Here is a 56,965-nt window from a genome sequence, read left to right on the forward strand (position 1 = left end):
GTGTTTCGGTGGTTATAGCAAGAGGGAAACGCCCGGTTACATTCCGAACCCGGAAGCTAAGGCTCTTTGCGCTGATGGTACTGCAGGGGGGACCCTGTGGGAGAGTAAGTCACCGCCGGACTTCTTTACAACACTTTGTGTGTTGCAGGTTTAAGCCCTGGCCTTTCGAGGTCGGGGTTTTTCTTGTTTAACCCGCACCTGTGTGTGGCGGGTGGGGTGTTGCGTGGGTGTGTGTGGTGGGTTGGCGCGGCTGTGCCTTGCCCAGAGAGCGTGTGTGTGGGGTGTGTGTGGTGTGTATTGTGGTCTTGCCTGGAGGGTGAGGCTTTTACTGTTTAACCGGGCTCACACGTCCAACCCAGAACGCGCTGCCGGTCCCGTGGCGGTGAGTCACCGGTTCCCGCGGACGAGTGCATGCCCCTGCTACAGCGTCTGGGATACCGCGCGCAGAAGCGCGCCTGGACGCCCGCTCATAAGGACGTGTGGGCGAGACACAGATATGCCCACGGTGGGGAACCAATCGGGCCCGGAGAGCGATGCTCTCCGGGCCCGACTGGTTTAACCGTGTATTGGTTACTGCGCTAGCGTAAGCGCAGCCCGGCCTATTCTCGCGGCCACCGCAGCGAGCGCGGGAAGAACAGGGCGCGCAGGCGCGCAGACAGCGGGACGGACGCCCGAAGCTCGCGCACGATGTGTTCGGCGTCACGCCACGAGTGCTGCGTGCCACCCGAGGAAGCGGCATCCGCGGGGGTGGCCGTGTCGCGGCCCCGTTCGGAAGAGATATCGCCCGTTCCGGGGCGTGCATAGCTTTCGGCCTCGACGGCGGCTGCGAGGGCGTCGAGCTGGCCGGCGGCCTGGCCGGAGATACCCGTCAGGTGGGCCGCTATGGCTCGTGGAGAGGCACCAGGCCCTGCCGGTACCCCCAGGTCCACCGCGGTTGCGAGAACCTCCGCCCAGGCCGCTCCCGCGTTCCTCCCGGTGCGGGCCCCTCTTCGTCGTCGCTGCGCGCGCTGGAGAGCACGTGCGGCCAACGGAAGAAGGAGCACAAGGATCAGGATCATCACGACGCCGAGCACCGTCCAGAACTCCGCCCGCGGAGACACAACGATACCGCCAGCACTACTCGGGGGAGCACTCGCCGTTGCCGATGCGCTCGGGGTTGCAGACGGGGTTGGGTCGCTGGTGGAGGCCTGCGTCGGAGCCGTCGTCGGGGCAACGGTCGGTGTTGCCGGGTCAGTCGGGGAGGTTGTGGACACCTCTCGGAAGGCGCTCGGGGCTCCGCGGCTCGCGGTGGGCTCGAAGGCGGTCCATCCGATGCCCTCGAAATAGAGCTCGGGCCAGGCGTGGAGATCGGTCGAAGCTACCCGGTACACTCGGTCGCCGTCATCGGTCAGGTGATCGATCGTGCCGGGGAGGTAGCCGACGGCAATGCGGGCCGGGATGTACAGCATCCGTGCCATGACCGTCATCGCCGAGGCAAAGTGAACGCAGTAGCCGGTGCGACGATCCAGGAAACTCCCGATGACCTCACCGGCGGTTCCGTTAAAGCCGTTCTGAACCGGGGCCGACTCGGAGTACGTGAACGACGATCGGAAGAAGCGCTCGAGTGCCACCGCGCGGTCATAGTCCGTTTCGGCGTTTGCATCGGCAAGAACCTTGAGCATGACCGTGGTGATGTTGTCGGGGAGATCATCCGGTAGCGAGCGATACCGCGGATCAACATCGGCATCGGCACCCGCGGGGGCGTCGCGCAACTGCTGCGCGGTGGGCTCTACGAGCAGGCTCTGCACGGTGTACCGCTGCGCGCGGGTGGTCGACTGGGCACTGTAGGCGCTGAGTCCGGGCTCCTCCCAGAGCCACTGCCCGTTCAGACCGGACACGGAGGTGGCGGGGTAGGTCAGCGGAAGCCAACTCGTCGAGAGACTCTCCATGCTGAAGGTTGTTGCGTAGGGTGTGACCGCGATGTCTGGGCCCAACCCGGGTGGGGCGGGAAACGAATTGACGGAGTTTCGCGGGTCCGCTCGGAATGCGCGGGGCTGCCACAGCGTGCGGTCCAGGTCATCGATCGTAAAGACGCGCACATAGGGCGGCGAATCCGCCGTGGTGATGTAGTTCATCGCGACCGTGGAAACCCCGCGACGCAGATCCTCACCGAGCGAGATGAGCGGATTGATCCCCGTCTGAAATGGGCCTGCGCGCCCGGCAATGCTCACCGGGTTTGGGGCAATCGCCGCGGTCAGCGGAGGGGTCACCACGAGGGTGAGCGCCACGGTAGCGGCCCCCAGCGGAAGCGCGATGGGCGGGATGCGCCGCGCGCTTGAGCCCTCACGCGGCAGCGGGCGCGTCACCAGCAGGAGCAGAAGCACCGCCACCGCGAGGGCGGCAAAGGTCAGCGGATTGAACCCCACCGGGAGCGCCAGTAGCGGCGCCGCGTAGGTCACGAGCGCGAGGAGTACCGCGAGCATCGGGAGCCCCGCCGCGAGAACGAGCGCAGCCATCACGAGTGCGATGAGCGAGCCCGTGACCACGATGAGAAACAGGAAGTCGGTCTGTGGCTCGAGCGGCGCGCTGCCCGTGGTCATCTGCTGAGACCCGGTCTCGATGAGATCGCCAAACGCGGTGAACGTCAGCGGAGTGGGCACCACACCCAGCAGTGCGGTCCCCGGGGCAAACATAAGAATCAGGGTTGCCCCGGCGAGCAGAATCCCAGCCAGGCCCGAAAGGAGCCCCGAGACGAAGACGGGAAGACGGCGGGTGAGCGCCCGCGTCACAAATATGGCCACGTACAGGACGACCACGCACCCGAGAACACTCAGTATCCAGCGGCTGCCGGTGAAGATACTGGTGAACCCGCCGAGTGATGTGGCAAACAGCGCGAGCGTTGCCGTCCAGCGCAGCGCATCGGATCTGTGCCAGGGGGTGGGCGCGGGTGTACTCATTGGGGAAACTCCAACCCGGGAAAGACGGTGGGGACGCTATCGGGCAGGGGGACAGGCCGACACGTCCAGCCGGCGTTTTCAAGAATGGCGAGAACGTCGGCCGCGGGCTCATCGACGCACAGGGCGGTCGCCGAATCGATCCGGGTGGCCAGCGCGGCGAGCTCGGCTGCGGCGCTCGGTGTGATCGTGCCCAGGACGGCAATGACCGAATCGCGGGATCCCAGCCGGGTGAAGAGCGCGGACAGGGGAGCAGCGCCCGCCTGGGGCTGCACGCGGGCGAGCGCGAGGAGTGCGGGTTCGGTGAGGGCGCGCCCGGCCTCGGTCACGCGGGAGGTGAGCGCGGTACCCGACTCACACAGCACCGGTTGCCATCCGCGCTCTGCGGCATCCAGCACGGCGGTGGCGGCGAGTGACACGGCCCATTCGAAGTGGGGCTCTGCCTGGCCGAGAACCGGTCCCGGCCAGTGCGCGGCTTCGGTGTCCAAAATCACGAACACGGCGGGTGACGGGCTGGCCTCCTCCTGGCGCACCATTAGCTCCCCATGGCGTGCGCTGGCGCGCCAGTTTACCCGGCGGATCGAATCGCCCGGGCGATATGCGCGCGGAATGGGATCCTCCAGCCCCGACTCACCACGGCGGGAGGAACGGCCGGCCTCGCCCTCGAGGCTCTGCCCGGTCACGCCCCCCAGCGGGACGTGTGCGGCCGGACGGGGCAGAACGGTGAGTGAGTCCGCCTCCCCAACGAGGTGGCGCCGACGCACCACGCCGAGTGGGTCCGTGAGCGTAACCTCGAGTGGCCCGAGCGCGTGCACGCCGCGAGCGAGCGCGCGTACCGTTACGCCGCCGTGCAGCTCGCGCCGACCATCGGGGAGCCGAACGATGGTCGCGGGCAGATAGGCGGAGTCCTCAATCGGAGAGACACCCTCTCCGGTCACGTCCTTCCAGGAGCCGGAGGCAACCCGAAGGGCCGCGGGGCCGGTGATGCGTGTACGTATGCGAACGATGTCCTCGAGTGAGACGATGCGCGTGGGGAGGATTCGCTCCACGACGATCGTGCCCAGCGGCCAGGCGGCCACCACGGTGGCGATGATCAGCACGAGGACGAGGAGAACCGCCCCGGCGATGAGCTGCACGGTGCCGAGAGCTATCCCCCCACCGAGCAACACAGCCGCTGTGACCAGAACACCCCAGCCTCGACCGGTCACACCCACGGCGGGACGCCGGGCGAGCGCGCTAACTCGGCCCAGGGCGCGTCGCACGCTATCCGCCCTGCCCCGAGTGCGGAACCGGGGTTTCCCGCAGAATGGAACCGAGAATCTCACCGATGCCCGAACCCGAGTGCACATCGTGGTCGCCCGCGCTGCGTCGTGCGGGGATTACCCGGTGCGCCAGTACGGGAAGGACGAGCTCGGAGATGTCATCCGGCAGCACGAAGTCTCGGCCATCGAGGGCCGCTCGTGCCTTGGCCGCGCGGATCAGCTGCAGCGTTGCTCGGGGGCTCGCGCCCAGGCGCAGGTCGGGATGCGTGCGGGTGGCACCGATCAGCGCCACGGTGTACTGCTCAACCAGGGGTGAGACGTAAACGCGCTGCGCCCAGCGAATCAGCTCGACCAGCTCGGCCCGGGTCACGGCGTGAACCATCCCATCGAGTGGGTTGCCGGTGTCGCGCTGGCGCAGCATCTTGATCTCGGCCTCGGCATCCGGATAGCCCATCGAAATGCGCAGCATAAAGCGGTCTCGCTGGGCCTCGGGGAGCACATAGGTGCCCTCCATATCGAGCGGGTTCTGGGTCGCGATGACGGTGAACGGGTGCGGCAGGGGATGGGTCTCACCATCGCTCGTGACCTGGCGTTCGGCCATGGCCTCGAGCAGGGCCGACTGGGTCTTCGGCGAGGCCCGGTTGATCTCATCGGCGATCAGGATGTGGGCAAACACCGCGCCCGGCTTGAACTCGAACTCGCCGTGGGCGGCGTCGTAAATCGAGACGCCGGTGATATCGGCGGGGAGGAGATCCGGCGTGAACTGGATCCGGCCCACCGTGCAGTCCACGCTCGCAGCCAGGGCGCGAGCCAGGGCGGTCTTTCCCACCCCGGGAACGTCCTCGATGAGGACGTGGCCCTCGGCGAGCAGCGCGATCAGCGCGAGGCGGGCTGCCTCGGGCTTGCCATCGATCACGGTTTCGACGCTGGCGAGGATGCGCTCGGCGACCTCACGGAAACCGCGGGAGTCACGTTCGGTGAGCGCGGGTGCGGGTGCGGGTGCGGCAGACTGTGCGGGCTGAGCGGCGGGCTGCTCGGCGGCGTGCGGAATACTCATGCGGCGATCTCTCGGTTCGGGGTGGCGGAGGCGGAGCGGGCGGCGGAGGCCACGCGGACATCGCGGCGGACGGCGAGGCGGACGAGGAGTCCGATGAGCCCGAGGATGCCGCTCGTGAGGAGGGCGGGGGTGACGACCGACAGCACCTGGTAGTAGGCGATCTGGTTCTGATAGTCGCTCTCCTCGAACGACTGGCTAGAGTACCTCCCGAGGGCCACATCCATCACAAACGTCAGTCCGAGGATTCCGCCACCGAGCAGCGCCACGGTCAGGCACCAGAGCAGGATGATCCACGGGTTCGGACCCGAGCGGGGGGTCGGGGCCACGGGGGCAGCCACGGGCTCGACCCCCCAACTCTGGGGGGAGCTCGCGTGGCCGAGGGGCGGCGGAGGTGGTACCGGCAGCGCCGTACCCGGCACCGAGCCGGTGCCCACAGATAGGGCGGCAGGCACGAGCGGCGGGCCGGCCACCCCGGGGGTGGCACCCTGCGGGCGTGATGCGGACGGGCGGATGCGCTCGCGCACGGGTGCCGCGCTCGGGGCCACCGGATCCGCGGAATCACGCGGTTCGACGGTGCGAGACGGCACCGATGCGGTGGCATCCTGCTGATTCGTGGGCACCGCCGCGGCGGGTGTTCCGGTGAACCCGCGCTGGAATGCGGGGTCGTAACGTCTATCCACCAAGTGGGGTCTCGCTTCCCGCCGCGACTCCGCGACATTGGTTGGGGTTGCCCCGATCCTAGCGAACGCACCCGAACGAAGAAACCGTTTGGGCACCTCCCGCACGCGGGCCGTCACATGCCTCGCGGGTGCAACGCCGCGTAGCGGAGCGGCCCGTGGTGCCGTGCGGCGATAGGATCGTAACGCCTCCCCTGCGTGAACACACAGTGTTTTCGCCCCCAAAATCAAAGGACACCCACCACAGTGACTCAGCGCCCCTGGACTCGACGCGCCCTGACCGCCCTCGCCGGTGCCGGTCTCGTACTCACCCTTGCGGCCTGCGGGGCCCCCGCGGGCGTGGGCGGTGCCGATGCCCCGACCACCGAGTCTGGGCCCACCCTGAAGATCGCCATGATTACCCACTCGGGTGCCGGCGACACCTTCTGGGACATCGTGCGTTCGGGGGCCGAGGCCGCCGCGAAGAAGGATCACGCGGCGCTGCTGTACTCCGCCGACCCCGATGGTGCCCGCCAGGCGCAGCTCGTCGACCAGGCCGTGGATCAGAAGGTCGACGGTATCATCGTGACCCTGGCCAAGCCCGACGCCCTGGCCGCCTCGGTGAAGGCCGCCGTGGCCGCGGGCATCCCGGTGGTCTCCATTAACTCCGGCGAGGACGCCTGGCAGCCGCTCGGCGTGCTCGCCCACTTCGGCCAGAACGAAACCGTGGCCGGCGAAGCAGCCGGTGCCAAGCTCACCGAGCTCGGTGCCAAGAAGATCGTGTGCGTGATCCATGAGCAGGGCAACGTGGGCCACGAGGCTCGCTGCGACGGCATCGCAAAGACCTTCACCGGCAGCATGGAGCGCCTCTACGTCAACGGCGTGGACATGAGTAACGTCGCCTCGACGATCACCTCCAAATTGCAGACAACCCCGGACATCGACTACGTCGTGACCCTCGGTGCCCCGTTCGCGATGACCGCGATCGACGCCATCGCCGATGCCGGCAGCTCGGCAAAGCTCGCCACCTTTGACCTCAACGCCGACGCCGTGGACGCCATGAAGGCGGGCAAGATCCAGTTCATCGTGGATCAGCAGCCCTACCTCCAGGGCTATTCGGCGCTCGACAACCTGTGGCTGTACAAGACCAACGGCAACATGCTGGGTGGCGGCAAGACCGTATACACCGGGCCGCAGATCCTGACCCAGTCAGACGCCGAGAGCATCGCCAAGTTTGCAAAGAACGGTACCCGCTGATTTGAGTACCGCCACCCCCACCGACGAACGGATCCACTCCCGCGGGCTCTTTGAGCGCCTGTTTGTGCGACCCGAGATCGGTGCGCTCGCCGCCGCGGCCGTGCTCTTTGCCGTGTTCGCGTCGGTATCGCCGGTGTTTACCCAGCCGGCATCGCTCGCGACGATTCTCTACGGTGCCTCCACCGTGGGGATCATGGCGGTGGGGGTATCGCTGCTGATGATCGGCGGCGAGGTGGACCTCTCGGCCGGCGTGGCCGTCACCACCAGCGCGCTGACCGCGGCGCTGATCGCCTACTGGTTCGGCGGAAACATCTGGTGGGGCGTGGGCCTGTCCCTGGTGAGCGCGCTCGCCGTGGGGGCGCTCAACGGGTGGCTGCTCACCCGCACCCGGCTCTCGAGCTTTATCGTGACGCTCGCGTCGTTTTTCATGCTGACCGGGTTGAACCTCGGCGTCACACGCATGATTACCGGCGGCGTCGCGACGCCCTCGATCGAACGGGCACCGGGATATGAGCTCGGCCGCGCGATCTTCGCCAGTGACGTGCCCGTATTCGGGGTGAACATCAAGATCACGGTGTTCTACTGGATCGCGCTCGTGATTATCGCGACCTGGATCCTGCGTCGCACCCGCGTAGGTAACTGGATCTTCGCATCCGGCGGTGCCCCGCAGGCCGCGCGGGCGGTGGGTGTGCCCGTGCGCGCCACCAAGATCGGACTGTACATCGGCGTGGGCTTCTGCGCCTGGCTGCTCGCGATGCACCAGCTGTTCGCGTTCAAGACCGTGCAGTCGGGCGAGGGCATCGGCAACGAGTTTCTCTACATCATCGCCGCGGTGGTGGGCGGCTGCCTGATGACCGGCGGCTACGGCTCGGCGATCGGCGCGGCGATCGGCGCGCTCATCTACGGCATGGCGCTCAAGGGCGTCGTCTACGCCGAGTGGAGCCCGGACTGGCTCAAGTTCTTCCTCGGCGCGATGCTGCTCGCCGCGACCGTGTTCAACGTCTATCTGCAGCGCCGCGCGGCGCGGGGGAGGGCCCGATGAGCGCCCCGATTCTGAGCCTCACCGGCGTGGGCAAGACCCACGGCAACGTGATCTCCCTCGCGGGCGTGGACCTCGCGGTGCGCGCGGGAGAGGTAACCTGCGTGCTCGGCGATAACGGCGCCGGGAAGTCGACGCTGATCGGCATCATCTCCGGCAACCACGCGCCGACCTCGGGCGAGCTGGCGATCGACGGCGAAACCGTACGGCTGACCTCTCCCCGGCATGCCCTGGAACGCGGCATCGCGACCGTCTATCAGGACCTCGCGGTGGTGCCGCTCATGCCGATCTGGCGCAACTTCTTCCTCGGCCAGGAGCTCACCCGTGGCCGGGGTCCGCTGCGCCGGCTGGACATCGCCCGCATGCGCGAGATTACCCGGCGTGAGCTCGCCGGAATGGGTATCGATCTGCGCGACGTGGATCAGCCCATCGGGACGCTCTCCGGCGGCGAACGGCAGAGCGTCGCGATCGCCCGAGCGGTGTACTTCGGGGCGCGCATCCTGATGCTGGATGAGCCCACCGCGGCCCTCGGCGTGAAGCAGTCGGCGATCGTGCTGCGCCACATTCGGCGCGCACGCGAGCGCGGCCTCGGCGTGATCTTCATCACCCACAACCCGCGGCACGCGATGCCCGTGGCCGACCGCTTCCTCGTGCTGGGGCGCGGCCGCACCATTGGCAGCTTCCCCCGGGCGGAGGCCTCGATCGAGCGCATCACCGCCCTGATGGCCGGCGGCGATGAGCTGGATGAACTGCTCGAGGAGCTGGACCGAGACTAGCGCCGGGGCGAGCCGGGCCGTGGGGTCGAGCCGGGCCAGTGGTGACCGAGCCGGGGCTAGCGCTGCCGCGTCAGGAACGCCACCGCGGCGTCCTTGAACGCGCGGGCCCCCACGGCGTTGAGGTGACCGCGGCCGGGGATCTCGACGAACTCCGCGCCGGCGTCCGCCGCGAGGGCTCGGCTGCCCGGGGCCACCGCGTCGCGCTCGCCGGTGGCGAGCAGCATCGGCGGTGTGGGGGCGGCACCGAGCGCCGCGTGTTCCCCGCCGCGCACCCCCTCGACCACGGCGATCAGGGCGTCCAGCCGGTTTCCCGGCACGCCCTCGGCCATTCGTACGTAGCCGGCGGTCAGCGGGTCAGCGATCGGGGTGCCGTGGTCGCGATAGGCGTGGGCGGCGGCCGCGTCGAAGGTGTCGAGCGGATCGCCCTCGGGCATCCCGCCGAGCACGAGATCGATCAGGAGTTCCGGGCTTTCGCGGCCGAGCCGCCAGCCCGTGCGGGCACCCATCGAGTATCCGAGATAGTGGGCGCGGGAGACACCGTGGTGGGCGAGGACCGCGCGGGCATCCTCGGCAAAGAGCGCGAGCGAGTAGCGCGCCGGATCGGTCGGGGCGTCGGAGGCGCCGTGCCCACGGAGGTCGAATGCGAGCACGGCGAATCCGGCCCGGGTGAGCTCTCGCGTCCAGCCGCTGAGCTCCCAGTTGAGGAACGCGTGCGAGGCAAAGCCGTGCACGGCGAGCACCGTGGGAGCGGAGGGCTCGCCATAGCGGTAGCTGGCGAGCCGCAGCCCATCCGGGGCGGTGACAAACTCGGTGGGAACGGTCGGTTCGGCGGGGATGATCATACCGTGCCTAGCCCGAGTGCCGCTCGAGGAACTCGTACACCTCGGTATCGTCCACCCCGGGGAACGTGCCGCTCGGCAGCGGCGAGAGGATGTGGGCGTGCAGGCGCGCGCTCGGCCAGGACTTCTCCTGCCAGCGGCTCACCAGCGCCTTGGCCGGGCGGCGGCAGCACGCGGCATCCGGGCAGGTGCTCGTGGCTCGGATCGCGGTTTCGCGCCCGCGGAAGTACTTCGACTGGTTGAATGGCACGCCCACCGAGATCGAGAACTCGCCGGCATCGGTCGAACCGGTCTGGGTGGCGCACCAGAACGTGCCGGCGGGGGTGTCGGTGTACTGGTAGAACTCGGTGGTGCGGTTGTTGCGTTCGAAGGCGGCGCGGGCGGCGAAGTGGCGGCAGACGATCTGCCCCTCCACTGCACCGGTGATGTCCGAGGGCAGCGGGAGGCCGTCGTTTGCAAACACCTTTGCCACCGCACCCTGCTCATCCACCCGGAGGAAGTGCAGCGGCATTTCCAGCTGGGAGGTCATCAGGTTGGTGAGGCGGATCCCGGCGGCCTCGTGGGTCACGCCGAAGGCGTCCCGGAAGTCCTCCACGGCGAGGTTGCGATCCCGCTTCGCCGCCTGAAGGAACGACACCGCCGCGGTCTGCGGCATGAGGCAGGCCGCCGCGAAGTAGTTGATCTCCATCCGCTGTAGCAGGAACTGCGCGTAGCTCGTGGGGCGGGTGTGGCCGAGGAGGCGGTGGGCCATGGCTTGCAGCGCCATCGAGCGCAGGCCGTGGCCACCGGGGATCGAGGCCGGGGGCAGGTAGATGCGGCCGTTTTCGAGGTCGGTGACCGAGCGGGCCGAGTGCGGCAGGTCGTTGACGTAGATGAGCTTGAGGCCCAGCTGCTCGGCCATGATCGACACCGTGCGGTGGGTGATGGCCCCGGTGGTGTGGCCGCTCGCGCGCACGCGCTCCTCCGCGATCTTCTCGATTTCCGGAAGGAAGTTATCCACCCCGCGCATTTTCTCGCGCAGCTCTGTGTTTGCCCGCCGCGCCTCCTCCGGGGTGGCCACCGCCTCGGTCGCGCGGCGCTGCAGCTCGTGGTGCAGCCCCACGATCGAGGCGAGGGCATCATCGCCCATGCCGCGCGTGACACGAATCGGCGGTAGCCCCAGCTCGGTAAAGACGCCGAGCTTCTGCGAGCGTTCGAGCTCGATTTCGAGCGCCGCCCGCGGCGAGGGGGCCTCGGAGGTGAGGAGATCGGCGAGATTGACGTCGAGGGTCGTCGCGATCTGTTGCAGGGCTGAGAGCTTGGGTTCGCGCTTGCCATTCTCGATCAGCGAGAGCTGGCTGCCCGCGAGACCGACGCTCTCGCCGAGCTGGTCGAGGGTGAGCCCGCGTGCGGTGCGGAAGTGACGGATGCGGCGGCCGAGGGTCGCGAGGTCAGCGGAGATACCGGTCATCGTTTTATCATACGGAAACTTTCGAGGTTCTTAACCAGATGTTGCAGGAGATATCTTCTATTTTCGGTCTCAGGATGGGTGTAGCGGCGAAATTTCACGCCGTGGCACACGGACGAAGGGGCCCGAAGATGACGATGCTCGACCAGCGACACGAGGAGAAACTGTCCGCCGCAGCAGGCGTACCGGACGCGCTCGCCGAGTGGGTGGCCGCGATCGCCGCACACACCCGCCCCGACCGCGTGGTCTGGTGGACCGGCACTCCCGCCGAGGTGAGCACCCTCCAGGATGAGCTCGTGGCCGAGGGGAAGCTGATCCGACTGAACCCGGAGCTGCGTCCCGAATCGTTTCTCGCGCGCAGCACCCCGGACGACGTCGCCCGGGTGGAGTCGCGTACGTTCATCTGCAGCGAGAGCCCCGCGGATGCCGGACCGACCAACAACTGGCGTGAACCGGCCGGGATGCGCGCGGAGCTGAGCGCGCGGTTTGCCGGCTGCATGCGCGGACGCACCCTCTACGTGGTGCCGTTCAGCATGGGACCGGTGGGTGGGCCGCTGTCACGGGTGGGGGTGCAGCTGACCGATTCGGGCTACGCGGTGCTGTCCATGGAGATCATGACCCGCACCGGTGCCGCGGTGATCGCCGAGATCGCCGGGGGTGCCGACTGGGTGCGCGCGATTCACTCGGTGGGGGCACCGCTGCTGCCCGGAGACGAGGATGTTGCGTGGCCCTGCAACCCGGATAAGTACATCGTGCAGTTTCCCGAGACCCGCGAGATCTGGTCGTTTGGTTCCGGCTACGGCGGCAATGCGCTGCTCGCGAAGAAGTGCTTTGCGCTGCGGATTGCGAGCGTGCAGGGGCGCGATGAGGGGTGGCTCGCCGAACACATGCTGCTGATGCGGCTGATCTCCCCGGAGGGTCGCGCATTCCACATCGCGGGGGCCTTCCCCTCGGCGTGCGGCAAGACCAATCTCGCGATGCTGCGCCCGGACCTCCCCGGCTGGCGCGTCGAAACCCTCGGCGACGATATCGCCTGGCTGCGGCCGGGGGCCGACGGCCGCCTGTGGGCGATCAACCCCGAGGCCGGGTTCTTCGGGGTGGCCCCGGGCACGAGCGCGAAGACCAACCGGGCCGCGATCGAGATGCTCGCCTCGCACACCATCTTCACCAACGTGGCCCTCACCGCCGAGGGAGACGTGTGGTGGGAGGGGCTGACCGATACCCCGCCCGCGGGGCTGACCGACTGGCGTGGTAACGCCTGGGATGCCGACGCGGGCACACCGGCCGCACACCCCAACGCGCGCTTCACCGTGGCGGCTGAACGCTGCCCTACCGCGGCCGAGGACATCGGCGAGGCGGTGCCGGTGGACGCCATCCTGTTCGGTGGGCGACGCGCGGATACCGTGCCGCTCGTGACGGAGGCGCGCGGCTGGGAACACGGCGTCTACCTCGGGGCCACGATCGCGAGCGAGACCACGGCCGCCGCCGAGGGGGCCACCGGTGTGGTGCGCCGGGATCCCTTCGCGATGCTGCCCTTCTGTGGCTACCACGTGGCCGATCACTGGGCACACTGGCTGAGCATTGGGCGAGGGCTCGACGCCGAACTCGCCCCGCGGATGTACCGGGTGAACTGGTTCCGCCGCGATACCGAGCGCGGTTTCCTCTGGCCCGGATTCACCGAGAACGCCCGGGTGCTCGCCTGGATCGCCGGGCGCATCGCGGGGGAGGCCGAGGCGAATGAGACCGCGATCGGTGCCGTCCCGCTCGCGTCTGATATTGCCGCCGAGGGTGTCTCTGCCGAACGGCTCAGCCAGCTGCTCACGGTTGATCCGGTCGAGTGGCGCTACGAGGTGGAGCGCGAGGCTGAGTTCTTTGGCGGCGTGGGCGGGCGGCTCCCGGTCGAGCTGTCAGCTCAGCTTGCCGAGGCACGCATCAGGATCGCGCGGGCGTTCGGATGATCGTGGTCATCTTGCGGGTGGTAGCCCGCGGGGTACGCCCCCGCGGGTGGGCCGTACCCGGAAGTGGGGCGGCTGGTCGTACCGTGCGTTATGCCATATCGAGCGCTAGGCCGCCAGCGCGTTGTAGCGCAGCCGCGGCGGGGCTGAGACGTGCACGGTGCAGAGCTCGCCGGCCGAGCCCGCATACGGGAACGCGGTGATCAGGCGGAGCCCGTGGGCATCCTCGAGTGCGTAGGCGAGTGCCGCCGGGGTCGCGGATCCTGGCCGGGCACGGTACAGCAGGGTGTGGGCCGCGAGCGTGGGGGTGATCTGTTCGCGCAGACGTAGCAGATCCCCGCGCCGCGGCCCACCGGAAAACAGCGGCAGCAGGATCTCGGTGAGGCGGGCGAGCGGGGTGCTCGCGCCGTCTGCCGGCCGGAAGTGGGTGGGCGGAACGCCGAGGGCGTCGGCGAGCTCGGCGTCGATCCAGCGCTCGCGCTTGGTGCCGTACGGGGTCATTACCGGCGCGTAGAGGTAGCCGTACACGTGGAGGAGGCCCGCGTTTGAGGCGGGGGCGCTGGCGGGCAGGCCCGCACGCAGCGCGAGGGCGTTGAGCACCGGGCTTGCCAGCACGGCCAGGCCCACGTTTTCGTCCACCGCGGTCGAGTGGCCCCAGTGGGCAAAGACGCCCGCATCGCGGTCGCTGTCGAGGGCGTCGGCGAGCCAGGGTTCCATCCGGAAGAGCTCAGCGGCGAGGCTCAGCGGGGTGGACTCGGCGAGGGCGGTGAGGTGCAGCGAGAGATCCTGCAGGTGAGCGTGCAGGGCGGCCGACTCCACGGGGTGGGTGTGCGGGGCCGTCGCGGATGCGGGCGAACCGGATCCGTCGATCGGGGACGGCGCGAGTGCCCAGGTGCGAGACGCCGCGGTGCCGAAGAAGTGCTTCATGAACTCATGCTAGGTGGAGCATGTGGCGTGTCCGCACGCTCACGCCGATCGGCCGTCACACGTTCACGACCCGTTCACCCGCTCGTGGTCATTTCGTCCATATTGACTTCTTAGTCTGGACGCATCGTCCACGAGGAGAACTGTGACCCCCACCCCCACACTGATTTTTGACTTTGACGGCACCGTTGCCCTCGGAGCCGGCCCGGTACGAGCCTACGCGCTCGCCGCGGTTGCCGGTATTCCGGCCGAGCAGCGCACCGACTTTTTGACCCGGGTTCTGGATGAGCACTCCGACGCCGAGGCGCTGGACGGCTACGACCGGGTTGCCCGCGCCGCCCGCCTGCTCGGTGTCACCGAGCAGGAGCTCTCGGCCGCCTACCTGCACTCGCGCAGCGTTCTCGGCGGTGCCGAGGCCCCCATCCTCGCTCCCCGCGGCCTGCGCGAGTTCCTCGAGCAGGCTCGCGCGCACGCCGAGATTGTGCTGGTCACCAACGCTCCCGCCGCGGGTATCGACCGCGTGCTGCGGGTGCTCGGCCTGGCCCCGCTGTTTGACCGTGTGATCACGCAGGCCGGTAAGCCCGCCGGGTTCCCCGCGATCCTCGACGACCTGCGTGCGGCGCCGCTGCCCGAGCGTTTCGCGGCCGACGCCACCCGCGGCCCGGTGCTCTCGATCGGCGACATCTGGGAGAACGACCTCGCCCCGATCCGCGAGCGCGGCCACCACACGGCCCTGGTGGGCACCCGAATTCCCGCCGGTGCCACCCCGGATCTCGCGGCCGAGCGCCTCGAAACGCTGTATCCCGAGCTGCTGGCCTGGGCTCGCGGCCAGGTCGTCCCGGCCCCCTAAACCTCACCCCACTCCGCACCACCCACCCCTCACCACCCCACCTGGAAGGCATAACCATGCTGAAGAAGTCCCTGAGCGCCCTGGCACTGATCGGTGCCGCGGCAATCGTCCTGACCGGTTGTTCGGCCACCGCCGGCACCGGCTCCTCCGCCTCGCCCGAGGCCATCAAAGACCCCACCGAGCTGACCCTCGCCCTGGTGCCCTCGCAGGACCAGTCCGGCCTCGTCGACACCGCGGCCCCGCTAACCGACTTCCTCACCAAGGAGCTCGGCATCACCGTGCACGGCGTTGTGTCGAAGGACTACCAGGCCGCCGTTGAGGCCATGGGCGCCGGCCAGGCACAGATCGGTTTCCTGCCCTCGCTGCAGCTGTGGCAGGCCAGCGACAAGTACGGTGCCCGCACCGTGCTGCAGACCGAGCGCAACGGCAACATCAGCTACCCCGCGCAGTTCATGACCAACAACCCGGACAAGTACTGCGACGACAAGCCCGTTGAGCGCGACGGCAAGCTGTTCTGCAACGGTGCCGACGCACTGAAGGGCCCGGCCGGTCTTGACTCGATCAAGAAGATCAAGGGTGCCAAGGTTTCGGTGCTCGGCCCGGGCTCCCCGGCCGGGTACATCTACCCGATGCTCGCGCTGAAGGAGGCGGGCCTGAACATCGACACCGACATCGACAAGCTCCCCGTCACCGCCAACGACGCCTCCGTGCTCGCCGTCTACAACGGTGACGCCGAGGTGGGCTTCTCGTTCTGGGACGCCCGTGACATCGTGAAGAAGGACACCCCGGACGTCGGCCAGAAGGTTGTGGTCTTCGCCCTGAGCACCGAGATCCCCAACGACGGTGTGACCCTGAGCAAGGACCTCTCGCCGAAGCTGCAGGACAAGATTGCCAAGGCCCTCGAGGACTACTCGAACACCGAGGCCGGTTCGAAGGTGCTGCAGAGCATCTACTCGATCACCAAGCTCGCCCCGGCAGACCCCAAGTCCCTCGATGTTGTGGCCCGCGCCGCAAAGAGCCTCGGACTCCAGTAGTGACCCGGATTTCCCCGGAAACCCCGGCGGGGGCCGCTGCTGCGGCCCCCGCCCCCTGGTCCATCCGGTTGCGCGATGCCACGGTTCGCTACCCCAACGGAGTGGTGGGCCTCAACAAGATTTCCCTCGACATCGAGGCCGGCGAGATGGTCTCCATCGTTGGTCTCTCCGGATCCGGCAAGTCCAGCCTGATCCGCACCATCAACGGCCTGGTGTCGCTCAGCTCGGGCACGCTGGAGGTGGGCGACCACCGCATGGACCTCGCCCGCGGACGCGAACTGCGCCGCCTGCGCGGACAGATCGGCATGATCTTCCAGGGGTTCAACCTCGCCGGACGCACCACGGTGCTCAACAACGTGCTGGTGGGTCGTCTCGCCCACACCTCGGTGGCGCGCACCCTCGTGGGTGCCTACCGGCCGCGCGACCGTCAGTTGGCCTATGAGGCTCTGGATCGCGTGGGTATGCTCGAACGGGTATATCACCGAGCGGCGCATCTCTCCGGTGGCCAGCAGCAGCGCGTGGCCATCGCCCGCGCCCTGGCCCAGGAGCCCGGTATCGTGCTGGCCGATGAGCCCGTCGCGAGCCTCGACCCGCCCACCGCGCACGCGGTGATGGGCGACCTGCGCCGCATCAATCGCGAGCTGGGCATCACCGTGCTGGTCAACCTGCACCTGCTCGACCTTGCCCGGGGATACGGTAACCGCCTGATCGGGCTGCGCGCCGGAGAGATCGTCTATGACGGCCCGGCCGCGAGCGCCACCGATGCCGACTTTGAGCGCATCTATGGCCGTCCGATCGGCGATCAGGACCTCCTGGGTGGCGCAGCGTCCTCTGCATCGACTGCATCGCCCGTCTCGCTCCCCGGGGAGCCGGTGTGAGTGCAGCGGAGTATCCTGGTCTCCCGGCGAAGCCCGGCGGGCGCTGGAAGATCTGGCTCGCCATCGGGATCATCGCGGCCATTACCGCGGTGACCCTGGCGCCGGGTATCGGCGTGGACTTCTCCCTCGATGCGATTCTGCGCAACTGGCGCAACGGCACTGAGAAGATCGGTCAGCTGCTGGTGCCGGACTGGTCGTTCTTCCCGCGGACCATCGCGCCGCTCTGGGAGACCATCCAGATGGCGATCATCGCCTCGGTGATCGGGGCAATCGTGTCGGTGCCGCTCAGCATGTGGGCGGCCCGGCTGACCAACCCCAACCCGGTGACCCGCGGCATCGTGCGCACGCTGCTCAACATCGTGCGCGCCGTGCCGGACCTCCTCTATGCGGCGGTTCTGGTGGCCATGGTCGGGGTGGGTGCCCTGCCGGGTATCATCGCGCTGGTGCTGTTCAACGTGGGCATCGTGGTCAAGCTGGTGTCCGAGGCAATCGAGTCCGGGGATCCGGGCCCGGGGGAGGCCGCGCGTGCGGCCGGTGCCACCCAGACCCAGATCAACCGGGCGGCGCTGCTGCCGGATATCTGGCCGCCGTTCATCAACCAGGCGCTCTACGCGTTTGAGCTCAACGTGCGGGCCTCCACCGTCCTCGGCCTCGTGGGTGCGGGCGGCCTCGGCCTCCTTATCGACGCCGTGCGTACCTTCTATCGTTACGACCAGCTGTCGCTGATCATCCTCGAGATTCTCGTGGTTGTGGTGCTGATCGACTGGGCGAGCGCCGTGATTCGAAAGCGTGTGAAATGACAGCCCTGAACACCGCCCCGCGGACATCCCGGACAGCGCCCGCGCGCCCGGTCACGCCCCCGGCGAAGCCGCGCAACCCCTGGCGGGTGGTGATTACGGTGGCGATCACGGTGGCGGTGATCCTGGTGTTCTGGTCGGTGAAGGTCGACTGGGCACGCACCGTCAACCTGCCCGCAGACATCGCCCGCTATCTGTGGCTGATGTTCTCCAACCCGGCCTGGGATAAGGTTCCCGAGGCGCTGTGGCAGACCTGGCGCAGCGTTGAGATGGCGTGGGTGGGCTGCCTGCTCGGCATCGTGATCTCGTTCCCGCTGAGCTTCCTCGCCGCCCGCGGCATCGGCCCAGCCCCGGTGCGGTTTGTGCTGCGCGGCCTGTTCTCGCTGATCCGCGCCGTGCCCGAGATCGTGATCGCGATCGTGATCCTCTCGGTGACGGGGCTGACCCCGCTGACCGGCGCCCTGGCGCTCGCGGTCAACGGCATCGGCACCCTGGGCAAGTGGGGCTATGAGGCCATCGAGGGTGTGCACCCGGGCCCGATCGAGGCCGTGCATGCCGCCGGCGGAAGTCGCTGGCAGACGGTGCGCTGGGGTATTTGGCCGCAGGCCTCGCCGGAGTTTGTGTCCTTCTGGCTGTACCGGTTTGAGATCAACGTGCGCGCGAGTGCCGTGTTGGGTCTGATCGGTGTGGGCGGAATTGGCGATATGCTCACCTCGTACACCCAGTACCGGGAGTGGCCCACCGTGGGTGCGCTGCTGATCGTGGTCATTATCGTGACCGTTGCCATTGACCTGACCTCCGGCGCGATTCGTCGCCGGATTACCGAGGGGAGCCGGGTCCGTGACCTCGCCTAGCATCGATATTGTGGCCACCGGGGAGACCCTCACGGCGATCCCCACCGCGATGCCCACCGTACGTATCGCCACCGCCCTGCCGGGGATGCAGCGCAGTGAACGCCGGGCCGCCGAGATCATCGCGGCCGACCCGGAGAGCGTCGTGGAACTGACCGCTCAGGAGCTCGCCGACCGCGCCGGTGTGGCCCGCTCGACGGTGGTGCGGATGTGCCAGAGCCTCGGGTATCGCGGCTATCCGCAGCTGCGCGTGGCTCTGGCGGGGGAACTCGCCCTGGCTGGGGAACTCGCCCAGCGCGCGGAGGATGCGGATCCGGGCGCGGGCGCGCTCGGCCGTATTCGTGCGGAGATCGTGGCGCTGGCCCAGGTGCTGCCGCAGATCGCGAGCGTGCTGAGCGAACCCGAAGTGGATTCGGCGGTAGACTCCATCGTCGCGGCCGGCCGCGTGCTCGTGGTGGCGAGCGGCCTGTCTGGCCCGCTGGCGATGGACCTGGCGATGCGTCTGACCGCCGCCGGCCGCCCGGCCGAAACCCTCGCCGATCCGATCGGCCAGCAGATCGCCGCGCGTGGCCTGCGGGCGGAGGATGTCTGCCTGGTGATCTCGGGCAGCGGCGCGAACGAGGCGAGCCTCCGCGCGGCCGCTCAGGCCAATGAGGCGGGTGCGCGGGTGATCGCGGTCACCTCCTTCCGCAACACCCCGCTGACCCGCCTGGCGGCGATCACCCTGCTGCTGGCACCCGCGGCGAGTTTCCGGCAGGAGCTGGAGCACACCTCGAGGGTGCCGCACGTGGTGTTCCTCGAGGCGCTGGTGGAGACCATCGGCACGCGCCTCGGCGTGGCCGGTGAGCGGGCACGTTCGCGCGTGCTCGACGTTCTCGCCGAAAACCTCGGCGATGAGGCGGGCCGCTAGGCTCGCCCACTCACCCCCGGCTCGCATCGGAAACGAGCCGACCGGGTGCTCGATGCCCCGTACCGTCCTCCAGCGGTGCGGGGCGTCGTTCGTTCCCGGACAGCACTGTGCCCCGGCTGGAGGACCCGGCCGGGGCACAGTGCGGGAGCGTTACACCAGGAACTGGTGCTTTGCGAGGTCGCGGTAGAGCGGTACGGAGGCTACCAGTTCGGAGTGGGTGCCGGTGCCCAGCACGGTGCCGTGCTCGAGCACCACGATCTTGTCGCTGTCCACCACGGTGGAGAGGCGGTGGGCGATGATGATGAGGGTGCGGTCCTTGGCCACGGCGTCGAGGGCGACGCGCATCAGCTGCTCGTTCTGGCCGTCGAGCGAGGAGGTGGACTCATCCAGCAGCAGCACCGGGTGGGCGGCGAGCAGCGCGCGGGCAATGGCCAGGCGCTGACGCTCACCACCGGAGAGCATGATGCCGTCCTCGCCCACCGCGGCGTCGAGACCGGCGCTGTTACGCTCCAGGACCTCACCGAGGTTGACGTCGCGCAGCACGCGCTCGCAGTCGGCGTCGGTGGCGTCCGGCGCCCCCAGCAGAAGGTTGTCGCGCAGCGAGCCGGCGAGCACCGGGGCATCCTGCTCGACGTAGCCGATCTGGCCGCGGAGGTCCGCCCGGTCAAGCGCGCGGATGTCGCGGCCGCCGAAGAGGATCGCGCCGTCCTGCGGGTCGTAGAAGCGCTCGACCAGCGCGAGGATCGTCGACTTACCGGCACCCGAGGGGCCGACCAGCGCGGTGCGGGTACCGCGATCGGCGGAGAAGGACACCCCGCGCAGCACCTCGGTACGCTCGCCCGTGGCCACCACGGTGCGGATCTCATCGGCCTCGGCCGGGCCCGCGGTGGCGGGTGCCGTGGCGTAGCCAAACACCACGTCGCGGAACTCGATGGCCGGAGCCTCGGCCGACACCGTACCCGGGTCGGTCAGAGCCGCGGCGATCTCGGCGTCGCGGGCATCCTCGGCCGGCAGATCGATGATCTCCTGAATACGGCCGAGCGCACCGAGCGCCTGGTTGGTTGCGGTGAGCGCGCCAAAGGCCTGCCCCAGCGGCATGATCATCATGAACAGGAACATCACAAACGCGACCAGGCTCGAAATCTCGATCGCACCCGAGGCCACGCGGAAACCGCCGACTCCCAGCACCACCAGGAGCGAAGCCTGCATCGCGATACCGGCCACCGGCACGACGAGCGCGGAGGCCTTGGCCACCCGAATGCCCATCTTCCAGGCGGCGGTGGCGTGCTGCTCCACCCCGGCGATCTCGCGCTCCGTGGCACCCGCGGCCCGGACGGTGCGCACCGAGCTGATGGCCCGCTCAACGGCCGAAGTGAGGTCACCCACGCGGGCCTGCGCGGCGGCGCTGGCCTGACGAATGCGCGCGGACAGCGCGACGACCACGAGCACCGAGACGGCCACCACGAGCACGGTGAGTCCGAGCAGCACCGGGTCAAGAATCAGCATCGCGATGAGCGCACCCACAAACGTGACCGCGCCACCAATGGCCTCGATCAGGCCCTGGGTCAGCACCGCGCGCAGCAGCGTGGTGTCGCTGCCCACACGAGACACCAGGTCGCCCGTGCGGCGGGCATCAAACTCGGAAACCGGCAGGCGCAGCATGCGCGAAATCAGGCGCTTGCGGCTCGACAGCACCACGCCCTCACCGGTGCGCTGCAGCAGGTAGTGCTGGTAGCCCATGAGCAGCGCGGAAATAACCACGAGGGCCACGAGTGCCCACACCAGCGAACCCAGCATCTCGTTCTTCTGCACCCGGCCGATGACCTGACTCACCAGCAGCGGCTGAGCCAGCGAGGCCAGGGCCCCGAGGACCGAGAGTAGGATGATGAACCACAGCATCCGCTTGTGTTCAAACAGGAACGGCAGCAGCTGCCGGAACGAGGCGCGGGGGCCCTCCTGCGGCTTACGCCGGGCAAACGGTGAACGGGACGAGGGCGAAGACATGAGGCCTTTCCTGGCGCCACGCACCCGTGGGGCGCGGCAAATACGGCGGGGGAGCGCACACACGGTGCTTCCCCTAAGGTAGAACACCCGCGGGGCCTGGTCAAACGCGCGGGTAACGCGCGTGACCTGGGATTTTGCCGACCCCGCGTCGATGGGGGACCGACGCGGTGTCGCCAACACGGGCGTGTCCCGCGGACACCGCGGACAACCCGGCACAACGGCGGCGGCCCCGCCTCTCGAACCGGCCGGTGAGGCGCGGAAACGGGAGACGGGGCCGCCGAAGAAAACGACCTAGTTGTCGATGTTGATGTCCTTGGTCTCGCGCGAGAGCAGCAGCGCGATCAGGGTGAGGACACCCATCGCGACCAGGTACATGCCCACCAGGAACGGGCTGCCGTCGCCGGCCTGCCACAGCTGCAGCGCGATCAGCGGGGCCACCGCGGCACCGAGGATCGAGCTCACATTGTAGGAGATAGCCGAACCGGAGTAGCGCACGTTGGTCGGGAACAGCTCGGGCAGCAGCGCGCCCATCGGGCCAAACGTGGCACCCATCAGGGTGAAACCGATGATGAGGAACGCCTGGGTCAGGCCCTTATCCGCACCGAGCATCGGCTCAAACAGGAAGCCGAAACCGATGATCAGGATGGTGATGACGATCAGGGTCTTGCGGCGACCGAAGCGGTCGGCCAGCGGGCCCGAAACCAGGGTGAAGATACCGAAGAACACCACACCGATGATGAGCATCAGCACGAAGTCGACGTAGCCGAAGCCGCCACCCGGGAAGAACGTGCTCGGGTCAAACGGCTTACCCGCGGCCTCGGCGGCCTTCTGCGCGGCCTCAACCGAGGAGGCGCGGGTGCCGAAGGTCAGGGTGAAGTTGGTCATCAGGTAGAACAGCACGTAGGTCGCCAGCATGATGAAGGTACCCAGGATGAGGTTCTTCCAGTGGAAACGGAAGACCTCGGCCAGCGGCGACTTCTTGAGCTTGCCGCTCTCGGCGTTCTTCTGGAAGCTCGTGGACTCCACCAGGCGCAGACGCACCCAGAGGCCCACGATCACCATGACCGCGGAGAACAGGAACGGAATACGCCAGCCCCAGGCGATGAACGCCTCGGACTGCAGTGCCGGGTTGTCGGCGTGCGGGAGCAGCGCGTTGATGATGAGGAACAGGCCGTTGGCGATGATGAAGCCGAGCGGTGCACCCAGCTGCGGGAACGTGCCGTACCAGGCGCGCTTGCCCGCGGGGGCGTTCTCGGTCGCGACCAGCGCGGCACCGGACCACTCACCACCGAGGGCGAAGCCCTGACCCAGGCGCAGGATCAGCAGGAGCAGCGCGGCCCACCAACCGATGGACTCAAACGTCGGCAGCACACCGATCAGGAACGTGGCGATACCCATCGTGAGCAGTGAGGCGACGAGGGTTGCCTTGCGGCCATAGCGGTCACCAAAGTGGCCGAAGACCATCGCGCCGACCGGGCGCGCGACCATCGCCGCACCAAAGGTGGCAAACGAGGCGAGAAGCGAGGTGGTCGGGTTGGCACTGGGGAAGAAGAGCGTCGGGAACACGAGAACCGCCGCGGTGGCGTAGACGTAGAAGTCGTAGAACTCGATCGTGGTGCCGATGAGGCTCGCGGTAATAACGCGCGAGCGCGGGTTGGCCGGGGTTGCGGAGGCCTTCGAATCCCCCGTGGTTGCTGCTGACATGCTGTCGTCCAAAAACGTTGAGTATCAAGAAAGAGGGGCAGTCATCACGGGGGTGGAGTGAACACTGAGCCTGAAAAACGTGGGTTCCGGTTGTGGCGGAGATAGCCAATATACGCCTATTCCGAGGGGAACCCGAAACTCCCTGGCGTGGGGTAAACAATCAGTGTCGGAATGAAAGGACCGGGTTAGGGTGGGGAAATGAGTGAAGAGTCCGCGCCGACCCCCGCCCGTGCAGTTCCCGGAGAGGGGATCCCCGATGGCCGCGGTCGCAGCGGACTGGACCGCGTGGGTCGAGACCTCACCGGTAACCCGGACGTACGCATCCTCGACGTCGAGGTGACCTCCGATGGCTGGCACGTGCTGCGCCGGACCACCCTGGAATACCGGGACCGGCACGGTAACTGGGGTCGACAAACGCGGGAAACCTACGATCGCGGAAACGGTGCCACGATCCTGCTGTACCGCACCGATACTCGCACGGTCTTGCTGACCAGACAGTTTCGCTTTCCCGCCTACGTCAACGGGCACCCCGACGGCGTGTTGATTGAGGCCGCCGCGGGCCTCCTCGACGGAGATGCCCCCGAGGACGCGATCGCCCGGGAGACCCACGAGGAGCTGGGGGTCGCGGTCCGCGCGCCACGCTACCTCTTTGACCTCTACATGAGTCCGGGATCGGTCACCGAGCGCGTGCACTTCTTCGCCGCCGAGTACGCTCCCGAGGATGAAACCGGTGCCGGGGGCGGCGTGGCCGATGAGGGCGAGGAGATCGAGCGAGTGGAGCTGGGATTCGACGACGCCTACGCCGCCATCGCAGACGGCCGAATTCGCGATGGCAAGACCGTGATCCTGCTGCAGTGGGCCGCGCTGAATCTCTTCGGCGCGGCCCACTAGGCGGGAGGCCTCGACTCGGAACCTAGAGCGAGCGCAGCAGCACCGCGGTGTGCAGTGCGGCCTCGGCGGCCTCGCGGCCCTTGTCCTCGCGCGAACCGGGGAGGCCCGCACGATCGATGCCCTGTGCCTCATCGTCCAGGGTGAGGACGCCGAAGCCCACCGGCTTCCCGGTCAGGACGGACACCTGGGTCAGGCCCGAGGTTGCCGCATCCGAGACAAACTCAAAGTGCGGGGTGCCGCCGCGGATGATGACGCCGAGCGCCACCACCGCATCCGCACCGCCCTCGAGCGCCGCGCGTGCGGCCACCGGCAGCTCGAAGCTGCCCGCGACGCGCACGGTCTTGAACGTTGCGCCAGACTCGGTCAGGGCCTTCTCGGCACCGGCGATGAGGCCGTTGCTGATCTCCTCGTGCCAGGATCCGGCGATCACGGTGACGTTGAGGCCGGTGCCGTCAACCTGAAGGGAGGGAATTCCGTTGCTGCTCATAGTGTGTGTTCCGTTCGGTTGGGATTAGTCGGACAGCGGGATGAACGAGCCGGGCTCGCCCTCGAAGCGGTGGCCCATGCGGTCGCGCTTAGTCTGCAGGTAGTTCTCGTTGACCGCGCCAACACCCACCACGAGGGGCAGACGCTCAACCACGCTGATGCCGGCCTCTTCGAGCTGGCGGATCTTCTCCGGGTTGTTGGTCAGCAGGCGTACGGCGCTCACGCCGAGATCCTCGAGGATTGCGCTCGCCGGCAGGTAGCTGCGGGCATCCGCGGGCAGACCGAGGGCGAGGTTGGCGTCGAGGGTGTCATAGCCCTGCTCCTGCAGCGCGTAGGCACGCAGCTTGTTGATCAGGCCGATGCCGCGACCCTCCTGGCCGCGCATGTAGATGACCACGCCATCCTTCTCGGCGATCTCCTTGAGCGCGGCATCCAGCTGCGGGCCACACTCGCACTTGAGCGAGCCCAGTGCCTCACCGGTCAGGCACTCCGAGTGCACGCGCAGAATCGCGGTGTCGGTGAGCTCGCCGTGGATCAGGGCCAGGTGCTCGGCACCGGTCTGGCGATCGCGGTAGGCACGAACCTTGAAGTCACCGTGGGTGGTGGGCAGGTTGGTTTCGATCTCGAAGTGCACGGCCGAGTCGTTTGCCACGGCGGCGAGCTGTTCGGTGGTGCCGGCATCGGCGGCGTTGAGGTACTCGATCAGATCGGCGATGGTGATCACCGGGATGTCGTATTCGACGCCGAGCTCGAGCAGGCCGGGCAGGCGCATCATGTCGCCATCATCGGTCACGACCTCACCGATCACGCCGACCGGCTGCAGACCCGCGAGACGCAGCAGGTCAACGGCTGCCTCGGTGTGACCCGCGCGCTCGCGCACTCCACCGGCCACCGCGCGCAGTGGCACGATGTGTCCCGGGCGGATCAGGTCGGTCGCGACGCTGTTGGGGTTGCCGAGTACGCGCAGGGTGCGGGCGCGGTCGGAGGCGCTGATGCCGGTGGTGACGCCCGAGGCGGCATCCACGGTCACGGTGTAGGCGGTCTTGCGCGGGTCCTGGCTGTTGGCCACCATCGGCGGCAGCTCCAGGCGGTCCGCAATGTCCGCGGGCATCGGGGCGCAGAGGTATCCGCTGGTGTGGCGTACGGCCCACGCCACGGTGTCATGGGTCGCGAGTTCGGCGGCGAAAATCACGTCGCCCTCGTTCTCGCGGCCCTCATCGTCGGCCACGAGGATTGCCTTGCCCGCGCGCAGGGCGGCGAGGGCGGCAGGAATGGTGGAGAGACTCATGATTATCGGCTTTCGTTGGTGGGAGCTGCGGCGGTCACGGCGAGCAGGCGCTCCACGTGACGTGCCAAAATATCGGTTTCAAGATTGACGGTGTCGCCGAGCGTGCGCTCGCCGAGGGTGGTGGCGACGAGGGTTTCGGGGATCAGCGACACCTCGAACCAGGGCGCGGTTTCGGCGGGATCGGAGATCGCGCTCACGGTGAGGGAGACCCCGTCCACGGTGATCGAGCCCTTGTCGGTGACGAGCGAGGCGAGCTCACTCGGCAGCGAGAATCGCAGCACGCGCCAGGCGTCACCCGGGGTGATCGACAGCAGTGCGCCGGTGCCATCCACGTGGCCCTGGACGATGTGGCCGCCGAGGCGGTCGCCCACCTGCGCGGCCCGCTCGAGGTTGACCTTCGTACCCACGGTGGCGCCGTCGAGGGCCGACATGGTGAGGGTCTGCGCCATGACGTCCGCGGTGAAGGATGTCTCGGTCTGCTCGATCACGGTGAGGCAGACGCCGCTGACCGCGATCGAGTCGCCGTGGGCGGCGTCGGAGACCACGAGCGGCCCCTCGACGGTGATGCGCAGGGCGTCGGGGCTGGGTACGAGCGCGGTGATGGTGCCGAGCTCCTCAATGATTCCGGTAAACACTAGTTGGCTCCTGGAGTGGGCTGGGTGGACGGGGTGGGGTCTTGGGGCTGCGGGGGCGCGGGTTCCGCGGTGAGGCGCAGATCCGAACCCAGGTGTCGCACATCGGTGATGCTGAGGCGATGCTGATCGGTGATCGTGCCGACCCCGAGGTCGGTCAGCGCGAGTTTCGGGCCGCCGATCAGGGTGGGGGCGATGTACACGAGGATGCGGTCGGCAAATCCGGCGCGAATGAACGAGCTGGCGAGGCTCGGCCCGCCCTCCACAAACACCGAGCGGATGCCGAGCTTCCACAGTTTTTCGAGATCTGCGGCGAGATCGTCTCCGCTGAGGGTAATGAGTTCGCGCGGGTGTCGGCGCAGGGCAGCATCGGCGGGCACCTCGCGGTGGCCAAAGACCACCGGTACGGGCTGGCTGAGCGGGGCACCGTTTTCCTCGCCGCGGGCGGTGAGGGCCGGGTCATCGGCGAGCACGGTGCCGGTACCGACGGCGATCGCGTCGTGCCGGGAGCGTTCAAGATGAACGTCGGCGCGGGCATCGGGGCCGGTGATCCACTGGCTGGTGCCGTCGGCCGCGGCCGCGCGGCCGTCGAGGCTGGTGGCCCACTTCACTGTGACCGTGGGACGGCCTCGTCGAGCCTCGCGCAGCCAGTCGGCTAGGAGCTCCTCGGCCTCCTCGCGGCGCGGGCCGAGCTGGGCGGGGATCCCCGCATCGATCAGGGTCTGGGCACCGTGGCTCGACACCGCTCCGGGATCGGGCACGGCGAAATACACCTCGGCGACGCCGGCCGCGATGAGCGCCTGCGCGCAGGGACCGGTGCGTCCGGTGTGGTTGCACGGTTCGAGGGTGACCACGGCGGTGGCCCCGCGGGCCTCACCCGGCGCGAGGTGGGAGAGGGCGTCCACCTCGGCGTGGGCGGTGCCGGCACCGCGATGCCATCCCTCGGCGAGGGTGTGGCCGTCGGGGCTGAGGATGACGCAACCAACCCGCGGATTAGGGCCGCCTTCGGGCCCGCGGGTGGCGATGTCCAGGGCACGGGCCATGGCCGCGTCGAGGATGTCTGGGGTGATCATCGGAGTGTGTGCCTTCGGTCGAGCGCACTCCGGGGAGGTCGGGACGCGAGCGTCGCCGAGCCGCGCAAAAGCGACGACGGGTCGTCAAATCTGCGTGTGCTACCTCTCATCCGGACTCGAATCCCGTAGGACCCATAACCGTCGGTGCCGGAATTTCACCGGCTCAACCCCTCCCCTCCGAAGAGAAGAGCGGCTCGCGGACTCTCACCGCCGGTTTGGACTCTCACCAACCCCGGAGCACTTATTTGTTATCTATCGTAGGTCAACCGCACGACCGGGTGGAAGTATTCCGACACGCAGAGACTTTTTTCCGGCGTGCAGCGTGCATCCAGGTTTCGGCTTCCGAACAGAAAAGTGCTCCCCTCGAAGGCGAGGGGAGCACTTTCGGTGTGGCCGGTCGGCTAGGCTTCGAGCGGGCCCTGGTCGACCAGGCGGCGGGCGGTGCCCGCATCCACGATCAGGTCGGTGATGAGTCCCGCGGCAAGTGCACCGCGGAGTGTGCGCAGCTTGCCGGAGCCGGAGACAACACCGACACGGCGAGAGATGCCGCGGAGCACGTCGAGGCTGGGGCCGGAGGACCGGTCATTGAGTGCGATGTTGTCGCTGCTGCCATCTTCGCGGTAGAAAACGGTGGCGATGTCACCGACGACACCGTCCTCACGCATCACGCCGAGGTCCGCATCGTCGATGTAGCCGGCGACGTAGAGGTGGCTGGGCACATCGGAGTAGGTGGAGCCGAGACCGAAGACGGCGATGTCGAGCGCCTTCTGGCGTTCAACCACGCGGCTGACGCTGCGCTCGCGCCACATGGCGGTCTTGGTGTTGGGGTCGTCAAAGACGGCCGGCACGGGGAACTGCTGAATTGCCGCACCGAAGGCCGCACCGAAGCGCTGCAGGATCTCGCTCGCGTAGGCGATACCCGTGGTGCGTGGGTTGGCGGCACCGTTAAGCTGCACGATAAGGGAGTTGTGGGTGGGCTTCGACGAGAGGTTGCGGGATACCGCGCTCATCGTGGAACCCCAGGCCACACCCATCGACATGTTGGAGTCGAAGAAGCCACCGAGGATGCGGGCCGCGTAGAGAGCTACGCGGTCGAGGCGGTCGACGTCGCTGATCTGGTCCGGCACGGAGACGACGTGAGCGACCACACCAAACTGCTGGCGGATGTCATTCTCCAGCTGGCGCGGGGCATCCAGCGGTGAGCGCACCTGGATTTCGACGAGCCCGGTTTCGCGGGCGTGGCCGAGGAGGCGGGACACGCTGGAGCGCGAGGTGTGCAGCTCTGCGGCGATCGCATCCATGGTGAGGTCCTGCAGATAGTAAAGCTGCGCGGCCGTGAGGGCGTCGCGAGTTTTCCCACTGAGGGAGAACGATTCGGGAACCGACATTGGTAAAACTCCTTGCGCCGTGCGGCCGCGTGAGGGGCCGGTCAGGTGGCGGATGTATTGCGGGTGTGATGTGCGGGCCCGCGTGGTGGTGCGGGATCACCGCGGTCACCGTCGCAAGACTTCCCTCCGAGCTTAACCATTTTTTTTGCCCACGTGTGCGCGGCGGTCGGTCTGGGGGTCAAGAATGCATCGCGTCAACACGGTGGGTATGTCGGCGCTGGATGATGTTTTCCGATGAAACCAAGGATATTGCACGTTGGGTGGCGGCGTTGACGCGCAGGCGCGGCCGATGCGGCGCAGGGTCTGAGGGACGCCCGCTCCGGTCCGCTCTGGGAGGTCGAACATACGCGGCGGGCGAGCGTACCGCTTTCTGGGGGCAGAGGGTGCGCGACAACCCCTATCGCGTCCTGGATGCTTGTGTCGGCATATCTTCGTGCTCGCGACGGGGTTTAGTCGCGAAAATCACCGAATTTTGCCCCGTTGTGGCACGAAGGGAGCCCCGCGCCCGATGGGGCAATCGATGCGCAATCGGCAACTATTCCGCGTGATTCCGGGCGTTTACCCGCCGTTCATCAGGATAACGATCGTTGAGAAATTGTGCACCAACATTGGGTGCATGTGTGTTTTTATAACGGTCGAATGGCGGGTGTGGGCACCGATTTTGAGGGGCGGGGGAGTGCTTCCGTGCGGGTGAATGGAAGTCGGTCGGTGTGTGACGTCCCGCGTAACGATGCGGAAAAACCCTTTGCAAAGTGCCAATCGGCTACTAGGTTGTGATCCAAGAACATGTGTTATCGGCTCGCTGCACATTCGTGCATTGGCTTTGCGCCTTTCGTGCAGGTGGGTCACAATCGGAAAGAACCGACGACGGGGTTGCCGCCGCCGGGGGAAATCGAGAGTTTCGAAAAGGGGTAACACCATGCAGGATCAGGTAGGGAACCCGGGCACCGCTCGCGCCACGGTGGATGCTGTCCGCGCTACGCCGCGCGCAGACGTCCTCATCATCGGCGCCGGTATCAACGGGATTGCCACCTTCCGCGACCTCGCTCTCCAGGGTGTCAACGTGACCCTGATCGAGCGAAACGACTTTTGCTCGGGCGCCTCGGCTGCCTCGAGCCACATGATCCACGGTGGCATTCGCTACCTGGAGAATGGCGAGTTCCGACTCGTACAGGAATCCGTTCAGGAGCGTAACTCCCTGATCAAGATCGCCCCCCACTACGTCAAGCCGCTGCCGACCACCGTGCCGATCTTCTCGACCTTCTCGGGTATGGTCTCCGCGCCGATGCGCTTCCTGACCCACAAGCAGGGCAAGCCGAAGGAGCGCGGTGCCGCGCTCATCAAGATGGGGCTCATCATGTATGACTCCTTCTCCCGTGACGGCGGCTCGGTTCCGCGCCACCGCTTCCTGGGGAAGAAGAAGACCCTCGCCGAGCTGCCGCAGCTCAACCCGGGCCTGAAGTACACCGCCACCTACTTTGACGCCTCGATGCACGACCCGGAGCGCCTCGCGCTCGACGTCATGCACGACGGTCTCGCAGCCGGCCCGCACGCTCGCGTCGCCAACTACGTTGAGGCCGTAGGCTCCACCGAGTCCGGTGCGATCACCCTGCGCGACCGCGTCACCGGCGAGGAGTTTGACTTCACCGCCGACGTCGTGGTCAACACCTCCGGCCCCTGGACCGACCTCACCAACGGCGCCTTCGGTACCCCGACCACCTACATGGGCGGAACCAAGGGTTCGCACATCGTGCTGGAAAACGACGAGCTGCTCGCCGCAACCGGTGGCCGCGAGATCTTCTTCGAGCACAACGACGGCCGTATCGTGCTGATCTACCCGCTCAAGGGCAAGGTCATGGTTGGTACCACCGATATCAACGCCGACCCGCGTGAGGCCGCCGTCTGCACCGAGGAGGAGGTGGACTACTTCTTCGACCTGGTGAAGCACGTCTTCCCGAAGATCTCGGTCGACCGCTCGCAGATCATCTACCGCTTCAGCGGCATCCGCCCGCTGCCCGGCCACGGTGACACCCAGCCCGGATTCGTTTCGCGTGACTACCGCATCGTCGAAACCGCGGTCGGCAAGACCCCGCTGCTGAGCCTCGTCGGCGGAAAGTGGACCACCTTCCGCGCCCTCGCCGAGCACCTCGCCGGCGACGTGCTGAAGGTCCTCGGTCGCGAGCGCACCGTGTCGACCGCCGGAATGGCGATCGGCGGCGGTAAGGACTACCCGCGCGATGACGCTGCCCGCGCCCGCTGGGTATCCGCCAACCGCGGCCTGGTTACCGACAAGCGTGCCGACGCACTGCTTGAGCGTTACGGTACCCGTGCCGCCGCCCTCATCGCCCAGCTCCCGGCCGACGAGCACGTGCTCGCCAGCGCCCCGGACTACAGCGTCGAGGAGCTCGCAATCCTGGCCACCGAAGAGCGCGTGGTCACCCTGCTTGATGTTCTCCAGCGCCGCACGAGCCTCGCCTTTACCGGGCGTAGCTCTCACGCGGTTCTCGTCGACGTGGCCGAGGCCATCGCGCCGGCACTGGGCTGGGACACCGAGGCGACCGAGCGTGAAGTCGCTCGGGCCGCAGAATACCTGAGCTGGGCTCACGGCATCACCGATTCCCGCGCAGGCGGAAAGAAGTCGGTGAGCGCCTAGGGCTCGCTCGTTCGGGGCCCGGGCTGCGGCCCGGGCCCCGAACATCACACACCAACGTGGCGACCAGGGGTCGTCATGAAAACAGAAAAGGAAGGTCAACGTGGACGTATCTTTAGGAACGGTCTTTCTCTCCGAAGCTTTCGGTACGGGAATGCTCACCCTGCTTGGTGGGGGTGTAGTTGCAAACGTGTTGCTGGCCAAGTCCAAGGGACTGGGCGGCGGCACCCTGATGATCAACTTCGGTTGGGGCCTCGCGGTCTTCGCCGGTGTGATCGTCGCGTTCAACTCGGGTGCACACCTGAACCCCGCGGTTACCCTGGGTATTCTTACCTCCGGTGCTGACCACTACGCGGCAAACGTGCCGGTGAGTGTCGGAGCGACATTCACCTACTTCGCCGGTCAGTTGATCGGTGCCATCATCGGTTCAATCTTCATGTACCTGGCGTACAAGAAGCACTTCGACGCCACCGAGGACAAGGGCGTAAAGCTCGGCGTCTTCTCGACCGGCCCGGAGATTCGCTCCTACACCTGGAACCTGGTCACCGAGATCATCGCGACCTTCGTGCTGGTCATCGTGATCCTCGGCTTCAACCACCAGGGTGAAACCGGGGGTCTGGCCGCAGTGGGCGCGCTGCCCGTTGCATTCCTGGTTGTGGGTATTGGTGCCTCGCTCGGTGGACCCACCGGTTACGCGATCAACCCCGCACGTGACCTCGGCCCGCGTATCGCGCACGCCATCCTGCCGATCAAGGGCAAGGGTTCCAGCGACTGGGGCTACGCCTGGGTTCCCGTTGTGGGCCCGATCATCGGTGGTGTACTCGCCGGTGTGCTCTCGCCCGTGCTGCTCCCCGTCATCGGAGCCTAGTAACACACTTGGCGCGGGCGGATGCTAAGCAAACGTGCATCCGCCCGTGCCACCCTTATATTTAGTTCCCCTCATAGACACTGCAGTTTCTGAACTTAGGAGTTAAGAACATGGCCGACTACGTCATCGCTATTGATCAGGGCACCACCTCCTCACGTGCGATCGTTTTTGATCACTCCGGGAGCATCGTCTCCACCGGACAGCTCGAGCACGAGCAGATTTTCCCGAAGGCCGGTTGGGTTGAGCACGACCCGAACGAGATTTGGAACAACACCCGCGAGGCCATCGGACAGGCACTGTCCAAGGCCAACCTCACCCGTCACGACATCGCCGCTATCGGTATCACCAACCAGCGCGAGACCGCCGTCATCTGGGACAAGAACACCGGCGAGCCCGTCTACAACGCCATCGTCTGGCAGGACACCCGCACCCAGGATATCGTTGACCGCCTCGCTGCCGACGGCGGCGTAGAGCGCTTCAAGAAGACCGTGGGTCTGCCCCTGGCCACCTACTTCTCCGGCACCAAGATCGTCTGGATCCTGGAAAACGTCGAGGGTGTTCGTGAGCGTGCCGAGGCCGGCGACCTCCTGTTCGGCACCACCGACACCTGGGTTCTGTGGAACCTGACCGGCGGCACCGAGGGCGGCATCCACGTCACCGACGTGACCAACGCCTCGCGTACCCTGTTCCTGAACCTCGAGACCCTCGAGTGGGATGACGAGATTCTCGCCGCGTTCAACGTGCCGAAGTCGCTGCTCCCGACCGTGAAGTCCTCCTCCGAGGTCTACGGCCACGCCGACAGCCACTCGCTGCTGCGCGAGACCCCCATCGCCGGTATCCTGGGCGACCAGCAGGCCGCCACCTTCGGTCAGGCCGCGTTCGACAAGGGTGAGGCCAAGAACACCTACGGCACCGGTAACTTCCTCATCTTCAACACCGGTGAGGACATCATCCACTCGGATAACGGTCTGCTGACCACCATCGGTTACAAGATCGGTGACCAGCCCACCCACTACGCACTCGAGGGCTCGATCGCCGTCACCGGATCGCTGATCCAGTGGCTGCGCGACAACCTGGGCCTGATCTCCTCCGCCGCCGAGGTTGAGGAACTGGCCCGTGGCGTGGAAGACAACGGTGGCGCCTACTTCGTGCCCGCCTTCTCGGGTCTGTTCGCTCCGTACTGGCGCTCGGACGCCCGTGGTGCACTGGTGGGCCTGACCCGCTACGTGAACAAGGGACACATCGCCCGTGCCGCGCTTGAGGCCATCGCCTACCAGACCGCCGAGGTGCTGGACGCCGTGAACGCCGACGCCGGGGTGGACCTCACCGAGCTGCGCGTTGACGGTGGCGCCACCGCCAACGACCTGCTGCTGCAGTTCCAGGCCGACATCCTCGGCGTGCCGGTTGTGCGCCCGGTGGTCGCCGAGACCACCGCACTGGGTGCCGCCTACGCCGCGGGCCTCGCCGTTGGTTTCTGGAAGGACACCGACGACCTCGCCAAGAACTGGCAGGAGGACAAGCGCTGGGAGCCGAGCATGGACAAGGACGAGCGTGACCGCCTGTACCGCAACTGGAAGAAGGCCGTCACCAAGACCTTCGACTGGGTGGATGAGGACGTCAACTAGTCCGTCAGCACTTCATGCCGCCGCCGCCACTCTTCAGTGGCGGCGGCGGTTTTTTACTAGGGTGAGGCTGTTGAGACGTACCGACGGTCGAGGGGGATTTTCATGGGCAACACCATGGTGTCGGGCTGGCATATCTTCATCTTTCTGGGTGTTCTCGCGCTGTTTGCCTCCTGGATCTACGCCATCGTCGTGACCGCGCGGGATTCCCACCTCTCGACTGCCGAACGCGCCATCTGGATTGTGTTGCTCATTGTTTTCCAGGTGTTCGCCCTCGCTGCCTGGACCCTGGATCGCTTCCTGCGTCGCCTTCGCCGAGGTGGCCGGGGCGCGACCGCTACGCCGACCCCGTAACGGTCAGATAGATCAGCGCGATGTTGAGCAGGACGATCGCCGCCACCACGATCGCGGTGATGATGCGCATCGGCGCGCGGTTGACGAACTCGCCCATGAGCGAGCGCTGTGCCGTGAGATACGCGAGTGGAATGAGCGCGAACGGGATGCCCACCGAGAGCAGAACCTGGCTGAGAACCAGCGCGAGGGTGGGATCAAAGCCCACGCCCAGGACGATCAGCGCGGGAATGATGGTGATCACGCGGCGAACGAGCAGCGGGATGCGCACGCGCAGCAGGCCGTCCATGATGGTGGCACCCGCGTAGCAGCCCACCGAGGTGGAGGCGAGCCCGGAGGCGAGGAGCCCGATCGCGAACACCACGCCCACGACCGGGCCGAGTGCCGCGGTGATCGCCGCGTGTGCGCCCTCGATCGTGTCGGTACCCTCGACGCCGGGCAGCGCGGAGGCCGCGAGCAGGAGCATCGCGATGTTCACGCCCCCGGCGAGTACCAGTGCGAGCCCGACGTCCCAGCGGGTGGCGCGCAGCAGGCGGTGGATCCGGCCAGGCTCGGTGGTGACCCCGTGACGATCTCGCGCGAGCGCCGAGTGTACGTAGATCGCGTGCGGCATGACCGTGGCGCCGAGCATGCTCGCGGCGAGCAGCACGGTCTCGGTGCCCTCGAAGCGGGGCACGAGACCGCCGGCGACCCCGCCCCAGTCGAGCGGGGAGAAGAAGAGGCCGCCCACAAAGCCGATGGTGATGATCACGAGCATGCCCACAATCACGAACTCAAACGGGCGCTGCCCGCGGCGCGACTGTACCGCGAGCAGGATCATCGAGACCACCCCGACGATGATGCCGCCGAGCAGCAGGGGAGTACTGAACAGCAGGTTGAGCGCGATCGCGCCGCCGATGACCTCGGCCAAGTCTGTTGCGGCCGCGATGACCTCGGCCTGCACCCAGTACGCCAGCCGCCCGGCGCGCGGCAGGCGCTCGCCCAGGAGCTCGGGAAGGCTCTTGCCGGTCACCAGGCCGAGCTTCGCCGAGAGGTACTGCACCAGCACGGCCATCACGTTGGCGATGACGAGCACCCACACCAGCAGGTATCCGTAGCCGGCACCGGCCGAGAGGTTGGCTGCCACGTTCCCGGGGTCCACATAGGCGATGGCTGCCACGAAGGCCGGGCCCAGCAGGGCAAACAGGCGTCGTTCGGGGGCGCGTACCGGGCGCGTAGGGGCGGGTGCTGCGGAGCTCATGCGCTCACACTAGCACCAAAATTTCGGCGCACCGAAAAATGTCGCAGTGGGGGTGAAGGTGGGAATGAAGGTTGGAACGAAAACGGGCACCCGAGGAAGCTCGGGTGCCCGCTTTATTGGCGATATTGCGCCGCAGGGGATTAGGCGACGACGGTCTCGATCTCGACCTTGATGTTGCCGCGGGTGGCGTTGGAGTACGGGCACACCTGGTGGGCGAGGCTCACGAGACGCTCGGCCTCGGCCAGCTCGATGTCGGCGATCTCGACGTGCAGGGCTGCGGCGAGGCCATAACCGCCCTGGCCGTTGGGGAAGATCGAGATGTCGGCCACGACGGCCGAGTCGGTCAGGGTGATCTTCTCGGCGGCGGCCACGGCCTTGAGTGCAGAGTGGAAGCAGGCCGACCAGCCGGCGGCGAAGAGCTGCTCGGGGTTGGTACCGCCGCCACGGCCGCCCATCTCGGTGGGCACGGCGAGGGTGAGGTCGAGGTTTCCGTCGCTGGAGACGACACGGCCCCCGGCGCGGCCGTCGCCGGTCGAGGTGGCTACGGCGGTGTACAGGGTTTCAGACATAATCGCGGTTCCTTTTGACGGGGATTCTCGGACAATTCCTAGGTAGACGAACTAGTCACTCTACCTATGAGTTCTATACTGGAACACGAAGCGGAAACACGCAAGCCCACATTCACATTCTCGGTTTCAATTCAGGAACCGATCGGCCGAGGAGAGCAGCATGACGGAGACCCAGGTTTCGGATACGACCGACTTCTCTGCGGCACCGGTGCGCGTCGGTGCGCGCGAGCGCATCCTCGATGCCGCGCGTGAGCTGTTTCCCGCACTCGGCTACCGCGCGGTGAGCGCCGACCGCATCATCGCCACGGCCGGCATCACCAAGGTCACCTTCTACCGGCACTTTCCCACCAAGGACGACCTGATCGTCGCCTACCTCGACTCCGAGTCGGCACGCGCCCGGGACTCCGTGGCGCGACTGTTTCTTGCCGCTGAACCGGGGGAGGGGCCGGTGCGTATCCTCACCGCCGAGCAGGCCGAACTGTTCCTGTGTGGTTTCGCCCGGGTCATTGGCATCGAGAGCTGCCGACCGGGTTTCCGCGGCTGCGTGTTCCTCAACGCCGCCGCCGAGTACGCCGAGCCCGAACATCCGATCCGGCGGGCAGTGCTGACCCACCGCGACTGGCTCCTCGGCACGCTCGCCGATGCCGTCAGCGCCCTCGGTATTGCGCCCGCCGAACCGATCGCCCGCCAGCTCTTGATGCTGCGCGACGGTGCCATGTTTGCCGGCTACCTCGACACCCCCGAGGCCATCGAACAGCAGCTGCACACCGCTGGTCGCGCGATACTGCGCGCCGCCGCCTAATCTCCGCCGCCCACACGCAAAACACCCGGACCTTCCAGGCCCGGGTGTTTTGCGTGTGTACCGACGGTTAGCGCGCGCGGCGCAGCAAACCGATGCGGTCGTAGACGGTGTCGAGGGTGGCCTCGGCCACCTCGTTGGCGCGCTGTGCGTTGCGGGCGAGCAGGCGGTCGAGTTCAGCCGGGTCGGCCATGAGCTCATTGGCGTGCTCGCGCACCGGGCCCAGGGTGTCGGCGACGAGCTCGGCGAGGTCCTTCTTGAAGGCACCGTAGCCCTGGCCGTCGTAGGCCGCGGTAATGTCCTCTACCGTGCGACCGGAGAGGCCCGAGAAGATGCTCAGCAGGTTGGAGACGCCGGGCTTGTTTTCGCGATCGAATGCAACGACGCCGTCGGCGTCGGTCACGGCACGCATGATCTTCTTGGCGTTGACCTTCGGGTCATCCAGCACCCAGATGATGCCCGCGGGAGACTCCCCGGACTTCGACATCTTCGAGGTCGGGTTCTGGAGGTCGTAAATGCGCGCCTCGTTCCCGCCGATGCGGGCCTCCGGGATGGTGAAGGTCTCACCAAAACGAGAGTTGAAGCGGTCGGCGAGATCACGCGTCAGCTCGATGTGCTGGCGCTGGTCATCGCCCACCGGTACGACCTCGGTCTGATACAGCAGGATGTCGGCGGCCATCAGGACCGGATAGGCAAACAGGCCCACGCTCGCGGCATCGGTCCCGTAGCGGCTCGACTTATCTTTGAACTGGGTCATTCGCCCGGCCTCGCCGAAACCGGTGATGGTGTTGAGGATCCACGCGAGCTCGGTGTGAGCGGGCACGTGCGACTGCACGTACAGCGTGGACTTATCCGGCGAGATGCCGCCGGCAATGTACTGTGCGGCGGTGCGACGGATCTTCTCACGCAGGGTGCTCGGGTCCTGCGGCACGGTGATCGCGTGCAGGTCGACCACCGAGAAGAAGGCGTCGTGATCCTCCTGCAGACGCTTCCAGGGGGAGAGCGCCCCGAGGTAGTTACCGAGCTGGAGGGAATCGGCCGAGGGCTGCATGCCCGAGTAAAGACGGGGGTTGGTCATGATGAATCCTTAAAAATTGAGCGAAATTAGACCGCGTACGCGTTTTGACTGCGTACTCGTTTAGAGTGCGTAGACGACGGTGACGGGCGCGTGGTCGGACCATCGCTCGTCGTACGCAGCGGCCCGCTCGACCGCATAGGAGGTAACGGTGGCAGCCAGTGCGGGCGTTGCCATGTGGTAGTCGATGCGCCAGCCGGCGTCGTTATCAAAGGCCTGCCCGCGGTACGACCACCAGGTGTAGGGCCCGGGAACCTCGCCGGCGAAGGCGCGGCCGACATCCACCAGGCCGATGCCCGGCCCGGTGACGCCATCAACTCCGGTGATCTCGGTGCCGGCGGCACCGAAGAAGCGGTCGAAGTAGGAGCGCTCCTGAGGCAGGAAGCCTGCGTTCTTCTGGTTGCCCTTCCAGTTCTTGATGTCGAGCTCGCGGTGACCCACATTGAGGTCACCCACCACGACGGCGTGCGAGGTCTGGGCCGAAAGCTCGGCCAGACGCACCAGCATCGCCTCGAGGAAGGCGTACTTCGAGACCTGACGCGGGGTATCAACCTCGCCCGAGTGCACGTAGGTGGACACCACGGTTACCGGGGTGCCGTGCCAGTCGTAATCACCCTCGAGCCAGCGACCGGTGCTGTCGGTCTCCTCGCCGCCGAGACCCGCGCGAGACGCGACCGGGGCGATGCGGCTGAGCAGCGCAACACCCGCGCGACCCTTCGCGGCAGCCTCATCGTGCAGGATGTGCCAGCCCTCGCCCACGAGCTTGTGGACGTCGGCGTCGCCGGCACGAACCTCCTGCAGCGCGACGATATCGGCGCCAGAGCTCTCCAGCCACTCGCCCATACCCTTGCGATAGGCGGCGCGGATGCCGTTGACGTTGACCGAAATAACGCGAATAGGGGTGGCAGACATGCGCTCAGTTTACCGGGTGCCACCGACCATGTGACGCGCGTGGGCACGATTACCCACATCGGATTTCGCGTGAGTGAAGCGGTCGGATGCGATCTATGCAAAACCCGCATCGCACATGATTCGGCTCTGTCCCTCTCAGGACTGCATGCTGCATCACTCAAAACCGGACACTTCATCACTCATTTTGGGCAAGATATCGCACAGCCGATCAGGTCTGCTCTAGCGTCTAGCCCATGCGATATTCACTGTTGAAATCACTCACCGTGTGTGCCACGTCCTGGGCTTTGGTGCTGTCCAGTATGAGCGCTGCGCGTGCGGCTGACGGTGCGGCGGAGGAAGAAGCGTCGAACCTCACTCTCATTGAGAGCGTTACGGGCACGGATGATCTGCTGAACGTCATGCCTGGAGACAATTCCGAGCAGGTCTACTTGCCCGAGGATGGACAAGACCTTGCCTCCGTGTCCGGTGATGATTCGTCCATTTCATTCCGACAGCCTGTAGCTGCGGGCGCTCTAACGCAGGTCAGTGGAGAGGGAACTGCGTCGTACATCAGCGAAGACGCTGAGTACGATGTGCACCTACAGGCGGTGGAGTCTCCTGACCCACGTGTACTGAGCGATGGGCTTCGATCACTAATCGAAATTCAGAGCGCCTCTGCCCCGACGGAATACGCCTACCCCGTGCGTCTTGATGACGGCGCAGTGCTAAGCGTGCAACCGGATGGTTCCGTGCTCGGAACAAAAGATGGGGACATCGTCCTGATCGTCCCTGCTCCCTGGGCCATAGACGAGGCCGGAACCGCTGTGCCCACCTCGTATGAGGTGCGAGGCAGTGATCTCATTCAGCATGTCAATTTCGATTCAACGCATCGGTTCCCGATCATCGCAGACCCCGTATGGTTCGTGCCGCTGATCATCGCGGGCGGTCGAATCATCGGGCAGGTAGCTATCAACGCAGCGACTCGTGCCGCTGCGCAGCGTGCTGCCGCCGCGATAGCTGCGCGCACGATTATCAAGTCGGTGTCGGGAAGGGTCTCCCGAAAGGCTCTCCGCGATTGTGGCCTGGGAGCAGCCGTGACGGGCGGGGCAACCGCGATCGCAACTCACCTGCGGCAACGAGGCGACGGCAGATGGCTAGTGCGTCTGAACGGGTGGCATGGCACGGTTGCGGCAAGCGTTGGCGGCTGCCTTGCGACGAGAATTGGAAAGTAGGGGCAATGACGAGGAAGAGGGTATTTTGGACGGCTTACGCCCTCGCAGCATGCCTGATTTCGCTGAGTCTTCGACTATTGTTCCCGCAGCTTGAACCGGGGTATTTTGCGGGCGGAAGCGTTATTCTTGTCTTGCTGGCACCCGCCGTTGGCCGTCTTTTCAAGATCGCCAATGTGTGGTCCACGGGCGAACATGCCCGCTCCCGGGACGACTGAGCAGGGGTCGTGTGGCACCGTGTAAAAGCTCGCCGGGGGACGGGGTTAGTGCCCGCGCTGCTCGGCGCGGATGTCACGCAGCTCGCGCCGTGCGCGCTCGGCCCGGGCCCGGGCCACGATCTTTGCCGGTCCACGCGCTCGTTTTGCCGCCGCCACCGCATCGTCAAACGCGTTCCAGGCAACCAGCTCGCGCGCCTCGGCGAGCTCCGCGAGGCGCTCCTCCTCGCTCTGTTCAAGCAGCACGACACCCTTGCGTTCGAGGCCCTCGGCGATCCAGGCACCGGCGATCAGGATCACCCGACACACAAAGTTGAACCAGATCAGCAGCGCCACAAACACCGCGAACGTCGCCAGCAGCGGGTTGCGTGAGGCTCCGCCCAGCACCGCACCACCGGCCACGCTCAGCGCCGTGAGCGCGCTCGCGCCAAAGAACGACCCCATAAAGAGGTCGGGGAGGGGAATCGGGATCTTCGCAAGCACGCGATACATCGCCGCGAGCGTGATGAAGTTCAGCAGCAGACCCGCGACCAGACCAACCGCGGAGGCCGAGGCCGTACCCCAGAAGGAGTTTGCGGTGACGCCGATCAGCGAGAGCAGCCAGGACACCGCCTGGGTCGAGACCATGTTGGCCGCCGCCGAGAGTACCAGCAGCACACCGAACGCGAGCGCGAGGCCCAGATCGGTGACCTTCTGCAGCACGAAGTTACCCTTGGTGCGCGGCAGGTGGAAGATCGCACGCACCGCCTGCCGGGTAGACGCGAGCCAGGCGATCGCGGTGAAGAGCAAACCGAAGAGGGCGATCGCACCGGTCAACCCGAACAGGTTCGTGCCGGCGATCGCGAGAATGTCCTTCTGCGCGATGATGCCCTTGGCGGAGTCCGTTCCGATCAGGCCGGGCACGGAGTTGTTGATGATGTGGACCAGGTTGTCGAAGAGCTGCTCGTTCGCGACCAGCCAGATCCCCGCTACCGCAAAGCCCACGTAGAGCCCGGCAAACACCGCGAAGACCGCCTGGAAGCTCATCCCCGAGGAGAGCAGGTTGCCGTCGGCATCGGTGAAGCGCATCACCGAGCGTACAACCCGGGTGCGGGTTACGGTGTCCACGGCCGATCCCGCGCGCTCGAGCGGCTTTTCAAAGCGCTGGACCAGCGCATTGTCGCTATTGCGCACGGACTCGGCGAGGGAATCCTCGGGAGTCCGGGGTGCGGTTTTCGCGCGGGGGGCACGGCGGGGGCGTCGGCTCATGCCCCTACTGTAACCGGGAAACCGGGCCGAAGTGGGCACTCCCGCGCCACCTGGCCTAGGCTGAAACAAAAGCGAGAGCGGAGAAGAGTGCCCGGAGTACGCGTGCAGGGGGTGGGAGTCGGTCGAGGAGTCGTGACCGGACCGGTGCTTCGCATGCCCGAGCCGTTGCCCGAACCCTCCGAACGCCCGCGCAGCAATACCGCCGCCTGGGAGTTCGCGCGTGCCGAGGAAGCCCTCCTCGCCACCGCCGCCGATCTGACCCGGCACGCCGAACACTCCACCGGGGAGGCTCGCGCGGTGCTCGAGGCGCAGGCGCAGATGGCCCAGGATCCCTCTCTCCTCACCGATGTGCGCTCCCGTATTGCCGCCCAGAAAACCGCCGAGCGGGCAATCTTCGAGGCCTTCCACACCTTCCAGCAGATGCTGCTCTCCATGGGCGGCTACATGGCCGAACGCGCGAGCGACCTCGGCGATCTCTCGCAGCGCACCATCGCCCACCTGCGCGGTGTTGCGATGCCCGGGGTGCCCGAATCGGATACCCCCTTCATCCTCGTCGCGCACGACCTTGCCCCCGCCGACACCGTGGGCCTCAACCTTGGCAAGGTCCTCGGCCTGATCACCAGCGGGGGAAGCCCCACCTCGCACACCGCGATTCTCGCGCGGGCGAAGTCCATCGTCGCCGTGGTCGGAGTGGGGAGTCTGGATGCCCTCAGTGATGGCACCGAGGTACTGCTGGACGCCGCCGAGGGCACCGTTACCATCGAGCCCGAGGATTCCGAGATTCAGGCCGCCCGAAGGCGGCTCGGGCGGCGCCGATCCAAGGTTCCGATCGGCCCCGGTACCCTCGCCGATGACACCCCCATCCCGCTGATGGCAAACCTCACCGCCGCCGCCGAGGCCCCGCGTGCCCGCGAGCTCGGGGCCGAGGGGGTGGGTCTCCTGCGTACCGAACTCCTCTTCCTCGATGCCGAAACCGCGCCGAGTATCGCCGAGCAGGTCGAGCACTATCGCGGAATCTTTGAGGAATTTCCGGGTCGCCGCGTCATCGTGCGCACGCTGGATGCCGGTGCCGATAAGCCACTGGCCTTTCTGCCGGCACGAAGTGACGAACCCAATCCCGCACTGGGTGCGCGCGGGCTGCGCGCCTTCCGAGAAGACAATACGATCCTGCGTAACCAGCTGCGTGCCCTCGCAATCGCAGCAGACGCGACCAGCGCCGAGGTGCGGGTGATGGCACCGATGGTGGCCGATGCCGCCGAAACCGCGGGGTTTGTCCTGTTGGCGCGCGAACTCGGGCTGCGCACCGCCGGGGTTATGGCGGAGGTTCCGTCGGCCGCGCTGCTGGCCGCCCAGATCCTCGGCATCGCCGACTTCATCTCGATCGGTACGAACGATCTCACCCAGTACACCCTCGCCGCGGATCGCCAGCTGGGTGCGCTTGCCGATTATCAGGACCCCTGGCACCCCGCCGTGCTGCGCCTCATTCGCATGATCGGCGACGCCGGTGGGCAGTCCGGAAAACCCGTGGGCGTCTGTGGCGAGGCGGCCGCCGATCCGCTTCTCGCGGTGGTTCTCGTCGGGCTCGGCGTGACCTCACTCTCGATGACGCCGGAAGCGCTCGCCGATGTCCGGACCGAGCTGCGGCAGCACACCCTCGAACACGCACGACTACTCGCGACACGGGCACTCGCGGCATCCACCCCGGCCGAGGCAAGACAGGTAATGCTCGACGGTTAGACACCCAGCGGGTACCATCGTGCCTAAGATGAGTAACTTTGATGCACCACCCCCGCCCGAACAGCCGCCCTACTCGCAGCCGCAGTACGCGCAGAGCCCGCAGTACCCGCAGAATGGCCAGTACCCGCCCTCTCAGAATGCACCGGCACCGGTCGCCAAGGGCATCGCGATCACGGCACTGATTATCGGTATCGTGGCGCTGCTGCTGTCCTTCCTCCCCGTGGTTGGGATCATGGTTGGTGCCATCGCGGTGATCGTCGGAATCGTCGCCCTCGTGATGCGTCAGCCCAAGCGTTTCGGCCTGACCGGTCTCATCCTCGGTGCCGTGGCTGTGATCATCAACGTGCTCGTCACCGTTTTATTCTCGCTCTTGGCCGGGTCGTTTGTGAAGGAGTACGACCGTCTCCAGAGCCCGGCAACCGCGCTTCCCGCTCCCGATGCGACCTCCGAGAACGGAACCGAAAACCGGGTCGAGGCCACCGGTGCACCGGTGGCTCTCGGCACCTCGATCGTGGGTACCGACTACACCGTCGTGATCAATTCGTTCACGCCCAACCAAACCGCCGAGGTACTCGCCGCCGACGAGGAGAACTTCGAGCCGGAGGCGGGGAACGCCTACGCCGTCGTGAACTATACGGTCACCTACACCGGAAGTGCCCAGGGCACCCCGCTGCAGGTGGGCGTGCGCTATGTCACCGCCGCCGGCGAGATCCTTGAGATGGAAGATACCTTCGCGATCGCCCCCGAACCGATGCTTCCGCTGATCGACGTGATGGAGCCCGGAGCTTCGGTGAGTGGAAACATTGCACTCGAGATCCCCGCGGCCGCGGATGGCACGCTGCTGGTGAACGCCGGTGGCAACCATGAGGGAAGCCTCGTCGCAATCCGCTAGCGCACGTTGCCAGAACGGCCCCGTCCTTGATGAGGACGGGGCCGTTCTGCGTTTCACGTGTGCCAGCGCGCTTGCGGCCGGCGTAGCGGGCCTCGCGCGAGAAACCGCGACTAGGACGCGGTGATGTTCACCAGCCAGCCGATCCCGAAGGAGTCGACTAGCATGCCGAAGGTGTCACCCCAGGGAGCGGTTTCGAGCGGGGCCTGCACGGTGGCACCGGGCAGCAGTCCCTCCCAGTAGCCGCGCAGCTCATCGGCGTCCGGGCCGGAGAGCGACACCGAGACGTTGTCACCCACGGTGAGCTCCATGTATGCGGGGGTATCGGAGACCATCAGGGTGAGGCCACCCGGGGTCACGATCATGCCGTGCATGATCTTGTCGGCATCCGAGGGGTCAACCGGCATGCCGGCTTCGCCAAAGGTGGTGAGGGTCAGCTCGCCGCCGAAGATGCCGTGGTAAAACTCAAGCGCCGCACGCGCCTGGCCGCGGAAGTTGATGTAGGGGTTCAGGGAGACGGTCATTGTCGGTCCTCTCGGTCAGGAGCGTGCTGCTCACTGATTCGATTATGAACCCGTCTCCTCCGACACGGAAGGGGCAGTATCGGGATTGGTATCCACGATGCGATGGGTCACGAAGTACCCGATGGTTGCGGCCACGATGGCGGCGGCCAGCGGAAGCCAGGACACCGGCAGATCGAGCGCGGGGCTGCCGCCCACCAGCACCAGGGCAAAGCCGAAGAGGTTTTGCGCGATCAGTAGGGCAGCGAGGTCGCCGCGGCGCTGATCGGGGGTGCGGGTTGCGTGGCCGGTGCGGAACGCCCAGATGGTCACGAGCATGATCAGCCCGATCGCGATCGCCACGTACCAGGTGGGCACGCCGCCGGCCGCCGGTGCGTCATTCCCGCCGAACTGGATCGGGACGGGGCCAGGGACACCCGCGCAGACGAGGGCCCAGAACAGGGCGACGGTCAGAATGATGCGGGGCACCAGCTTCTTGCGGTGGGCGCTGGCGGCGGTGGCGGTCATGGTGTCCCTTTCGACGGTCCCAGCCTACAGGGAACGCAGAACGCCCCGATCCGGGTGGATCGGGGCGTGCTGACCTGGGTTACGGTTGCGGCTACGGCTTCCCGCGCATGATCGCCGACTTGACCTCGGCGATGGCCTGGGTGACCTGGATGCCGCGGGGGCAGGCCTCGGAGCAGTTGAAGGTGGTGCGGCAGCGCCACACACCCTCCTTGTCGTTGAGGATGTCGAGGCGTACCTTGGCCTGGTCGTCGCGGGAGTCGAAGATGAAGCGGTGGGCGTTCACGATCGCGGCGGGGCCGAAGTACTGGCCGTCGGTCCAGAACACGGGGCAGGACGAGGTGCACGCGGCGCACAGGATGCACTTGGTGGTGTCGTCGAAGCGGGCACGGTCGGCTACCGACTGCACGCGCTCCTTACCATTGCCCGGAGTCGAGTTGGCCTGCAGGAACGGCTGCACCTCGCGGAAGGACTCGAAGAAGGGCTCCATGTCGACCACGAGGTCCTTCTCCAGCGGCAGGCCCTTGATGGCCTCCACGTAGATGGGCTTCGTGATGTCGAGGTCCTTGATCAGGGTCTTGCAGGCGAGGCGGTTGCGGCCGTTGATGCGCATGGCATCCGAGCCGCAGATGCCGTGGGCGCAGGAGCGGCGGAAGGTCAGCGAGCCGTCCTGTTCCCACTTGATCTTGTGCAGGGCGTCGAGCACGCGGTCGGTGCCGTAGAGCTCAACGTCGAAGTCCTGCCAGCGCGGCTCCTCGTCTACCTCCGGGTCAAACCGGCGGATGATGAGGGTGACGGTGAAGGACGGAACGGCGTCGGCTGCTGCCGGCGGCTTCTCTGCGGTAGCGGTAGCCACGATTAGTACTTCCTCTCCATCGGCTGGTAGCGGGTAATGACCACGGGCTTCCAGTCGAGCGTGATGTGGTCACCGGCGTCGGCGGAGTGCGGGTCGCCGCTCAGGTACGCCATGGTGTGCTGCATGTAGTTTTCGTCGTCGCGCTTGGGGTAGTCGTCGCGCATGTGGCCGCCGCGGCTCTCCTTGCGGTTGCGGGCGGAGAACACCACGACCTCGGCGAGGTCGAGCAGGAAGCCCAGCTCGATGGCTTCGAGCAGGTCGGTGTTGAAACGCTTGCCCTTGTCCTGCACGCTGATGTTCTTATAGCGTTCGCGCAGCTGGTGGATGGTCTCGGTGACCTCGGCGAGCGACTCATCGGTGCGGAACACCTGGGCACCGCGGTCCATGTGGTCCTGCAGCTCCTTGCGGAGAACGGCCACGCGCTCGGTGCCGGTGCCGGTGCGCACGTGCTCGAGGAGCTCGCGCACCTCCTTGGCGGGGTCTTCGGGCAGCGGCACGAACTCGGCGGTCTTGACGTACTCGACGGCGTTGTTACCGGCGCGCTTACCAAACACGTTGATGTCGAGCAGCGAGTTGGTGCCCAGACGGTTCGAGCCGTGCACGGACACGCAGGCGCACTCGCCGGCGGCGTACAGGCCGGGCACGACGGTGGTGTTGTCGCGCAGCACCTCGGCCTTGACGTTGGTGGGGATACCACCCATGGCGTAGTGCGCGGTGGGCATCACGGGCACGGGTTCCACCACCGGGTCGACACCGAGGTAGGTGCGGGCGAACTCGGTGATGTCGGGCAGCTTGGTCTCGAGGACCTCGGCCCCGAGGTGGGTGCAGTCGAGGTACACGTAGTCCTTGTGCGGGCCGGCACCGCGGCCCTCGGCCACCTCCTGAACCATGCAGCGGGCGACGATGTCACGCGGGGCGAGGTCCTTGATGGTGGGGGCGTAGCGCTCCATGAAGCGCTCACCCGAGGCGTTACGCAGGATCGCGCCCTCACCGCGGGCACCCTCGGTGAGGAGGATGCCGAGGCCGGCGAGGCCGGTCGGGTGGAACTGGAAGAACTCCATGTCCTCCAGCGGGAGGCCCTTGCGCCAGATGATGCCGACACCGTCACCGGTGAGGGTGTGCGCGTTGGAGGTGGTCTTGTAGATCTTGCCGAAGCCACCGGTGGCGAAGATCATGGCCTTTGCCTGGAAGACGTGCAGCTCACCGGTGGAGAGGTCGTAGGCGACCACACCGGAGGGCTGCTTGACGCCGTCTACCTCGGTCATGATGAGGTCGAGTACGTAGAACTCGTTGAAGAAGTTGATGCCGTGCTTGACGCAGTTTTGGTACAGCGTCTGCAGGATCATGTGGCCGGTGCGGTCGGCCGCGTAGCAGGCACGGCGAACCGGGGCCTTACCGTGGTCGCGGGTGTGACCGCCGAAGCGGCGCTGGTCGATCTTGCCCTCGGGGGTGCGGTTGAAGGGCAGGCCCATGTTCTCAAGGTCGATGACCGCGTCGATGGCCTCCTTCGCGAGGATCTCGGCGGCGTCCTGGTCTACCAGGTAATCGCCACCCTTGATCGTGTCGAAGGTGTGCCACTCCCAGGAGTCTTCCTCGACGTTGGCGAGGGCGGCGGCCATGCCGCCCTGGGCCGCACCGGTGTGCGAGCGGGTCGGGTAGAGCTTGGAGATGACGGCGGTCTTGGCGTTCGGGCCGGCCTCGATGGCGGCACGCATGCCGGCACCGCCGGCACCGATGATCACGATGTCGAACTGGTGGTAGTGGACCCCGTCTACGACGGTGGAGCCCTGGGTGTTGTTCGTCACAGAATTATCCAATGTGTGTGATTTTGTGAGGGTGCGCCGCTACTTGGCGGCACACATCTGAATCAGGGCGTCGGAGGACGGGTTTCCGAGGCACGGGTCGAAGGTGAAGACCACGAGCGTGCCGAGGATGATCAGCAGCGCGACGGCGGCGAGGATCGCGATCTTGAGGATGCCACGGGTGGTGCGGCCGCGAGCGTAGTCGTTCACGATGGTGCGCATGCCGTTGCCGCCGTGGATGAGTGCGAGCCACAGCATCGTGACGTCCCACCACTTCCAGAACGGATCGGCCCACTTGCCGGCCACGAAGGCGAAGTTGATGGCGGAGACGCCGGTGCCCTGCCAGAGGTTCACGAAGAGGTGACCGAAGATCAGCACGACCAGCACAACGCCGGAGACGCGCATGTAGAGCCAGCCCCACTTTTCCCAGTTGGTGCCGTTTCCACGGGTGCGCGGGGAGCGGGGTGCCGCGATTTCAGTAGTAGTCATGGCGGGCCTCCTAGTGGCTGAACACGTTGGTCAGGTGCCGCGGCACGAAGGCGAGCATGGTGATGACCCACAGGCCGATCACGATCCAGAACATCAGCTTCTGATAGCGGGTGCCCTTGGACCAGAAGTCCACCAGGATGATCCGCAAACCGTTGAAGGCGTGGAACACGATCGCACCAACGAGGCCGACCTCACCGAGGCCCATGATCGGGGTCTGGTAGGTGCCAATCACGGCGTCATACGCCTCGGGGGATACCCGCACCAGCGCGGTATCGAGTACGTGTACCAATAGGAAAAAGAAGATCGCGACGCCGGTAATGCGGTGGAATACCCAGGACCACATTCCCTCATTGCCGCGGTACAGCGTGCCCGCGGGGCGCGGTTTCTTTTTTGATGCCTTCGGTGGAGTCCCTGCAGTCTGCACTGACACGAACAGCCCTCCCATAATCGTCGAAGCCTCGGTCGACAGCCACACGAGCCGTCGTGCGTCTTTTAGGCGCTATGGACATCCTATGTCGACAATGAGTCGGTTACCGCTTAGGAGACCCTTAGCCCGGGTGAACAGTTCTGGGCTGGTCCCGGTACACGCGCGGAAAATGGCCGTAAATAAGTGTCTGGGTGTCGCGACAGAACCCCGGGATGCGGCACGGTTTCGCCTCGCCGGGGCTAACTGCCAGCACCCGGGGCGCGCTCCGGCTACCCTGGAACCATGAAACCCGCACTCGATCGCTTCTTTAGCGTGATTCCGGCCGGGGGTGTGGGGTCTCGTCTGTGGCCGCTCTCCCGCGCCGATGCGCCGAAGTTCCTGCACGACCTGACCGGTTCCGGCTCGACCCTGCTCCGCGCCACCTGGGACCGCCTCGCACCCATCGGCGGCGACCAGCGCATCATGGTCGTCACCGGTCGTGCTCACCGTGCCGCCGTAGAATCTCAGCTGCCGGGCCTCGCCGATGAGAACATCGTGCTCGAGGCCGATCCCCGTGAATCCACCGTGGCCATTGCCCTCGCCGCCGCCATCCTGGTGCGCCGCGACCCCGACGTCATCATCGGATCCTTTGCCGCCGACCACGTGATCAGCGGCGACCGCCTCTTCCGATCCGCGGTCTCCGAGGCCGTGCACGCGGCCGATGCGGGCTATATTGCCGCGATCGGCATCACCCCCACCGAACCCGCGGTGGGCTTTGGCTACATCAAGGTGGCCGAGGAGCTCAACATCACCGATGCTCCGAGCGCCCACGCGGTGGAGTGCTTCGTCGAGAAGCCCGACCTCGCCCGCGCCCAGGAGTACCTCGCCGATGGTGGATACCTGTGGAACGCCGCAATGTTCATCACCCGTGCCGACGTGCTACTTGAGGAACTGGGTCGTACCGAACCGGAGCTTCGCGCCGCAATCGTGGAGCTCGCGGCAGCCTGGGATGACCCCGCAACGCGTGGCCCCGCGGTGGACCGCATCTGGCCCACGCTCAAGAAGATCGCGATCGACTACTCGGTGGCCGAGCCCGCCGCTGCCGCCGGTCGCCTCGCGGTGATTCCCGGCGCATTCAAGTGGGACGATGTGGGCGACTTCGCCTCGCTCGCCAAGCTCAACACCGGCGGTGCCGGCGGAGACCTCGCCATCCTGGGTGAAAATGCACGCGTCCTGGCGGATGCCTCGAGCGGCATTGTGGTGAGCGAAACCGATCGCGTCATCAGCCTCATCGGTGTGAAGAACATCGTCGTGGTGGATACCCCGGACGCCCTGCTGGTCACCACCAGCGAGCACGCCCAGCGCGTGAAGTCCGTCGTGGATGCGCTGAAGATCTCCGGTCGGAACGACCTGCTGTAGGACTAACCAGGACAGCTTAGAAGCCCGCGCACGCCCACCCGCCTGCGCGGGCTTTTTGCACCCCGAGATCAGCGGGCGTTCAGGCTCGCCGTGGGGGAGCGACGCCTCGATGAACGGTGCTCGATTTGCCCTGTCGTTTCGGGGATGTCGCGGGTAGACTTTGCCGGGTGAGTACCTCGGATAACTACACCCTGCCCGGCGGCATCAACCTGCGGGCGCTGCCCAAGGTGTCGCTGCACGATCACCTGGACGGCGGCGTACGCCCGCAGACCATTCTGGATCTCGCCGCGGCCGCCGGTGTGGAACCCCCGGTGGACACGGCCGAGGAGCTCGCCGAGTGGTTCATCGACCAGGCCAGCGCCGGAAATCTTCCCGCCTACCTCGAAACCTTTGACCTCACGATCTCCGTGCTGCAGACGGCCGATGCCCTCGCCCGGGTCGCGCGTGAGTTCGTGCACGACCTCGCCGAGGACGGTGTGATCTATGCCGAGATCCGCTGGGCACCCGAGCAGCACCTGCGCGGTGGCCTGACCCTGGATCGTGCCGTGGAGGCCGTCGAGCAGGGTCTCGAACGCGGCGTGGATGATGTGCGCCGCGGTGGCCGTGAGATCGAGGTGGGGCAGCTCATCACCGCGATGCGTCACGCCGATCGAGCCCTGGAAATCGCCGAACTCGCGGTGCGCCACCGCGAGCGGGGCGTGGTTGGTTTCGACATCGCCGGTGCGGAGGATGGCTTCCCGCCCGCACGGCACCGTCTCGCCTTCGACTACCTGGCGCAGAACCACTTCCCGGTCACGGTGCACGCCGGCGAGGCCGCGGGCCTCGACTCCATTCGCGGCGCGCTCTTTGACGGCCGCGCGCTGCGCATCGGCCACGGTGTGCGCCTGGCCGAGGACATCGAGATCCGTCGTACCGAGGGTGACAACACGTACGTGACCATGGGGGAGCTTGCCCACTGGATCAACGACCGCGAGATCGCGCTCGAGCTGAGCCCATCCTCCAACCTCCAGACCGGCGCGATCGACGCCTGGGGAGATGAGCTCGAGGACCACCCGTTCGACCTCCTGTATCAGCTGGGTTTCAGCGTGACGGTCAATGTGGATAACCGCACGGTCACCGGTACCTCGCTTACCCGTGAGCTCGCGCTGCTCGCCGACGCATTCGAATACGACCTCGAAGACCTCGAGATTTTCCAGCTGAACGCGGCCGCCGCGGCGTTCATGCCCACCGAGGACCGCGAATATCTGACCGAGCGCATTCGTGCAGGTTTCGACGCCGCCGCGGATGCTTAGCGTGAGTTCTCCCAATTCCGGCGGCGAGAACCGATAGCCTGGAGTTATCAGACCGCCGCTCCATCGTGATTCAGTGAGGATCCCATGCCGCTACCCCCGCTCCCCGACGCCGCGATCAACCTGCACGCGGGCGCAGGTGACTGGCGTGGCGCGGTCCGGCTGGCCGGCGACGCCCTGACCGAGGGCGGCTTCACGACCGAGGCCTACGCCGATCGCATGATCGAGGTCATCGAGGAGTTTGGCGCCTACGTGGTGATCGCTCCGGGCCTCGCCCTCGCCCACGCCCGGCCAGGCCCCGACGTGCTGCGCTCCGGCATCGCCGTCGTGACCCTTGCTGAGCCCGTGGTCTTCGGCCACCCGCACAACGATCCGGTGAACGTCCTGATTGGTCTTGCCGTGACCGGCACCGAGGAGCACGTCACCACCGTGGCCGAGCTCGCCAACGTCTTCAACAATGCCGACTCGATCCCCGCCCTCGCGGCAGCCCCCACTGCGGAGCGTGTTCGCGAGATTCTCGGGGCGCGCGCCGCCGAATAGAGGGGGTCAACCATGATGCACATCGTTGCAATCTGTGGTGCCGGGGTGGGAACATCCGGCATCCTCAAGGTGAACGCCGAGCGTGCGCTGGCACGCCTGGGCCGCGAGGCCACGGTGACCGCGAGCGACGCCGCCTCGGTCCAGACCGCCGCCGCGGACGCTCAGATCATCCTCACCTCACCCGAGCTCGTGCACGCGATCGGCAAGACCTACGCGGAAATCATCGTGGTGAACAACTACTTTGATCTCGACGAGCTGGCCGAAAAGCTCGAGGAAGCCCTGAGCTAGCGGCCCGTCCGCTGAGCGAAACCATCTGCTGGGGCGTAGAGAACGTCCCGCACGCGCAGTGTCTGGGCAAAGGTCGCATACGGATAGAGCCGTACCGCCGGGATCTGCTTCAGCGGCTCGGGCAGGGTCTCGATGGCCTCTGCGACCGCCGGTTGCAGACGCGCCGCGATTCCCAGCGCGAAATCGTCGAGGTAGCCGTTAGGCAGCGCGGAATCCCGTTCGAGGAGGCGGAGGCTCTCCGTACCGAACTCGCCGATTGTCGCTGCACCACCCACACCGAACGCGAGCTGCACCCCGTCATAGGCCCTGTAGTCCTTGGCCAGTACCAGATTTGGCAGCTCGAAGGGGAGTGCCGTGTTGAGGTCATAGAGCGGCGAGAGAAATGACTGATCGGGCAGGTGGGTGAGTGAGTAGTTCTTCGAGTGGCCGTCATTGTGGCCGATGATCCAGGAGAAAACGAGGCTTTCCGCAAAGTGTCGCTTTGCAGTCTTCGCCTGTTCCGGCGCGAGATCGCGATCGAGGCTCGCAAAGATGTCGGGATAGGTGGGCCCCGCATCTCGCTCGAACTTGTTGATAAATGAGGTGCCCGTGGCCTGGGCGAGGTCTTCCTGGTGGATCCGCACGGAGGAGCCCGGGGTAGGAAGGCGGTCGAAGCGCTCAACGATCAGCACGTGCTCATCGTTGAAGATGCCAATTTCGGTATTCGCCACGTTCAGGCCCAGCGTTCGCGCCACCCGCATGGTGATGTGCTCGGTGACATCAGACCCCGTGAGGGCGTGTACGCCGGGTTTGAAAATATGGGTGGAGGGGTGGCGACCAGTGGGGTCGAACCAGCGGCCGTCGTGCCGGGCCAGGGCGAACTTCCCCTGGGTACCACCGAGAGAGAATCCGTTGCCAACTTCCCGGTGTTCACGCCAGTCGGAGTCATCGTTTCTGATCTGGCGGATGCGCACCGCAATCGTTTCGTCGGTGGCCGGCGAGAGCTCGGCCTCGGTGCGTGCGGGAATGTTGTGGGGGGAGAACTCGAGGGCACCGGCGACGTCGGCTCCGTAGACGGAGAGTAGATCGAACGCGCTATCGCTGGTGAGTTTTGCCTCGCGTGCCCACCTGGTTTTGACATCGGGGCGGTCCGGGAGGAGGTTCTCGAGGAACCTCCGTGTCGTTTCGCTCGGCGCGACGCCCGCGATCACGGGGAGTTGCACCGAGATCGGAACGGGGGACTCGCTGTCAACGTAGTCCGGCAGATAGCGCAACTGCAGATTCGCGCCCCGTCTTGTGACGGTGGCGACACGGCGTTCGTAGAGGTAGATATCGAGGGTATCGGCCACTATTTCCCCCGCCCGCGATCCGGGTCTCCGGCGTGAATGGCCGCGTTGAGTTGGGCTCTGCGGGCGGCCTGATCCTCGAGCGCGGGTGCAGCATTGTCGGGATTCCGATCGGCCGCGCCCCCGTAGGTTTGAAACCACAGGGCGGTGAGGGGGGAGGCCTTCGGCTCGCTGTGCTGCGTCTAATCGGCCGGGGCCGCGTCGAGTCGAATGCTGAGCTTCTCGAAGATGCGAAGAATGGTGTCGAATGCTACGCCGCTGTGGCCGCGCTCGATTCGCGCCAGCGACTGCCGGGTGATCCCGGCGGCGTCGGCGACGTCCTGCTGGGTGAGGCGCTGAGTCTGGCGCTGCGTTTTGATGAGCCGAGCCAGGTCGGCGGGCTTCTGAATGAACACGGTACCTCCCACGCTCAACCATGAGATAAAAACAACACGGCGTAGATGTTCGTTAGATCTAACATGAGGGTGATGTTAGGTAAAGCGAACATCGGACCCATGTTTGAAATAGCGAACAAGAGAGGAGGCCGAGCGCTTGCCCGGACGGGCAAAAGGGGCCGGGTGGAGTGATCCACCCGGCCCCTCGGCGTTGCTCGCGCTACTCCGAGACGAGCTCGGTGAGGTCGGCGCGGATCTCGACCAGGCTGTCGAGGACGCTCGCATCCTCGCCGCGAACGTCGAGGTAGAACTTCACCTTGGGTTCGGTGCCGCTCGGGCGGATCATGATGCGGGCACCGTCGGAGAGCTCCCAGCGCAGGGCGTTGGTGCCCGGGCGGGTGGCCGTTGCGATCGAGAGGTCTTCGATCTTCACGATCTCCCGGCTGCCCAGGAGGACGGGCGGGGTCTCGCGCAGGCGTGCCATGAGGGCGGGGATCTGCGCGAGGTTCGTGAATCGGATCGAGAGCTGGTCGCTGCCGAAGTGGCCAAAGCGGGCGGCGAACTCGTCGAGCATGTCGCCCAGGGTGCGCCCCTCCTCGGCCGCGGCACCGGCGAGCTCAAGCACGGCGAGGCCGGCGGAGATTCCGTCCTTGTCGTGCACGGTGTCCGGGTTGACGAGGTATCCGATGGCCTCCTCGTAGCCGAACAGCAGGTGAGGAACGCGGGAGACCCACTTGAACCCGGTGAGGGTTTCGGAGAAGTCGAGCTGATACTGGCGGGCGACTTCGGCCAGCGCCGGAGAGGACACGATCGTGCAGGCCAGTGCGCCGTGGCGGCCGGCGGCACGGGCGCGCTCGGCGGCACGCCAGCCGAGCAACCAGCCAATCTGATTACCGGTCAGCTGGCGGTAGCCGCCGGGGGCCGAGGTGTCTGGAATCGCGACCGAGCAGCGGTCGGCGTCCGGGTCGTTGGCGATGATGAGGTCGGCACCGTGCTCGCGGGCGGTCTCGATCGCGAGGTCAAGGGCACCGGGCTCCTCGGGGTTCGGGAAGGCGACCGTGGGGAACGCGGCATCCGGGTCGCGCTGGGCGACAACGGCGATGGGCTCGGGCAGGCCGGCCTCGGCCACCACGGCGGCGAAGGTTTCCCAACCCACGCCGTGCATCGCGGTGTACACCACGCGCAGGGGCTGCGGGGTCTGGTCTACCAGTGTGGCGGTGGCGCGCACATAGGCGTCAATGACGGCCTCGTCGGCGATCGCATACTCGGTGGAGCGGGGGAGGTCGGGCACGCGCTCCTCGGTCGCCACGCGCAGGATCTGGGTGGCGATCTCGGCGTCAACCGGGGCGACGATCTGCGAGCCGGCGTCCTCATCGCCGAGGTACACCTTGTATCCGTTGTCCGCGGGCGGGTTGTGGCTCGCGGTGACCATGATGCCGGCGCTGGTGTCGAGCTGGCGCACGGCGAAGGCGAGCACCGGGGTGGGCAGCGGGCGCGGCAGCACGGTGACGCGAATGCCGAGGCCGGCGAGCAGCTCGGCGCTATCACGCGCGAAGACGTCCGAGTTTTTGCGGCCGTCGTAGCCGATGACCACGCTGGGGGTGGTGTCTCCGCCACGGGCGTTCAGGAACGCCCCGATGCCGGCCGCGGCCTGGGAGACCAGGACGCGGTTCATTCGGTTGGAGCCGGCCTCCACGCGGCCACGCAGGCCAGCGGTGCCAAACTCGAGCCGGCCGGCGAAGCGGTCGGCGAGATCGGCTCGGGCGGCGGAGTCTCCGCCGCGGACGGCCTCCAGGATGCTGGAGAGCTCATCGCGGGTTTCGGCATCCGGGTCCTGGGCGAGCCACGCCTCGGCGCGCTCAAGGAGATCGGTGCACACCGGAATCGAACCGGTCGTCTCGGCGCTCATCGGCGTCCGCCGGTCAGGCTCGGGGTAATCGTCGCAGTTTGCATGGTCCCCATGCTAACCGGCACGAGCGCAAAACACCCCGTGACGCGGGGTGTTAACGTGGACGGCGGCGGTGTGGATAACCCACACCGCCGCCGATTGTCGCATCGCGTGCGCTAGATTACAGCCCGAGTCCGAGCCGTTTCCCGTAACGCGTGCGTTAGATAGCGGCCACGATCTGCGCCAGCAGTGCGCTGATCTTGGCCTCGGCGGCCTGTCCGGCCTCGATGACCTCGGCGTGGCTCAGCGGGGTCGCGGAGATGCCCGCGGCCAGGTTGGTGATGAGCGACATTCCGAGAATTTCCATGCCGGCCTCGCGGGCGGCGATGGCCTCCAGCGCGGTGGACATACCGACGATGTGGCCACCGATGGTCTTGGCCATCTGGACCTCGGCGGGGGTCTCGTAGTGCGGGCCGCGGAACTGGCAGTACACGCCCTCGTCCAGCTCGGGGGCGATGGTGTGTGCGAGGTCGCGCAGGCGCTTCGAGTAGAGGTCGGTGAGGTCAACGAAGGTGGCACCCTCGAGCGGGGAGTCCGCGGTGAGGTTGATGTGGTCGCTGATCAGGACCGGGGTGCCCGGGGTCCAGTGGTCCTTGATGCCTCCGGCACCGTTGGTGAGGATCATGGTCTTCGCCCCGGCGGCCGCGGCGGTGCGGACGGAGTGGACGGTGCGGCGGACGCCGTGGCCCTCGTAGTAGTGGGTGCGTGCGCCGATGACCAGCGCGTGCTTGCCGTTAGCCAGACGGATCGAACGCAGGGTTCCGCCGTGTCCGGGAAGGGCCGGCTTGGAGAAGCCGATGATCTCCTCGGCGGGAATCTCGGCGACGGTCTCGCCGAGGAGGTCGGCGGCCTTGCCCCAGCCAGAGCCCAGGGTCAGGGCGATGTCGTGG

52 protein-coding genes, 1 rRNA gene and 1 riboswitch (1 of these 54 cut by a window edge) are annotated in these 56,965 nt (G+C 66.8%); of the genes, 24 read left to right on the forward strand and 29 right to left on the reverse strand.

Going from position 1 to position 56,965, the window contains the following annotated elements; all coding sequences use genetic code 11:
- The first annotated feature begins 4 nt into the window (after positions 1-4).
- A 5S ribosomal RNA gene (rrf, locus tag D9V32_RS06985) occupies positions 5-121 on the forward strand.
- Positions 122-599: 478 nt separating this feature from the next.
- Here rrf and D9V32_RS06990 read toward each other — a convergent pair.
- The 4 genes from D9V32_RS06990 to D9V32_RS07005 are packed head-to-tail and all read right to left on the reverse strand — an operon-like array spanning position 600 to position 5,932.
- The gene (locus D9V32_RS06990) at positions 600-2,936 is read right to left on the reverse strand and encodes a transglutaminase TgpA family protein (RefSeq protein WP_121648192.1); all 2,337 of its coding nucleotides are present in this window, start codon (positions 2,934-2,936) and stop codon (positions 600-602) included.
- The gene (locus D9V32_RS06995; RefSeq protein WP_183086215.1) at positions 2,933-4,195 is read right to left on the reverse strand and encodes a DUF58 domain-containing protein; all 1,263 of its coding nucleotides are present in this window, start codon (positions 4,193-4,195) and stop codon (positions 2,933-2,935) included. Before D9V32_RS06995 ends, D9V32_RS06990 begins: the two co-directional genes overlap by 4 nt.
- Before the next feature lies 1 nt (position 4,196).
- Complete coding sequence (locus tag D9V32_RS07000; protein ID WP_121648194.1) at positions 4,197-5,252, reverse strand: AAA family ATPase; 1,056 nt, start codon at positions 5,250-5,252, stop codon at positions 4,197-4,199.
- Positions 5,249-5,932, reverse strand: a complete 684-nt coding sequence (locus tag D9V32_RS07005; RefSeq protein ID WP_147440418.1) for a hypothetical protein — start codon at positions 5,930-5,932, stop codon at positions 5,249-5,251. Before D9V32_RS07005 ends, D9V32_RS07000 begins: the two co-directional genes overlap by 4 nt.
- Positions 5,933-6,175: 243 nt before the next feature.
- Between D9V32_RS07005 and D9V32_RS07010 the strand changes: the two genes are divergently transcribed.
- From D9V32_RS07010 to D9V32_RS07020, 3 genes are read left to right on the forward strand one after another with little or no spacing between them, the layout of a single operon-like run.
- Positions 6,176-7,165 (forward strand): substrate-binding domain-containing protein, encoded by a 990-nt coding sequence (locus D9V32_RS07010; protein ID WP_183086216.1) that lies wholly within the window; start codon positions 6,176-6,178, stop codon positions 7,163-7,165.
- Position 7,166: 1 nt separating this feature from the next.
- Complete coding sequence (locus D9V32_RS07015) at positions 7,167-8,207, forward strand: ABC transporter permease (protein ID WP_245982151.1); 1,041 nt, start codon at positions 7,167-7,169, stop codon at positions 8,205-8,207.
- Positions 8,204-8,980, forward strand: coding sequence for an ATP-binding cassette domain-containing protein (locus D9V32_RS07020; protein WP_121648196.1), 777 nt, complete (start codon positions 8,204-8,206; stop codon positions 8,978-8,980). Before D9V32_RS07015 ends, D9V32_RS07020 begins: the two co-directional genes overlap by 4 nt.
- 56 nt (positions 8,981-9,036) lie before the next feature.
- Here the strand turns inward: D9V32_RS07020 and D9V32_RS07025 are convergent, their stop codons facing one another.
- Positions 9,037-9,822: an alpha/beta fold hydrolase gene (locus tag D9V32_RS07025; protein ID WP_121648197.1), complete on the reverse strand. Its 786-nt coding sequence runs from the start codon at positions 9,820-9,822 to the stop codon at positions 9,037-9,039.
- 7 nt (positions 9,823-9,829) lie between these two features.
- On the reverse strand, positions 9,830-11,269 hold the full coding sequence (locus tag D9V32_RS07030; RefSeq protein ID WP_121648198.1) for a helix-turn-helix transcriptional regulator: 1,440 nt from the start codon (positions 11,267-11,269) through the stop codon (positions 9,830-9,832).
- 128 nt (positions 11,270-11,397) lie between these two features.
- Here D9V32_RS07030 and D9V32_RS07035 point away from each other — a divergent pair, with 128 nt between their 5' ends.
- Positions 11,398-13,224 (forward strand): phosphoenolpyruvate carboxykinase (GTP), encoded by a 1,827-nt coding sequence (locus tag D9V32_RS07035; RefSeq protein ID WP_121648199.1) that lies wholly within the window; start codon positions 11,398-11,400, stop codon positions 13,222-13,224.
- A gap of 105 nt (positions 13,225-13,329) precedes the next feature.
- Here the strand turns inward: D9V32_RS07035 and D9V32_RS07040 are convergent, their stop codons facing one another.
- The gene (locus tag D9V32_RS07040) at positions 13,330-14,148 is read right to left on the reverse strand and encodes an amino acid deaminase (RefSeq protein WP_121648200.1); all 819 of its coding nucleotides are present in this window, start codon (positions 14,146-14,148) and stop codon (positions 13,330-13,332) included.
- Between the two features lie 142 nt (positions 14,149-14,290).
- On the opposite strand from D9V32_RS07040, the gene D9V32_RS07045 reads away from it, so the two are divergent.
- The 6 genes from D9V32_RS07045 to D9V32_RS07070 are packed head-to-tail and all read left to right on the forward strand — an operon-like array spanning position 14,291 to position 19,465.
- Positions 14,291-14,995: an HAD family hydrolase gene (locus tag D9V32_RS07045; RefSeq protein WP_183086217.1), complete on the forward strand. Its 705-nt coding sequence runs from the start codon at positions 14,291-14,293 to the stop codon at positions 14,993-14,995.
- 56 nt (positions 14,996-15,051) lie between these two features.
- Positions 15,052-16,029 (forward strand): phosphate/phosphite/phosphonate ABC transporter substrate-binding protein, encoded by a 978-nt coding sequence (phnD, locus tag D9V32_RS07050; protein WP_121648202.1) that lies wholly within the window; start codon positions 15,052-15,054, stop codon positions 16,027-16,029.
- Positions 16,030-16,037: 8 nt separating this feature from the next.
- Positions 16,038-16,907, forward strand: coding sequence for a phosphonate ABC transporter ATP-binding protein (phnC, locus tag D9V32_RS07055; RefSeq protein ID WP_121648437.1), 870 nt, complete (start codon positions 16,038-16,040; stop codon positions 16,905-16,907).
- The gene (phnE, locus tag D9V32_RS07060) at positions 16,904-17,707 is read left to right on the forward strand and encodes a phosphonate ABC transporter, permease protein PhnE (protein WP_121648203.1); all 804 of its coding nucleotides are present in this window, start codon (positions 16,904-16,906) and stop codon (positions 17,705-17,707) included. Before phnC ends, phnE (D9V32_RS07060) begins: the two co-directional genes overlap by 4 nt.
- Entirely contained in the window at positions 17,704-18,558 is an 855-nt protein-coding gene (phnE, locus tag D9V32_RS07065; protein ID WP_121648204.1) for a phosphonate ABC transporter, permease protein PhnE, read from the forward strand. The genes phnE (D9V32_RS07060) and phnE (D9V32_RS07065) overlap by 4 nt, the downstream gene beginning before the upstream one ends.
- The gene (locus tag D9V32_RS07070) at positions 18,545-19,465 is read left to right on the forward strand and encodes a MurR/RpiR family transcriptional regulator (RefSeq protein WP_245982154.1); all 921 of its coding nucleotides are present in this window, start codon (positions 18,545-18,547) and stop codon (positions 19,463-19,465) included. Before phnE (D9V32_RS07065) ends, D9V32_RS07070 begins: the two co-directional genes overlap by 14 nt.
- A gap of 150 nt (positions 19,466-19,615) precedes the next feature.
- On the opposite strand, the gene D9V32_RS07075 is transcribed toward D9V32_RS07070, so the two are convergent.
- The gene (locus D9V32_RS07075; protein ID WP_121648205.1) at positions 19,616-21,469 is read right to left on the reverse strand and encodes an ABC transporter ATP-binding protein; all 1,854 of its coding nucleotides are present in this window, start codon (positions 21,467-21,469) and stop codon (positions 19,616-19,618) included.
- A gap of 291 nt (positions 21,470-21,760) precedes the next feature.
- Positions 21,761-23,173, reverse strand: coding sequence for an MFS transporter (locus tag D9V32_RS07080; protein WP_121648206.1), 1,413 nt, complete (start codon positions 23,171-23,173; stop codon positions 21,761-21,763).
- Between the two features lie 198 nt (positions 23,174-23,371).
- On the opposite strand from D9V32_RS07080, the gene D9V32_RS07085 reads away from it, so the two are divergent.
- Positions 23,372-24,064 carry an NUDIX domain-containing protein gene (locus tag D9V32_RS07085; RefSeq protein ID WP_121648207.1) on the forward strand — a complete coding sequence of 231 codons (693 nt, stop codon included), beginning with the start codon at positions 23,372-23,374 and terminating at the stop codon, positions 24,062-24,064.
- Between the two features lie 22 nt (positions 24,065-24,086).
- Here D9V32_RS07085 and ribH read toward each other — a convergent pair whose 3' ends face one another.
- From ribH to D9V32_RS07110, 5 genes are all read right to left on the reverse strand, one after another.
- On the reverse strand, positions 24,087-24,551 hold the full coding sequence (gene ribH, locus D9V32_RS07090) for a 6,7-dimethyl-8-ribityllumazine synthase (RefSeq protein ID WP_121648208.1): 465 nt from the start codon (positions 24,549-24,551) through the stop codon (positions 24,087-24,089).
- 24 nt (positions 24,552-24,575) lie between these two features.
- Positions 24,576-25,838: a GTP cyclohydrolase II gene (ribA, locus tag D9V32_RS07095; RefSeq protein WP_121648209.1), complete on the reverse strand. Its 1,263-nt coding sequence runs from the start codon at positions 25,836-25,838 to the stop codon at positions 24,576-24,578.
- 2 nt (positions 25,839-25,840) lie between these two features.
- Positions 25,841-26,473: a riboflavin synthase gene (locus D9V32_RS07100; RefSeq protein ID WP_121648210.1), complete on the reverse strand. Its 633-nt coding sequence runs from the start codon at positions 26,471-26,473 to the stop codon at positions 25,841-25,843.
- Positions 26,473-27,543, reverse strand: a complete 1,071-nt coding sequence (gene ribD / locus D9V32_RS07105) for a bifunctional diaminohydroxyphosphoribosylaminopyrimidine deaminase/5-amino-6-(5-phosphoribosylamino)uracil reductase RibD (RefSeq protein WP_121648211.1) — start codon at positions 27,541-27,543, stop codon at positions 26,473-26,475. The genes D9V32_RS07100 and ribD overlap by 1 nt, the downstream gene beginning before the upstream one ends.
- Positions 27,544-27,637: 94 nt before the next feature.
- Positions 27,638-27,786, reverse strand: a riboswitch (FMN riboswitch).
- A 158-nt stretch (positions 27,787-27,944) separates the two neighbouring features.
- A complete protein-coding gene (locus D9V32_RS07110; RefSeq protein WP_121648212.1) occupies positions 27,945-28,931 on the reverse strand; it encodes a sugar-binding transcriptional regulator in 987 nt (328 codons plus the stop codon).
- 919 nt (positions 28,932-29,850) lie between these two features.
- On the opposite strand from D9V32_RS07110, the gene D9V32_RS07115 reads away from it, so the two are divergent.
- The 4 genes from D9V32_RS07115 (at position 29,851) to D9V32_RS07130 (ending at position 34,425) form a co-directional block, all read left to right on the forward strand.
- The gene (locus D9V32_RS07115) at positions 29,851-31,584 is read left to right on the forward strand and encodes a glycerol-3-phosphate dehydrogenase/oxidase (protein ID WP_121648213.1); all 1,734 of its coding nucleotides are present in this window, start codon (positions 29,851-29,853) and stop codon (positions 31,582-31,584) included.
- A gap of 151 nt (positions 31,585-31,735) precedes the next feature.
- Positions 31,736-32,449, forward strand: coding sequence for an MIP/aquaporin family protein (locus D9V32_RS07120; RefSeq protein ID WP_245982185.1), 714 nt, complete (start codon positions 31,736-31,738; stop codon positions 32,447-32,449).
- A 110-nt stretch (positions 32,450-32,559) separates the two neighbouring features.
- Positions 32,560-34,074 carry a glycerol kinase GlpK gene (glpK, locus tag D9V32_RS07125; protein WP_121648215.1) on the forward strand — a complete coding sequence of 505 codons (1,515 nt, stop codon included), beginning with the start codon at positions 32,560-32,562 and terminating at the stop codon, positions 34,072-34,074.
- Between the two features lie 102 nt (positions 34,075-34,176).
- Complete coding sequence (locus D9V32_RS07130; RefSeq protein WP_121648216.1) at positions 34,177-34,425, forward strand: hypothetical protein; 249 nt, start codon at positions 34,177-34,179, stop codon at positions 34,423-34,425.
- On the opposite strand, the gene D9V32_RS07135 is transcribed toward D9V32_RS07130, so the two are convergent.
- Positions 34,409-35,662, reverse strand: a complete 1,254-nt coding sequence (locus D9V32_RS07135; RefSeq protein WP_121648217.1) for an Nramp family divalent metal transporter — start codon at positions 35,660-35,662, stop codon at positions 34,409-34,411. The genes D9V32_RS07130 and D9V32_RS07135 overlap by 17 nt on opposite strands.
- Before the next feature lie 140 nt (positions 35,663-35,802).
- Positions 35,803-36,231, reverse strand: coding sequence for an organic hydroperoxide resistance protein (locus D9V32_RS07140; RefSeq protein ID WP_121648218.1), 429 nt, complete (start codon positions 36,229-36,231; stop codon positions 35,803-35,805).
- Positions 36,232-36,391: 160 nt separating this feature from the next.
- On the opposite strand from D9V32_RS07140, the gene D9V32_RS07145 reads away from it, so the two are divergent.
- Positions 36,392-37,033 carry a TetR/AcrR family transcriptional regulator gene (locus tag D9V32_RS07145; RefSeq protein WP_121648219.1) on the forward strand — a complete coding sequence of 214 codons (642 nt, stop codon included), beginning with the start codon at positions 36,392-36,394 and terminating at the stop codon, positions 37,031-37,033.
- A 67-nt stretch (positions 37,034-37,100) separates the two neighbouring features.
- Here the strand turns inward: D9V32_RS07145 and trpS are convergent, their stop codons facing one another.
- Positions 37,101-38,108 carry a tryptophan--tRNA ligase gene (gene trpS, locus D9V32_RS07150; protein ID WP_121648220.1) on the reverse strand — a complete coding sequence of 336 codons (1,008 nt, stop codon included), beginning with the start codon at positions 38,106-38,108 and terminating at the stop codon, positions 37,101-37,103.
- 60 nt (positions 38,109-38,168) lie between these two features.
- Positions 38,169-39,017 carry an exodeoxyribonuclease III gene (locus D9V32_RS07155; RefSeq protein WP_121648221.1) on the reverse strand — a complete coding sequence of 283 codons (849 nt, stop codon included), beginning with the start codon at positions 39,015-39,017 and terminating at the stop codon, positions 38,169-38,171.
- A gap of 233 nt (positions 39,018-39,250) precedes the next feature.
- Here D9V32_RS07155 and D9V32_RS07160 point away from each other — a divergent pair, with 233 nt between their 5' ends.
- Positions 39,251-40,228, forward strand: a complete 978-nt coding sequence (locus D9V32_RS07160) for a hypothetical protein (RefSeq protein ID WP_147440419.1) — start codon at positions 39,251-39,253, stop codon at positions 40,226-40,228.
- Between the two features lie 260 nt (positions 40,229-40,488).
- Here D9V32_RS07160 and D9V32_RS07170 read toward each other — a convergent pair whose 3' ends face one another.
- On the reverse strand, positions 40,489-41,688 hold the full coding sequence (locus tag D9V32_RS07170) for a YihY/virulence factor BrkB family protein (RefSeq protein ID WP_121648224.1): 1,200 nt from the start codon (positions 41,686-41,688) through the stop codon (positions 40,489-40,491).
- 102 nt (positions 41,689-41,790) lie between these two features.
- Here D9V32_RS07170 and ptsP point away from each other — a divergent pair, with 102 nt between their 5' ends.
- Positions 41,791-43,425 carry a phosphoenolpyruvate--protein phosphotransferase gene (gene ptsP, locus D9V32_RS07175; RefSeq protein ID WP_281272133.1) on the forward strand — a complete coding sequence of 545 codons (1,635 nt, stop codon included), beginning with the start codon at positions 41,791-41,793 and terminating at the stop codon, positions 43,423-43,425.
- Positions 43,426-43,453: 28 nt separating this feature from the next.
- Positions 43,454-44,317, forward strand: coding sequence for a DUF4190 domain-containing protein (locus tag D9V32_RS07180; protein WP_121648226.1), 864 nt, complete (start codon positions 43,454-43,456; stop codon positions 44,315-44,317).
- A gap of 110 nt (positions 44,318-44,427) precedes the next feature.
- Here the strand turns inward: D9V32_RS07180 and D9V32_RS07185 are convergent, their stop codons facing one another.
- The 6 genes from D9V32_RS07185 to sdhC form a co-directional block, all read right to left on the reverse strand.
- Positions 44,428-44,838, reverse strand: coding sequence for a VOC family protein (locus D9V32_RS07185; protein ID WP_121648227.1), 411 nt, complete (start codon positions 44,836-44,838; stop codon positions 44,428-44,430).
- A gap of 42 nt (positions 44,839-44,880) precedes the next feature.
- Positions 44,881-45,342, reverse strand: a complete 462-nt coding sequence (locus tag D9V32_RS07190; RefSeq protein WP_121648228.1) for a hypothetical protein — start codon at positions 45,340-45,342, stop codon at positions 44,881-44,883.
- A 91-nt stretch (positions 45,343-45,433) separates the two neighbouring features.
- Positions 45,434-46,195, reverse strand: a complete 762-nt coding sequence (locus D9V32_RS07195) for a succinate dehydrogenase iron-sulfur subunit (RefSeq protein ID WP_121648229.1) — start codon at positions 46,193-46,195, stop codon at positions 45,434-45,436.
- Positions 46,196-46,197: 2 nt separating this feature from the next.
- Positions 46,198-48,000, reverse strand: coding sequence for a succinate dehydrogenase flavoprotein subunit (sdhA, locus tag D9V32_RS07200; RefSeq protein WP_121648230.1), 1,803 nt, complete (start codon positions 47,998-48,000; stop codon positions 46,198-46,200).
- Between the two features lie 39 nt (positions 48,001-48,039).
- Complete coding sequence (locus D9V32_RS07205; RefSeq protein WP_121648231.1) at positions 48,040-48,486, reverse strand: succinate dehydrogenase hydrophobic membrane anchor subunit; 447 nt, start codon at positions 48,484-48,486, stop codon at positions 48,040-48,042.
- Between the two features lie 10 nt (positions 48,487-48,496).
- A complete protein-coding gene (gene sdhC, locus D9V32_RS07210; RefSeq protein ID WP_281272131.1) occupies positions 48,497-48,916 on the reverse strand; it encodes a succinate dehydrogenase, cytochrome b556 subunit in 420 nt (139 codons plus the stop codon).
- Between the two features lie 279 nt (positions 48,917-49,195).
- Here sdhC and D9V32_RS07215 point away from each other — a divergent pair, with 279 nt between their 5' ends.
- From D9V32_RS07215 to D9V32_RS07230, 4 genes are all read left to right on the forward strand, one after another.
- Positions 49,196-50,311 (forward strand): mannose-1-phosphate guanylyltransferase, encoded by a 1,116-nt coding sequence (locus tag D9V32_RS07215; RefSeq protein WP_121648233.1) that lies wholly within the window; start codon positions 49,196-49,198, stop codon positions 50,309-50,311.
- Between the two features lie 167 nt (positions 50,312-50,478).
- Positions 50,479-51,603, forward strand: a complete 1,125-nt coding sequence (locus D9V32_RS07220) for an adenosine deaminase (RefSeq protein ID WP_121648234.1) — start codon at positions 50,479-50,481, stop codon at positions 51,601-51,603.
- Between the two features lie 84 nt (positions 51,604-51,687).
- Positions 51,688-52,140, forward strand: coding sequence for a PTS sugar transporter subunit IIA (locus D9V32_RS07225; RefSeq protein ID WP_121648235.1), 453 nt, complete (start codon positions 51,688-51,690; stop codon positions 52,138-52,140).
- A 15-nt stretch (positions 52,141-52,155) separates the two neighbouring features.
- Entirely contained in the window at positions 52,156-52,428 is a 273-nt protein-coding gene (locus D9V32_RS07230; RefSeq protein WP_121648439.1) for a PTS sugar transporter subunit IIB, read from the forward strand.
- Here the strand turns inward: D9V32_RS07230 and D9V32_RS16030 are convergent.
- The 4 genes from D9V32_RS16030 to D9V32_RS07260 all read right to left on the reverse strand — a co-directional run.
- Positions 52,425-53,756, reverse strand: a complete 1,332-nt coding sequence (locus tag D9V32_RS16030) for a HipA domain-containing protein (RefSeq protein WP_183086218.1) — start codon at positions 53,754-53,756, stop codon at positions 52,425-52,427. The two genes, D9V32_RS07230 and D9V32_RS16030, sit on opposite strands and share 4 nt — an antisense overlap.
- A 179-nt stretch (positions 53,757-53,935) precedes the next feature.
- Positions 53,936-54,148 carry a helix-turn-helix domain-containing protein gene (locus D9V32_RS16210; protein ID WP_183086219.1) on the reverse strand — a complete coding sequence of 71 codons (213 nt, stop codon included), beginning with the start codon at positions 54,146-54,148 and terminating at the stop codon, positions 53,936-53,938.
- A 199-nt stretch (positions 54,149-54,347) separates the two neighbouring features.
- Complete coding sequence (locus D9V32_RS07255; RefSeq protein WP_121648238.1) at positions 54,348-56,036, reverse strand: phospho-sugar mutase; 1,689 nt, start codon at positions 56,034-56,036, stop codon at positions 54,348-54,350.
- A gap of 199 nt (positions 56,037-56,235) precedes the next feature.
- On the reverse strand, positions 56,236-56,965 hold the 3' portion of the coding sequence (locus D9V32_RS07260; protein ID WP_121648239.1) for a purine-nucleoside phosphorylase. It continues 104 nt past the right edge of the window; only the last 730 of its 834 coding nucleotides appear in the window; its start codon lies beyond the right edge, outside the window — the gene reads right to left on this strand; its stop codon occupies positions 56,236-56,238.

The organism is Mycetocola tolaasinivorans, from assembly GCF_003667565.1.
In the GTDB taxonomy this organism is placed as follows: domain Bacteria; phylum Actinomycetota; class Actinomycetes; order Actinomycetales; family Microbacteriaceae; genus Mycetocola; species Mycetocola tolaasinivorans.

Coding starts and splice junctions, on each gene's coding strand:
- D9V32_RS07230 (WP_121648439.1), top strand. CDS start 52,156: ATGCACATCGTTGCAATCTGTGGTGCCGGGGTGGGAACATCCGGCATC.
- D9V32_RS07135 (WP_121648217.1), bottom strand. CDS start 35,662: ATGAGCTCCGCAGCACCCGCCCCTACGCGCCCGGTACGCGCCCCCGAA.
- ribD (WP_121648211.1), bottom strand. CDS start 27,543: ATGATCACCCCAGACATCCTCGACGCGGCCATGGCCCGTGCCCTGGAC.
- phnE (WP_121648204.1), top strand. CDS start 17,704: ATGACAGCCCTGAACACCGCCCCGCGGACATCCCGGACAGCGCCCGCG.
- glpK (WP_121648215.1), top strand. CDS start 32,560: ATGGCCGACTACGTCATCGCTATTGATCAGGGCACCACCTCCTCACGT.
- D9V32_RS07160 (WP_147440419.1), top strand. CDS start 39,251: ATGCGATATTCACTGTTGAAATCACTCACCGTGTGTGCCACGTCCTGG.
- D9V32_RS07110 (WP_121648212.1), bottom strand. CDS start 28,931: ATGTCGGTTCCCGAATCGTTCTCCCTCAGTGGGAAAACTCGCGACGCC.
- D9V32_RS07190 (WP_121648228.1), bottom strand. CDS start 45,342: ATGACCGCCACCGCCGCCAGCGCCCACCGCAAGAAGCTGGTGCCCCGC.
- D9V32_RS07035 (WP_121648199.1), top strand. CDS start 11,398: ATGACGATGCTCGACCAGCGACACGAGGAGAAACTGTCCGCCGCAGCA.
- D9V32_RS07075 (WP_121648205.1), bottom strand. CDS start 21,469: ATGTCTTCGCCCTCGTCCCGTTCACCGTTTGCCCGGCGTAAGCCGCAG.
- D9V32_RS07215 (WP_121648233.1), top strand. CDS start 49,196: ATGAAACCCGCACTCGATCGCTTCTTTAGCGTGATTCCGGCCGGGGGT.
- D9V32_RS07040 (WP_121648200.1), bottom strand. CDS start 14,148: ATGAAGCACTTCTTCGGCACCGCGGCGTCTCGCACCTGGGCACTCGCG.
- D9V32_RS07130 (WP_121648216.1), top strand. CDS start 34,177: ATGGGCAACACCATGGTGTCGGGCTGGCATATCTTCATCTTTCTGGGT.
- D9V32_RS07170 (WP_121648224.1), bottom strand. CDS start 41,688: ATGAGCCGACGCCCCCGCCGTGCCCCCCGCGCGAAAACCGCACCCCGG.
- D9V32_RS07080 (WP_121648206.1), bottom strand. CDS start 23,173: ATGTCAGCAGCAACCACGGGGGATTCGAAGGCCTCCGCAACCCCGGCC.
- D9V32_RS07020 (WP_121648196.1), top strand. CDS start 8,204: ATGAGCGCCCCGATTCTGAGCCTCACCGGCGTGGGCAAGACCCACGGC.
- D9V32_RS06990 (WP_121648192.1), bottom strand. CDS start 2,936: ATGAGTACACCCGCGCCCACCCCCTGGCACAGATCCGATGCGCTGCGC.
- D9V32_RS07000 (WP_121648194.1), bottom strand. CDS start 5,252: ATGAGTATTCCGCACGCCGCCGAGCAGCCCGCCGCTCAGCCCGCACAG.
- D9V32_RS07120 (WP_245982185.1), top strand. CDS start 31,736: ATGCTCACCCTGCTTGGTGGGGGTGTAGTTGCAAACGTGTTGCTGGCC.
- phnD (WP_121648202.1), top strand. CDS start 15,052: ATGCTGAAGAAGTCCCTGAGCGCCCTGGCACTGATCGGTGCCGCGGCA.
- trpS (WP_121648220.1), bottom strand. CDS start 38,108: ATGACCAACCCCCGTCTTTACTCGGGCATGCAGCCCTCGGCCGATTCC.
- D9V32_RS07180 (WP_121648226.1), top strand. CDS start 43,454: ATGAGTAACTTTGATGCACCACCCCCGCCCGAACAGCCGCCCTACTCG.
- D9V32_RS07085 (WP_121648207.1), top strand. CDS start 23,372: ATGAGTGAAGAGTCCGCGCCGACCCCCGCCCGTGCAGTTCCCGGAGAG.
- D9V32_RS07030 (WP_121648198.1), bottom strand. CDS start 11,269: ATGACCGGTATCTCCGCTGACCTCGCGACCCTCGGCCGCCGCATCCGT.
- D9V32_RS07145 (WP_121648219.1), top strand. CDS start 36,392: ATGACGGAGACCCAGGTTTCGGATACGACCGACTTCTCTGCGGCACCG.
- ribA (WP_121648209.1), bottom strand. CDS start 25,838: ATGAGTCTCTCCACCATTCCTGCCGCCCTCGCCGCCCTGCGCGCGGGC.
- D9V32_RS07115 (WP_121648213.1), top strand. CDS start 29,851: ATGCAGGATCAGGTAGGGAACCCGGGCACCGCTCGCGCCACGGTGGAT.
- D9V32_RS07140 (WP_121648218.1), bottom strand. CDS start 36,231: ATGTCTGAAACCCTGTACACCGCCGTAGCCACCTCGACCGGCGACGGC.
- D9V32_RS07225 (WP_121648235.1), top strand. CDS start 51,688: ATGCCGCTACCCCCGCTCCCCGACGCCGCGATCAACCTGCACGCGGGC.
- D9V32_RS07205 (WP_121648231.1), bottom strand. CDS start 48,486: ATGACTACTACTGAAATCGCGGCACCCCGCTCCCCGCGCACCCGTGGA.
- D9V32_RS07155 (WP_121648221.1), bottom strand. CDS start 39,017: ATGTCTGCCACCCCTATTCGCGTTATTTCGGTCAACGTCAACGGCATC.
- D9V32_RS07025 (WP_121648197.1), bottom strand. CDS start 9,822: ATGATCATCCCCGCCGAACCGACCGTTCCCACCGAGTTTGTCACCGCC.
- D9V32_RS07255 (WP_121648238.1), bottom strand. CDS start 56,036: ATGAGCGCCGAGACGACCGGTTCGATTCCGGTGTGCACCGATCTCCTT.
- D9V32_RS07185 (WP_121648227.1), bottom strand. CDS start 44,838: ATGACCGTCTCCCTGAACCCCTACATCAACTTCCGCGGCCAGGCGCGT.
- ribH (WP_121648208.1), bottom strand. CDS start 24,551: ATGAGCAGCAACGGAATTCCCTCCCTTCAGGTTGACGGCACCGGCCTC.